Origin of the sequence: Pseudodesulfovibrio thermohalotolerans (genome assembly GCF_021353295.2) — a bacterium.
GTDB lineage: Bacteria > Desulfobacterota > Desulfovibrionia > Desulfovibrionales > Desulfovibrionaceae > Pseudodesulfovibrio > Pseudodesulfovibrio thermohalotolerans.
Genome location: NZ_CP120635.1, coordinates 1,025,344 through 1,081,570 on the forward strand (window position 1 = coordinate 1,025,344; position 56,227 = coordinate 1,081,570).

The following is a 56,227-nucleotide window of genomic DNA, read 5'->3' on the forward strand; positions in this document are numbered from 1 at the left end:
AGCATCATCCCATCCTGGGCCCCATCGCCCTCAAGTCGTCCGGCAGCGAACAGACCCTCGCCGCCGGAACGGTCCTGGGCCGGGTAACCGCCGACGGCCTGTACGTGCAGCTCGATCCCGCCGCGGAGGACGGCTCCCAGGCCGCCGCGCGCATCCTGGCCGAGACCACTGTGGTCCCGGCCTCCGGCAATGAAGCCGCCAACGGATACCGGCATGGCGAATTCTACGACTCCGGGCTGACCTGGCCCGACGGCATCGACGCCGCAAAGAAACAGACCGCCATCGACGAACTGGAAGCCCAGGGCGTCTACGTGGTGTAAGAAAGGAGGTTCCACATGGCTGTTTACGACAACCTTCCCGCCGCGTTCGACACCCGTGCGATGCTCGAAACCTGCGAGGTCATTCCGCCTGCGCCCGGCATGTTCAAGGAGCTGTTCTTCACCCGGCGGAACACCCACGAGACCAAGAAGGTCGAGACGGAGATGGTCCGCAAGGGCAAGAAGCTGTTTCCCTTCGTTTCCGACGTGGCCGGCGGCAAGCTCGTGCCCCGCCGCACGCGCGGCAAGCTGACCGTCGAGTGCCCCAGGATTCGCCCCAAGGATGCCTTCACCGCCCCGGATTTGCTGAGCAAGACGGCTCCCGGCGAGATTGCCTACGTCAACAATCCCAACGCCCTGACCCCTGAACAGCGCGTTGAACGCGCCATCGTCGATCAGCTTACCGAATTCAGGGACGGCATCGAGCGCACCATCGAATTCATGTGCGCCAGGGTCGCGACCACCGGCAAGCTGACCGTTGTCCAGCCCGATCTCAGCTTCGAGATCGACTTTCTCATGCCCTCGGGCAACAAGGTCGTGCTGACCGGCGACGATCTCTGGTCCGCCGCCTCCGGCGTGGCCATCCTCACCCAGCTCGAAGGCTTCGCCACGGACCTTATCGGCGAAGAGTCCGGGCTTCCCGCCGACATCCTGATGTGCGGCACCAATGCCTGGAAGACCTTGTTCGGCAAGCAGGATTTCCGCGACGTTCTGGACAACCGGCGTATCGACCTGGGCCATCTGTCGCCCATGATCGGCAAGTCGTACAAGGGCAATGTCGGCAATCTGGACATCTACGTGAACTCCGACAAGTACGAGGACGAATCCGGCACCCTGCAGCCCATGCTGCATCCCGACTACATCGTTCTCGGCTCCAGCCTGGGCGACGCCCGCATCGAGTTCGGCGTTCCCCAGGAATTGCCGTGCCCCGGACCGATGGAGTTCTTCGCCAAATCCTACATCCAGGAAGATCCGTCCCAGCTCATGCTGGTCGGCGAGTCCAACCCGCTGCCCAATCCCCGCAACGTGGGCGCGTTCGCCTACATCAAGGTCCTGTAGGAGGCGCCGCCATGAGCAAGAGCAAGATCAGGATCGAACTCGCCTGCGTGCGCGGAAAGGACAGGCCCGGCTCCATCGTCGCCGTTGACGAGCGGGAGGGCCTGGACCTGATCGCCCAGGGCCTGGGCGTGAAGTTCGTCGAACCGGTCTTGACGGCCGGAGCCGACGCGCCGGGCAGTGCGGAGTCCCTGCTGGCCGCCGAGAAGGCCAGAACGGCGGATCTCGAAAAAACCGTCAAGTCCCTGGAAGAGCGCATCGAGAACGGCGGCAAGGGTCCCTCCGCGAAGCCCGGGAAGAAGTAACAAACATTCGTTTTGCACCATACCTCCCCAAGACGTGCGGCCCGGCATCACCCTGACGGCCGGGCCGCGCCGGGGGAGGGGGAAAGGATAGCGCATGGCCCTTAAGGATATCATCGCCCGGGACGTTTCGTCCGACCTGTTCTTCCGCGACTTCGGCGGGAGGATGGCCATTGACGGCGTGGAACTCGATGTGGACGTCCGCGACGAGGGAACCGGCGAGGGAGAGAGCCGCCGAAGCGGCCGGAGGGAAGGGGTCTCCATCCAGGTGAAGACGATATATTGGCGGGCCGTCGAACTGGCCAAGCCGAAGCCGAGGCAGGAGATGGTTGTCGATGGGCACAAGTGGACCGTGTCCAAGGCTGAAGAAAAGTCCGGGCTGGTCAAGGTTCAGATGTACCGGGAGCTGTCGTAATGCATGGCGGGAATCTTGTCCTTCTCAATGCGGATAACGCCGAATGGGTGTTGGAGTCCATGCTTGGCGCTCTGTCCAACGTCGAGCAGGGCTTTGAAAAAGCGGCCGCGCGCGCCATCAACAAGACGCTTGGGAACGGGGCGCGCATCACGGCGCGAATGGTCACCAGCGAGTTCGCCGTCAAACAGTCCGAGGTGTTGGATAAGCTTTCCATGCGCAAGGCGACCTATTCCCGCGTGGAAGGGGAGCTCAACGCTACCGGGCGAGGTTCGCTGCCCCTGATCCGGTACGCGGTCGGCTCGGCCGAGCCTGTGCCGACCATGCCGAAATACTACAGGACTCCCAAGGCCGAGCGGGTCAAGGGCGTCAAGGTCAAGGTCAAGAAATCAAGCGGCGTCACCATGCTCCAGTCCGCGTTCCTTGCGGAGATGGACTCCGGGCACGTCGGCGTGTTCGAGCGCAAGGACAAGGACGACATGCATTCTCCCATCACGGAGATGTACGGCACCTCCTACCTGACCTACCTGCAGGAAGACCTCGTCGCGGACGAGCTGGAGGAAAAGGTCTTCGAGCGTTTCGAGCATCACCTCGAACACGAGGCGACTTTTGTGCTTCGGAAGGCAGGGCTGCGATGACTCCTTTGCTTATTCAAAACGCCCTCGTCTCGTTTCTTGAAGAGCATCTCTCCGATTTGCTCATGGACGGCCCGGTAAAGGCTCCCGGCCCCCCGCGAATATTTCGAGACGCCCTGCCTCCTTCCCTTGAGGACGAGGAGGTCTATCCGTTCATTATCGTCCGCTGGCTTGAAGGCGAGGACTCCGTTTTCGAGGATTCCATGGAGACCTTTGCGCTGATCGTCGGCGTTTTCGGCGACGACGAGGCCGGCGGCGAATATGCGGCGGCCGTGTCCGGCCAATGGGCCATGGCCGTTGTCACCCGCCTGCGCCGACTGCTGGGCGAGAACCAAATTTTGGCAGGAACGTACGAGTTGCAGTTCCCGCTGCGTTCGCAGAAAGCGGCGCCGGAGAAGCAGCAGAACCGCTATCTCCTGGCGACCGTAACAACCAAGTGGAGCGCTCCGGCTCCCGTACAAATTATGGAGGCGTAAATGGTTACCAAGGCTTCCGAGGCTCCGGCCCCGAACCCGAAAGAGGCGGTCATGTACATCGGCCCCACCAAGATGGGCGCTCTGCATGTGACCAACGGCGCTGTGTTCAAGGGCGGCGTGCTGCCCGAGCACCTCGCCAAGGCGGCGAGGGCCAGGGGCAACGAATCCTTCAAGACGCTGTTCGTCCCGGTCTCCGGGGCGGGCAAGGCCCGCGCCGCCCTGCGCGACCCCAACTCCGACCCCGCCAAGGCCTTCAGGGCCGCGGCTGCCCTGGAGGGCTAACCCATGACCTATGAACATCGAGTAAAGACTTCCGAAGTCCCCACCCAGATTCTGCCGCCCCGGCGGATCAGCGCGGGCGTCCCCGTGGTAATCGGCACCGCGCCGGTGGAGGATTTGGCCGACAAGCCCGTCAATGAACCCAGGGTGATCTATTCCTACTCCGAGTTCGTCGCCACCTTTGGCTGGTCCGATGATTGGGACAAGTACACCCTGTGCGAGTTCGCGTACTCCCACTTCGCCCTGTTCGGCGTGGCCCCCATCGTGTGCATCAATGTGTACGACCCGGCGTCCCATCAGTCCGGTGACCCCGCGGCAGGCGACCCGACCCAGGTCGTATCCGCCGACATCATCGGCGGCATCGACGCGGATACCGGCGCAAGGACCGGCCTGGAGCTGGTGGCCGACGTCTTCCCGAGATACCGCCTGGTGCCCGGCCAGATCGTGGCCCCCAAGTGGTCCGAAGACCCCTCCGTGGCGATCGTCATGGAGGCCAAGGCCGAGCGGATCAACGGCCTGTTCAACGCCATGGCGGTCATCGACATCCCGGACGGCACGGTGACCAGGTACACCGACGTCCCGGCCTACAAGGAGGCCAACAACCTGACCGGCAAGCGCATGATCGACTGCTGGGGCAAACCGTACATGGGCGACATGGTCTTCCACGGATCGACCATGCTCGCCGGGCGCATCTGCCTGACCGACGCCGACCACGACGACGTGCCCTATGTGTCGCCGTCCAACAAGCGGATCAAGGCGACCGGGGCCAAGGTCAACGGCCGGGACCTCTATCTGGGCCTGGAGGAGGCCGAGTACCTCAACGGCCAGGGCGTGGTGCTGTTCTTCAATTTCGACGGGGGCTGGAAGGCCTGGGGCAACCGCACCGCGGCGTATCCCTCCGTGACCGATCCCAAGGACGCCTTCATCCCGATCCGGCGCTTCTTCAACTGGCACGGCAACACCTTCATCCTGACCTACTGGCAACTGCTCGACAATCCGCTCAATCGTCGCCAGATCGAGACCATCATGGATTCCGAGCAGATCCGGCTCAACGGGTTCACCTCGCGGGAATACATCCTGGGCGGACGCATCGCCTTTCTGGAGGATGAGAACCCGACCACGGACCTGATGGACGGCATTTCCCGATTCCATACCTACATGACCCCGCCGTCCCCGAACCGGGTCATCGAAAACATTCTTGAATACGACGCGACCTACGTCAGCGCGTTGTTCGGAGGCTGATCATGAGCAATATCCCTGAAAAACTTGTCGCGTTCCAGTGCTACAAGGACGGCAAGGTCCTGATCGGCGTGGTGGACGTCGAGTTCTCCGGCGGTGAAAACATGTCCGAAGAGCTGACCGGCGCGGGCATTGCCGGGGCCATCGAGAGCCCGACCATCGGACACGTCAAACCCATCTCCGCCAAGATCAAGTTCCGCACCCGCACGCGCCAGTCCGTGGAGCTGATGGCGCCCGTGGCGCATGTCCTGGAACTGCGGGCCTCCATCCAGTCCCGGACGGTTGGCGGAGCGCTCGCCACCTCGCCGGAAAAGGTCGTCATCCAGGCCATTCCAAAGGGCGGCGTGGGCGGCAAGTTCGAGACGGGCAAGTCCCAGGACAACGACCGCGACTTTTCCGTGACCTACTACAAGGCCGTGGTGAACGGGCAGGAGGTCCTGGAGATCGACCCCATCAACTCCAAGTACGTCGTGGACGGCGTGGACTATCTGGCCGGTGTCCGCAGCGACATCGGCATGGAGGGGTAGGCCATGGCCGCAACCGAGAAGAGAATTCCGCTGATCGAGCCGCTCAGGGACGGGGCGGAGAAGATTACCGAGCTGGTCATGAAGAGAATGACGGTCGGCATGATGCTCGACGCCAATGTCCAGTGTTTTACCGACTACGGCATCGAGCCGACCAGGGCCATGGTGGAGCCGTATGCCTTCGCCCGTGCGTGCGAGGTCCCCGTCGATCTGATCCTGGGCATGGAGTACGGCCATGACTACGGGCAGCTCCAAAGCGCAAGCGCTTTTTTAGCGGCGGGCGGCGGCGGGGAATCCGAGGCCGCCGAGGCGGAGGGAGCAGGGACCGAGACCGGGCTGGAGCTGTCACGGGAAAAGACCAAGGGCGATCCGGATTCCCCGGGCAGCAAGACCTAGTCTGGTCGGTGATCGTGGTGGCGAGCTGGACGGGGTGGAGCCGGGCGGAGTGCCTGGCCATGTACCCGGAAGAGTTGGCTATGTGGCTCGACGGTCTTCCTGCCCGCATTCCTCGCGGGGCGGTTCCGAAAGAGTAGCGCTTCCCAGCAGGAGCATGACGCCGACGACAGTCACGCCGCCGATCACCATGAAAACGATCCACTGCCAAGTGGACAGATCATCAACAGGACCGAACAGCTTGCCGCCGAAATAGGCGGCTGCCGCAAGGGCTATCAGGGTTGCAAGGAAGTTTCGCATGAGTATTCGCCAAATGGGGTTGTCGTTTGTTCTGGGCATGGGCCTGGGTGCCAGCTTTGATATAACGATAAATCACGCCGGAACCAGTTTCAAACGGCTGGGAGAGCAGATTTCCAAGGTTGAGAATTCGGGAGAATTCAAACTCGGAAAGGGGCTGGAGAACCTCATCGGGAAGACCCGGACTTCCAATCGCGAGTTCAGGGAAGCCCAAAAGCGGCTGGCCGGGTTGAAGGCGGAAGCCGAAGCGTCGGGCAAGGTGAGCAGAAACCTTGCCCGACGCATTGACCAGGCCGAGCGCAAGGTCAGGGCCCTGTCCGCGTCCACGAACCGATATCGCGGCTGCCTCCGCGATCAGGTCATTGCCGCCCAGGACGCAGGACATTCGGTCAAGGGACTGCGCCGGGAATACGCCCAGCTCGGCTCGGCCATCGACGCCCTCAACCGCAAACAGAACCGGCGCATGGTGCTGCATCAGGCCGGGGCGGGTGTGCCAAAAGCGTTGCCATGCCTCGTCGAAGGTGATGTCGTCACCAGTGACGGCCGAGGGGAGGTTGCCCTTACGGGCTTGCAGGAGGCGTTCCCCGCGCACCTGGGAGGCATAGGCGGCGTTGACCTTCTCGGAGGCTCGGCCGATTTTTTCCCATTTGCGCTTGCCGTCGAGTTTGTAGGAGTTGTAAAAGGTGCGATCAGGCTTTCCCTGGAACCGGCGGGTTGTGGAGGTGTAATAGAACACTCCAACCATGTTTTTCACCTTGGTCATGCCCTTCTTTCATTTCTCCCTTTTTTATTCCTGCGTGCCCGGATTTCTCCACCGATTATCCCCGCTGGTGTTACTCAGCGTTATGGGGCATGCTTCGATAACCCTTTAAACAACAAGGCTTGTGACGGTCAAGTATCCACAGTGATGCAGAACGCTAATTCTGTTATCGAATTCCTAATCCTGGTGCCGCGTGTTCGAATCGCGCAGGGGGCACCAATCTTTTCAGGGGGGTTATGCGATCTTTCGCGTAAACCCCTTCTTTTTTTATTCGATTATTTTACGCAACCGGGCGTGGGGCGTTTTTGTGTTTCGACGGCGGCCGCGTGGTGGCGCTTTTGTGCCGTTTAGCGGCCCCGAAAAGGGTGCGCCCCCGGTCTGTGGGAACCGGGGGCGCGATGGGGTGAGGGGAGGAGGTGTCGCCCCTCGTGGCTGGGTATGGTGCTATCTTCTTGATTCGGTTCAGCCGACCGCTTTCCACAGCCGGATTCGTCCTGCCTCCCCGCGAGGCTGTGCGCATGATCGACGCCGTTGACGGAGCCGAGTGCATGATCGTCGGCAACACGGGAACCAAGATCCGATCCGCCCGATGGCGCGCAGGAGCGTGCGCCGGGAAAGGGGGTTGCCTTTCATGGGGTCTACTCCCCGTCGGCTTCGTTGAAGGGGTGCACGTCGGCGTCCTGGGCGTACTCGGCTCCGGCCTCGGAGTCGTAGCAGGTCAGGCCGCAGCGGAGGCATCGGCTGGCCTCCTTGCGAGCCGTCTCGTAGGTGATGCCGCCCTGGACCTCTTCCTTGAAGGTATGCTTGCGGTCCGCCACGCTGAGTTCGGGAACCTGGATGCGAGGAATGGTGTAATGCACATCCATGTTCTTGAGGATGGACTCGGGGATGACGCGAAGCTGCGGATTCTTTGGCGCGGGGATGGCGTCCTCGGTGATGAAGTGGTGGATGGCCCGGGCGGCCTTGCGGGCGTCGGCAACGGCCTGGATCAGGATGTTGCGGCCCGTGGCGGCCTCTCCGCCCGCAAAGACATACGGGATGCTGGTTTGCAGGGAAGAGGGGTCCGTCTTGATGGCGCCGGTTTTCTTGTCCAGCTCGAACAGGGGATCGCCGTTTTCGTCGGTGAAGGCCGCGCAGTTGGCCAGCCGGTCCGTGGCCGTGATGACCAGGTCTGCTTCGAGTGCGCCTTCGGTGCCTTCCACGGGCTTGGGCTTGCCAGCGCATTTCTTGGGATCGTCGTAGGCAAGCTCGTGATAGGCCACGCCGGTGACCTCGCCGTTTTCCGCAAGCAGGCGGACCGGAGCGGTGAGGAACATGAGGTCCGCTCCGATTTCCACGGCCCGTTTCACTTCGGTTTTGTTGGCGTTCATCTTGCGTTCGGCACAGCCGATGAGCGCGGTCACGCGCGCGCCGAGCCGGACGGCGCTCCGGACCACGTCCATTGCGGTGTTGGTGTCGCCGACCACCACGAGCTTCTTGCCCTTGAGGTCGGTGAAGGATTCGCCTACGCCGTCAAGGAAGGAGATGGAGTCCATCACGCCGCGGACCTTGTCGTTCTCTATGCCCAGCGGCGGGACGGTCCAGGCACCGGTGGCCATGAATACCGCTTCGAAGCCCTCTTCCCTGAGAGAATCGAGAGTCACTTCCGTGCCGAAGGTCATGCCGGTGTGCACTTCCACACCGAGATCCAGGATGGTTTGCACTTCCCAGTCCACCACCTTGTGGGGCAGCCGGTATTCGGGGATGACCCCGCGCATCATGCCGCCCACGCGGTCGCGTTTTTCGAAGATGACAGGCTCATGGCCGATGCGGCGCAGGAAGTAGGCGCAGGTCAGGCCCGCCGCGCCGCCGCCGATGATGGCGACCTTGTGGCCAGAGGAAGGGTTGCATTTCAGCTTGACGCGGCTGCCGGAGTTCATTTCCCAGTCCGCGACGAAGCGGTGCAGGGTGTGGATGGCCACGCCGTGGTCCGCGATCTTGCGGCGGCAGATGTTTTCGCAGGGGGCGGGGCAGAGACGGCCCACGGCCAGGGGAAGCGGGTTGCGTTCCTTCATGATGGTGAGCGCGCCGCGCATGTCGCCCTTCTTCAACTGCTGGATGTAGCTGCGGACGTCGATCTGGGCCGGGCATTTCTGCATACAGGGGGCCAGACAGTCGTCGACCTTGTTGAGGTGCAGCAGGTCCATGGTCATGCCGGACACGCGGATGGCTCCGGTGGGGCAGACCTCGGCGCATTTGCCGCAGGAGCGGCAGGCGTGCCAGTCCACAACGGGCAGCCCCTGGTTGTTGAGCCGGATGGCGTCGAAGCCGCAGACCTTGACGCAGGAGCCCATGCCGATGCAGCCGAGGCCGCAGGATTTTTCGCCGCCGTGGAGCAGCGCCTCGGCTCGGCAGTCATGGATGCCTTCGTAGTCGAAGAGGAGGTTGGCGCGGGAGCCGCCGGTGCAGATGTTGTTGGCCACCTTGGGTTCCTTGAAGGAAACCTCGGTGCCCATGATGGAGGCGATGTTCTGAGCGATCTCGGGACCGCCCGCAACGCAGATTTCCGGGGCGGCGTCGCCCTTCACGACGGCGGCGGCCGCCGCCGAGCAGCCGGGATATCCGCAGCCGCCGCAGTTTGCGCCGGGGAAACATCCTTCGACCCGTGCGATGCGCGGGTCCTCCTGCACGTGGAGAACGCGGGAGGCCACGGCCAGCACGGCGGCCGCGCTTAGGCCGAGAATGAACAATACGAGTATGGAAGAAGTAACCATGTTCAATTTTTCCTTAGGCTTTGGTTAGGCTGCCATGCCCTTGAAGGCGAAAAAGACCAGCGACATGATCCCAGCCGTTATCAGGGCCACCGGAACGCCTCGGAACACTGCGGGAACGGGCATGAAGTCCAGCCGCTCGCGTATGGAGGAGATGATGACCAGGGCCACCAGGAAGCCGATGCCCGAGGCGAGGCCGTAGAGCATGGACTTGGTGAAGGAGTACCCGTTTCGCTGAACCATGATGGCCACGCCCATCACCGCGCAGTTGGTGGTGATAAGCGGCAGGAACAGGCCGAGCGACTTGTAGAGGGGCGGCACCAGTTTCCGGAGGAACATCTCCAGGAACTGCACCAGCGAGGCGATGACCAGGATGAAGACGATGGTTTGCAGGTACTCGATGCCATAGGGAACGAGCACGTAGTGGTGCAGGGGCCAGGTGATGCCCGTGGCCATCATGATGACGAAGATGACCGCGCCGCCCATGCCGAGGGCCACGTCTGTGGACTTGGAGGTGCCCATGAACGGACACGTTCCAAGATATTGGACAAGGACGATATTGTTGATGAATATCGCCGAGATGAAGAGCATGAAGTATTCCATTTCAGACCTCTCCTATCGGCCGTCGCAGGCGTTGCACGCCCCGCAGGAGGCGCAGGTGGAGTTCTGGGTGGTGGACTCGGTCTCGCCCTTCTTGCGGCTCTGGCGGCGGTTGAAGGCGTTCATGCCCGCCAGGATGAGGCCGAGGCAGACAAAGGCGCCGGGGGCCATGACCATGAACTGGGCGGGCTTGAAGTTCGCCCACATGACAGGAATGCCGAACACGGTGCCGTTGCCGAAGATCTCCCGGACGGCGCCCAGGAAGGTCAGGGAGGCCGCAAAGCCGATGCCCATGCCCAGCGCGTCGGCGATGGACGGGAGAATGGCGTTGCGAGAGGCGAAGGCTTCCGCGCGACCCAGGATCAGGCAGTTGACCACAATGAGGGGCACGAAGATGCCGAGCTTCTGGTACAGGGGGTAGGCGTTCGCCTGCATGAGCAGTTCAACGGCCACCACCAGAGAGGCCGTGACGACGATGAAGCAGGCGATGCGGACCTTGGGCGGGATGATCTTGCGCATGGCCGAGATGATGATGTTGGACAGGGTCAGGACGAAGATGACCGCCGCGCCCATGCCGAGGCCGTTTTCCGCCGTGGAGGTGACGGCCAGGGTGGGACAGAGGCCGAGCAGCACCCGGAAGGGCGGCAGTTCGGCCCACAGGCCTTTGAGGAATTCCTTTTTGATATCGCTCATGGTGCTCCTTCCTAGGAAGCCTGCCACAGGGTGGCGAGCTGGGGCTTGATGGTCCGGTAGATGTCGATGGCCTTGCGCACGGCGTCCACGGTTCCCCCGGAGGAGAAGGTCGCGCCGGAGATGCCGTCGATGTCGCCGCCGCGCGAGGCCAGATCCATGGAATCCAGGCCGTGGGCGGTGAACTGCTTGGTGAAGGCGGGCTTGGCCACCTTGGTGCCCAGGCCCGGGGTTTCGGTCTGGGTGGTCACGCCGATGCCCAGGAGGCGGTCCTGGTCAAGTTCGAAGCCGACGATGACGCCGATGTCGCCGGAGTAACCGGGGGCGAACGTCTCCAGGGCCACGCCCACGAGCTTGCCGTCGCGTTTGGCCGGGAACACGGTGACGTCGCCGACCTGCTTGCGCTCGGCGATCGGGTCGTTGTCGCAGTCCTTGAGGACCGACATGAGGGCCGGGCCTTGGACATAGGTCAGGACCTGTTGTTCGATCTGTCCCTTGGTCGCCTGCTTGAGGTTGACCAGGATGGTGCCCGACGCCGCGCAGATCAGGGACAGGACCACGAGCATATGAAGTATTTCGCGCATGACTACTTGACTCCGAAGAATTTGGGCCGGAGCCGTTCCAGCAGGGGGCTGAGAAGGCTGGCGGTCATGACGGCGAAGGGAACGCCGTCAGGGTAGACGCCGTAGGTCCTGATGAGGATCACCATGGCGCCCGCAATGAGGCCGAACACGATCTGGGGCAGTTTGCCCACCGGGCTTGAAGCGGTGTCGGTGGCCAGGAAGAACGCGCCGAACACGGTGCTGCCCGTTACCAGATGGAAGACCGGGGAGGCGTAGACGGTGGGATCGATGTACCAGAAGATCGCGGCTGTCCCGGCCACGCCGACCAGGAAGGCGGCGGGAATGAAGACGCGTATCCAGCGGGTGGCCAGGAGGAACACGCCGCCCGCGATCAGGGCCAGCACCTGCGAGGAGCCGAGTCCGCCGAGCTGGCGGCCAAGCAGCAGGTCCAGGGTGTCGAATTGGCCGAGGCGTTCGACGCCGAAGTACATGAGCTGGTCGACCGGGCTGTTGATGGCGAAGTGGATGAGGTTCAGGTCGATGTCCATTTCGGCGGGCCAGGAGAGGCGGCACACGGCCCAGCCCACCAGGGGCGCACAGACCGGGTTGCAGCCGAAACCGCCGAACACGGTGCGGCCGAGGCCGATGGTCACGATTGCGCCTATGACGACCAGCCACCAGGGCGCGGTGGCCGGGAGCAGGAACGCGAACAGCACGCCCGCGTAAAAGGCGGTGAAGTTGTCGATGTCCACATCGCGGTGTTGCAGTCTGAGGAACACCGCGTCGGCCAGAGCCGCCGTGGTTCCGGCGAGGGCAATGACGGAGGCCGCCTGGAGACCGTACATGACCACGGCCATGACTGCGGCAGGGGCAAGGGCGAGCAGGTGCGCCAGCATCATTTTCTGGATGGTCCTGCCGTTTCGCCAATATGGCGGCGGAGAGACCGTCAGGCGCACTGCGATGTCTGACATCGCCTTAATGATGGGAGGAGTCATTCTCTATATCTTCCTTGGAGTTCGAGTCAAAATGTCGGGAGTCATCCGGGGCCTATGCCTGTTCAGTCTGCCTGCTGGCCTTGAGCTGTGCCTTGGCGAATCGGATGTATTGCAGCAGCGGCCGCCTGGCGAAGCAGTGGAAGGCGCACAGGCCGCATTCGAAGCAACTGTGCAGACCGTGTTTTTCGGCCATTTCGAACTTGTCGTATTCAGTGCATCGGCTGATGAGGTGCGGTTGGACCCGCGCCGGACAGTTGAGCACGCATTCGCCGCAGTTGATGCAGGGAGCGTCCTGAACCTTGGGAAAGCGGCTCGACGGGATGATGAAGAGGCCGTAGTCGTTCTTCGTGACGCCCTCGTCGAGGCTGTAGACGGCTTCGCCCCGGAAGGGGCCGCCGAGGACCACGATGTCCCCGGAAGACGGCTGGATGCCGACGGTGTCGAGCAGGTGGTGGATGGGGGTCCCGAGCGGCACGCGGTAGTTCCTGCCGTCAATGGTCAGGACCGTGTCCATGACGGGCAGGCCCGTGAGGACCACGCGCCCCAGATCGTGGAGGTCCATGACGCTGACGATCTTGGTGTCGGCCGGGAACTCCCTGCCGGTGATGTCGCGGGTGACCAGCGCGTCCAGGGAGTGGGGATACTTGGGCTTGATGCCCACCGTCTCGGCCCCCGACAGCTTGAAGTTCTCTCCCTTGCCCACGGCCAGGACCGTGCGGTCGGGAGTCAGGAGCTTGCGGGCCATGTCGAGTCCGGCCTGGATGATTTCACTTTCATCCATGAGCAGTTGCTGGGCCACGGAGATGCCCGGTTCCGGGTTGAGACCGTTGATGATGAGGGTGGCGGCCTTGCCGGAATACGGGGCCACGTCGATGCCGAGGTCCTGGAGAGTGCGCAGGAGATCCTTGCCCACGCCCATGGATTGAACATCCACGGTTTCGACGGTTTCGTCTCCGCCGTCGTGCGAGATGGTCAGATTGTGTTCGTTGATGGCTGTGATCTTGCCCGACGCCGCTGCGTGATACGCGCCGCCGAAGGGGGAAGGGTGCTTGGCCAGGATTTCACCCCGGCGCACGGTCTGGCCCTTCTTGGTCTGCAACACCAGGTTGCGCTTCTGGATGTTCAGCACATTGGGAGCGTCAATGGAGGTGATGGACTCGTTCAGGCCGGAGTCAAGGGAGTAGTGTATCTTGAGCATGCTCTACCTCGCGTGGCACTCGTTGCAGGAGTCGTCGCCGTAGGGGCCGCCGTTTTCCTCGTGGCAGCCCATGCACTGGCCATGAAACGCCTCGGCGCGCAGCGGAATGTTGGCGATGTCGGGACGCTCATCCTCGGTCAGGGGGCCCTCGGGCACTTCGTCATGACAGCGCAGGCAGGCTTCGGAGTCCGGAAAGTTGTTCGGGTGCTCCTTTCGGAACCGCTCATCGAATTCGGCGGGGTGACAGGAGCCGCAGGGCAGGAATGTGTCCAGGCCGGTGTCGTCGTGGTGGCAGTCGGTACAGTCGAAACCGTAGTCGTCAAAATGGGTGCTGTGGGTGAAAATGACCCGTCCGCCTGTGTTGTCCATGACGACTCGCACCGGCTCGGTTTCGTCCGGCGGGGATATCGCGTACCCGGCCACAGCCGTGACGACGCACACTGCGATTAAGGCGGCAATGGGGAAGTATCTGCTTTGCAACGGAGACCTCATTATTGCTAATGGTTTGTGTCTGGCCCAACCCGGCGCCCACCCGGCGCGCTCCGTCCGGAGCAGAAAATCGGCATTGGGTTGATCGATCAATCAACTTTAAAGGACCATAAGCATGGAGCGTGCCATGATCGTGGTCCAAAAAAGGGTTGGGTGCTGCTTAACCCGTTATCGCCTGAAATAAAAGGGATAATATATTCCTGTCTGATCGATTGATTTTCGTCGTTCAGGCCCGCCTGTCCGACTCCGGAAGGGAACGGTTCGGTCTTGACGGGGGTGTTGGATACTGTCTGAAAAAAAGGACAAATCATAAACCCGATATTTCTGAGTTAGTTCGTTAAGTCAGCTAGTTACGGTGTTTATGGCGTGGGGTGCCCGTTCCTGCGCAGGGAAAGGATGATGGTCAGGCTTGAGAAAAAAATCCCAAGATACGGCGAAATCCGAAGAGTCCAAAAAAACGTACAGGCGTCCGTCTTGGCAGACCGGGGACAATCCGCCTTGTGCAATATTGAACAAGACGTAACCGATTTTTTTTGGAGACTGAGTGAAATGTCGTCTTTTCGGACGATCGGTCGGTTGACCGAGTCAACGTGGAGCCGGGGGCGTTGGAAGCCTGATTTCGGTTTTTTAGTATTCGGGCGTTTCGGCGGAAGCGGACCGGGGTTTAGTTGGCACTGAACCGGATGTCTTCGGAGACAGAGGGGAGGGAGAAGGAGAAGACGCTGCCGCTGCCCTCGATGGACTGTACGCCGATCGTGCCGCCGTAGTGCTCCACAATCTCCTTGCAGATGGCCAGGCCCAGGCCGGTGCCCTTTTCGCCGTTGCGGACCGTGTCGCCCAGCCGGGACTTGTGGAACTTTTCGAATATTTCGTCCAACTCGTCCGTCGGGATGCCTGGGCCGGTGTCGCTGACGGACACGGTCAGGGCAGCGTCGTTTTCCTCCAAGGCCACGGTGACGCGGCCTTTTCTGGTGAACTTGTAGGCATTGTTCAGGAGATTGATGAGCACTTGCTTGATCTTGTCCGGGTCGGCGTGGATGCGCCGGGAGGTCTCGGGCAGGTATGTGAACAGCTCCACGTCCTTGGACGCGTTGAAGCCGCCAGCGGCGGAGGCCACGGCTTCGCGGATCACCTCACTGGGGTTGAGCAGGGTGTCGTTCCAGCAGGCTTTGCCAGATTCGATGCGGTTGATGTCCAGAAAATCGTTTATCAGCCGGGTAAGGCGTTCGCCTTCGGTGTCGATGATTTCAAGGTTGTCTTGAATGCGCGCGGCCTTGGCGGCCAGCTTGTCGCTGTCGGCCTGGGGCAGGAAATGCCGGGAGAAGTCCTTGGCGCAGAGTTTGGCGAAACCGCGAATCGATGTCAGCGGGGTGCGCAGCTCGTGGGAAACCGACGAGACCATGGAGGACTTCACCTCGTCGAGGGTCATCAGCCGCCGGTTGGCCTCTTCGAGTTCCGCCTTGCGGGTTTCGATTTCGGTGGTGCGCTGCTCGACTTTGTCCTCAAGCTCCTCGTTGAGCCGGGTCAGGGCCTCCTCGATGGTCTTGCGCTCGATGGCGAGGGCCACCTGTTCGGACACGGCGGTCATGAAGGTCACGGCCTCCTCGGTGTACTGCCTGGGATTGGCGTAGTCCTGCACGACCATGGTTCCGACCACTTTGTCGCCCTGTCTGAGCGGCACGCCCAGCCATGTGGCGGGCGCAGTGCCGATGACCCCGATGGAGGCGAGCCGCGCTTCCATGTCCGGCTCGGACATGGACAGGAACAGGGGCACGCCGGTCCTGAAGACGTGGATGGCCAGGCTGCTCCGGGTCGGGTCGCTGATGTCGGGGATATCGAAGTAGTCGTCCATCTCATCCTGAAAATAAACGAAACGGAGCAGGTCCCGCTCTTCGTCGAGCATGGCGATGAAGAAATTTTTCGCCTCGATGACCTCGCCTATGATGGCGTGGATGGTCTGGTACAGGTCCTGCAAATTGCGGGTCGTGTTGACTGCGGCGGAGATGGCGTAGAGGGCGTGCGTGGTGCGTTCGTTGAGCTTGCGTGCCGTGATGTCCTGCAGAAAACCTTCGAGATAGGCGATCTCGCCGTCCGCACTGCGGACCAGCCGCGTGCTGCCGGCCAGCCAGATGGCGGCGCCGTCCTTGCGTCTGCAATGGTATTCGTGATTCAGCAGTTCGCCCCCGGCGCGCATCTCGTCCAGAAAGGTCTGGCGGTCCCGGGGGGTGATGAGGATGTCCGTGGCGATGTTGTCGACGTTGGCGATGAGCTCTTCGGGCGAGTCGTAGGCAAGCATGGAGGCGAGGGCCGGGTTGACGGTCAGGAATTTCCCTTCGGGCGTGGCCTGGAAGATGCCGCTGCTGGCGTGCTCGATCATCAGCCGGAAGCGTTCCTCGCTTTCGCGCAGGGCGTCCTCGGCCTGCTTGCGCTGTGTGATGTCCGAGTGCGTGCCGGATATCCTGTAGATATTGCCGTTCGCGTCCTTGGAACTGGCGCCGCGCCCGAGTATCCAGCGGACGGAGCCATCCTTGTGAATTTGGCGGAATTCCAACTGGAACTGTTCGGTCTTGCCTTCGGAGCATTCCTTGTTGGCCGCAATGACCATTTCGCGGTCATCGGGGTGCAGGCTGTTCAGCCAGGAGCTTACGTGATTGGGAAATTCCTCCTCGGTGTAGCCGAGAATCTCGCGATAGCGGGGGGAGTAGAAGACCTCGTCGCTGGACAGTTCCCAGTCCCAGAGGCCGTCGTTGGCGCCGCGCGCCATGAGCTGGTATCGCTCTTCGCTTTTGCGCAGGGCGCGAAGGGCCTCGTTGCGCACGGTGACGTCGATGAGGGAGCAGACCTGATCGTCCGTGCCGGGAATGTCGCGAATGAAGACATGGATGCGCCGGGGTTGGCCGCCACGCGTGAGGAAGGTGAACTCGTAGTCGCTGAGCGGGTGGTTGGGCATCACCTCGGTGCGAATTTCCCTGTGCCCGGTCATGCGTAGGATTTCCTCGGGGGGCATGAAGTCCATCCAGGTCATGCACCCTTCGATCTCCTCGCGGCGAAAGCCGGACATGATGCAGAATTGCGAGTTGCAGCTCTTGATGATCGAGCTTTTGCCCAAGAGGACCATGGCCGTGCCGGTGGTTTCAAACAGCGTGCGGTAGTGGCACTCGCTGGAACGCAGGGCGCTCTCCACCTGCCGGATTTCGGACATGTCGATGGCCACGCCGTGCAGGCCCACGATTTCCCCGTTTCGTTTCAAGGGCTGCGAGAATATCTTGATGGGCAGGGATGAGCCGTCCTTGCGCAGGGCCGGGTACTCCTCCAGTTCGAACTCGTCGCAGGCCAGGGCCCTGCGGAGGTTGTGGTAGATGCGTTTGACGGAGTCCGGATGGATGATGTCGGTGAGATTGAGCCCGGCCCGGATGTCTTCCGGCGTGTAACCGAAGACTTCAAGGGCGTATTCGTTGACGTGGCGGAAAGTGCCTGTGCGGTCGAGTTCGAAGATGAATAGCGGCAGTTCGTCGGCTATGGGGGTGCGGCCCCGGTTGCGCATGTCGTCGAGCCTGGCGCGGAGCTCATCGAGCTCCGCGATGAGCTCTGCCTTGGTCTTGCTTTCGTCGCCTTTCATCGATTCTCCTGAAGGTCTTTTTAACTACAGGGGAGCCGAAAAAGAAGCAATGATAAAACACAGCCTTGTCTGTTGAAATGAAACTCGGCCAGGGGAGAGGCTATCTCCCCTGGGCGGGTTTGCGGCGCGGTTTGAAGGGCCGCTTTCCGGCCGGTTTGGCGCCCGGCTTCGCGCCCTTTCCGCCGTAGTTTCTGCCGGGTTTGCGCTTTTGCGCGGCGCGGCTCACCAGGGGCGAGCCCTCGCGGCTGTTGACCCGGTCGATGACCATGTCGGCCTCGGCGGCCGGGACGGTGAAGGTGGTCCGTTCGCCCTGAACGCGGACGTGCTGGACGGACCACGATTTGATCTTGGCGGCGGAGGTGATGAAGTCGACAAATCGCTTGGGGTGCATCCCGTGTGCCCGGCCCAGCGCGCAGACCATGTCGACCCGGCCCTGGCCCATGGGGCCGACGGTCTTGATTTCGCGGTAGCCGGATTTCACCAGTTCCTCGCCAAAGGCGTGGCGCAGCAGGGCGGCCACCACCATTTCGGCGGGCTTGTCGTTGAGCAGGTCCCCGGCCATGGCCAGATAGTCGTCGTGTCCTTCCTTTTCGAAGATGGCGTTCAGTTCGGCGGCCACCTTGCGCTTTTTGGAATGGATTACGTCCTCGATGCGCGGCAGGGGCTCCTTGTCGATATTGATGCCGGAGCTTCTGGCGATGAACATGAGCTTTCGGAATTCGCTCGGAGCTATCAGGCTGATGGCCACGCCCTTTTTACCGGCCCGACCCGTGCGTCCTGTGCGGTGAACAAAGGTCTGCGGGTCCTGGGGCAGGGCGAAGTTGACCACGTGGGTCAGGTCGGGCACGTCAATGCCGCGCGCGGCCACGTCCGTGGCCACCAGGATGGTCGCCTTGCGGGCACGGAAGCCGTTCAGGATCTGCTCGCGCCGGTTCTGGTTCAGGTCGCCGTGGATGGGCTCGGCCGGGTAGCCGCGGAGCGTGAGGCGTTCGGCTACCTTGTCGGCGTCGGCGCGGGTGCGCACGAAGACCAGGCCATAGAAGTCCGGACGGGCGTCGATGACCCTGCACAGGGCTTCGAATCGGTCCGAATTGGCCATTTCGTGAAAGACCTGGCGCGTCAGGGGAACGTCGGCGGTCTCGGGCTCGGCGGACAGAACCTCGAAGTCGTGCATGAATTCGGAGGCGATGGCCATGACCTGGCGGTCCATGGTAGCCGAGAACATGAGGGTGCGCCGGTCTTCGTTGGCGGAGGCCAGGATGGACCGGACGTCGTCCACAAAGCCCATGTTGCACATCTCGTCGGCCTCATCGAGGATGAAATAGGACAGGTGGTCGATGCGCAGGGAACCGCGCTCAAGGTGGTCCATGATTCGGCCCGGCGTGCCCACGACCACATCGGCTCCGTGCCGGAGCGCCTTGAGCTGAAGATGGATGGCCTGGCCGCCGTAGACGGGCAGCACGCGGATGCGTTTGCCTCCCTTGAGGGAGTCGATCTCTTCGGCCACCTGGATGGCCAGCTCGCGGGTCGGGGTCAGGATGAGCGACTGGACGCGGCGTTCTCCTTCCACGGCCGCTTCGAGAACGGGCAGGCCGAAAGCCGCGGTTTTGCCCGTGCCGGTCCGGGCGCGGCCGACGATGTCCCGGGAGCCGGAAAGCAGCCTCGGGATGGTCAGGGCCTGGATGGGAGTGGGGGCGGTGAACCCCTTGGACTTCAGGGCGGTCAAAATCGTATCGGACAGCCCGAGTTCCTGAAAATTGGTCATGATTAGCCTTTGTTAAAAAATGTTCGATGAGGCTCGTCCGAACGCCGCGACGCGACAGCGGCACGGCCGGGCCTGCGCTTGTGGGAGGTCTCGGAAGGGAGGAGGAGAAGGGGAGCCCGGGGGAAGGGGAAAGGGAGAAGAGCCTTGGGGGTTCCCCGCTTCCCTTTCCCCCGGCCGTCGGCTTGACGGTTACCTGGGACGGAAGGTGATTCTGCCCCGAGTGAGATCGTAGGGGGAAAGTTCCACGGTAACGGTGTCGCCGGGCATGACGCGGATGCGGAACTTACGCATTTTCCCGGAGATGTGGGCGAGCACGGTGTGACCGTTTTCAAGTTCAACGCGGAACATTGCGTTGGGCAGGGCTTCCTCGACGACGCCCTGGACGACGATTCCTTCTTCTTTCGACATATACTGCTTTACCTCTTGTTGGGGGAGACTGGAAAAGCCCGCCCCGGGTAGGGGCGGGCTGGGGTATGTCTTTTAAACGACGGGCGGCCGCGCTACCAGCGCGGGCGCTCGGGACGGGGACGGGCTTCGTTGACTTTGAGGTTGCGGCCTCCGAAATCGGAGCCGTCCAGGCTCTCGATGGCGGCGAGGGCGCCCTGGTCTTCCATTTCCACGAAGCCGAAGCCGCGGGGGCGGCCGGTCTCGCGATCGTTGATCAATTTGACGGAAATGACCTCTCCAAAGGTCTCGAACGCAGCGCGTACATCCTCTTCCGTGGCGCTCCAGGGCAGGTTGCCCACATAGATATTCTTAGCCATGAGTACCAAACTCCGAAAAAAAATTGAAAAAAAAGGCGATTTACGCCCGGTGAAACTAGATCAAGGAAACGTAAAGCGCGCAAGCTTTCCAGAACCTGAAGCCATTCCACCCTTGTCGGTGCGGACCGGCCGAAACCGGCTGTATCCCCGTGGATACCACCGACCACTGTAGTAGAGGGCCTTACGTGGGAGAAGGGGGATACGTCAAGAAAAAAATAATTTAAGAAGGCATATATCTTAGATAATAGCTCCCATATCCGAGAAAATCCTGTCCGGGTCGTACAGGTCGGGTCTTTTCGCCGCCAAGACTTCCATGGTCTTGAAGTATTCGTCCCAGCCGGACACCTCGGCGACCTTTTTTTTGTCCACGAAAATCTTGAAGATGGTGCCTTTGGGGCATTTGGTCATGTTGATTTCCAGAACACCCTCGCCGGTCATTTCCGTCCAGAAGGCGGACCAGGAAGAGCGGTCGCCCTCGGTTTTTTTGTATTTCTCGAAATAGGCCTCGAAAATCCGTTCAATTTCGGTGCGTTCCATGTGTCACCTTCTTTTGAAGTCTTCAAGGGAAAACCGGGTTCCGGCCACGTGTGCGGTTTTGAGCGGCTCGTAGCCGGGCTCGTCGGCTCCTCCGTGGTGGTATGCGCAGAAGAAATCGCCGTCCGCCATGCGCGTCCACCCGGAATAGCCGAAATCCGGCGCCGCCGCGTGCCGGTCGTTGCGCAGTTCCAGTATGCGGTCACGCGCCCAGGCGTCCGGCAATCCGTCCGCAGCGGTCCAGTTCCAAGCATACACGCGGTCATACGCGGGTTCAAGGATGTTCAGGGAAATTTGCTTCCACGTGCAGTCCGCCGCGTTGTCCTCGAAGGGATAGGGCGCGCCGAACATGACGGGCCGGGTTTCGGCGTGGTCGGGGGCAACCTCGATTTCGGCCCGGCGTTCGCCGTCGACCCAGACCGAGACTTTTCCGTTCGCGTATTCGAAGCGAAGCCTGTTGAATCGTCCGCGATTCAGAGGCACGGCGGTTTCCGGGGCCGCGTCCGGGATCATGCGTTCGGGCGTGATGCGCCACCAGCAGCCCGCGCGGACGCCGCAGCCGTTGGGCCCGGCCATGTCCACTCTGACTTCTGCCTCCAGGGTCATGGTCGCCGTGCGCGGGTCGGTCATGGGGCGCAGGGCGTAGCGGACCACGGAGTCGCCGCCCTCGGCGTTGCGTACGCGCATTCCCTTTTCGGTGAACGACGGATTGGCCGGATCGACGGCGCGCCCGTGGACCCGGAATCCCGAGGCAAGCTCTTCCGGCGTGCCGACCCAGGCGCAGGTTCCCCAGTCCGGGCCGGTGTTGCGGTAGGTGACGAGCAGCCGCCCGTCGTCGAGGGGGCCCATGGTCGGCCGGTGGCCGATGAGAGCTGTGGGCGCGAGAGGCGACCAGGTCCGCCCGTCGTCGTCGCTATGCGTCAGGTACATGGGTTCGAACACGAAGCTGTTTTCGCGCAACAGGGCCAGGATGCGGCCCGAGGGGAGTCGGGTCATGGACGCTTCGCACAGGACCAGGTTGCGCTCTGCGGCCAGCACCGACAGTTGCGACCAGTTGCGGCCCTGGTCCGTTGAGCGGAGCACCATCTGTTCGGTCGGGGGCTGCCTGATGGCGGCGAGTTCCTCGCCGCCAACATGCCGGTGCCCGGCGGTCAGCCAGCTTCCGTCGCTGGAGACCAGAAGCCGGTCGTGCATGTCGTGAGTCAGCCCCTTGGCTTCGAAGCCGCGCCAGGTGCGGCCGTTGTCGCGGCTTTTGAAAAAGAACCGCGAGCTGTCGGAAATGATGAGGGTGCCGTCCGGGAAGCGTTTTATACGTGGGCTGTGGCTGCGCGGAGAGTCCGGGTAGACCGGCTCGGACCATGTCCGCCCGTTGTCGCGGCTGGTTTTCACCACAAGGACGCGGCGGGTGGGTCGCACGTGCCGGTCGGCCTCGTTGTAGGCGACCACGAGGGTGCCGTCCGCGGCGCGGATCACATCCGGAAAGGCGAGGTAGCAGCCGTCCCTGCGGTCAATGACCACATGGCGGTCGGCTTGGTCCGAGAGGCTCGGCACGGGGAACCTCCGGCTACTCCCGTCCGCGCGAGTCTTCCACTCTCCTGGTTTTGGAGAAGCTGCGCGGCAGCTCGCCGGGGCCGAGGATGGTCACTTCGCCCCGCACCAGGATGTTCTTGCGGATTTCCTCGGCCAGGGCCTTGGCCAGGTCGTCGTCGCACCCGGAGGTCGCGCCGGGCGCGCGCTCCACGTGCACGGACATGTGGTCCAGGCCGTCCTTGCGGGTGAGGAATATCTTGTATTCGGCGGACAGTTCCTTGAAATGTTCGAGCACGGAACCGATCTGGCCGGGGTAGATGTTCACGCCCCGGAAGATGAACATGTCGTCGGACCGGCCCAGGATCTTGTCCAGGCGCGGCATGTTCACGCCGCAGGCGCATTGGCCCGGGATGAATCGCGTCAGGTCGTGGGTGCGGTAGCGGATGAGCGGGGACGCCTCCTTGCGCAGGGAGGTGACGACCTTTTCGCCCACTTCGCCCGGTGCCACGGGCTGGAGCGTCTCGGGGTCGATGATCTCGGTGATGAACATGTCCGCCCAGTAGTGGATGCCGTCGTGGGCCTCGCATTCCAGGCCGGTGCCGGGACCGTACAGCTCGGTCATGCCGATGATGTCGAAGCTGTCCTCCAGTCCCAGGGCTTCCTCGAACTGGCGGCGCATCTTGGGGGTGTGCGCTTCGGACCCGAAGATCGCCTTCTTGAGATTTATCTTGTCGGCCAGTCCCTGCTTCTGGACTTCCTCGCCCATGAGCAGGGCCATGGAGGCCGTGGAACACATGCAGGTGGGCTTGAGGTCGGTGAGCATCTGGAGCTGGATTTCCAAAAGCCCCGGCCCGACGGGCAGGGCCATGGCCCCGAACCGCTCGCAGCCGAGCTGGAAGCCCACGCCCGCAGTCCACAGGCCGTAACCGACGCATATCTGGACCCGGTCCTCGCGGGTCAGTCCGGCCAGTTCGTAGCAGCGGGCGAACATGTCCTTCCAGACGTCTATGTCGTTCTGCGTGTAGGCCAGGATCTTGCGCTTGCCGGTGGTTCCGCTGGACCCGTGAATGCGGACGACGTCCCGCTCGGGCACGGACAGCAGCGGCAGGGGATAGCCGTCCTTGAGGTCTTCGGCCGTGGTGAAGGGAAGCTTGCCGAGATCGTCCAGAGAGGCGATGTCGCCGGGCTCCACCCCAGTTTCCTTCAGGCGGGCCTGATAAAATGGGGAATTGGCGTAGGTATGGCCCACGGTCCATTTGAGGCCTTCAAGCTGAATGTCGGCGATCTGGTCCTCGGTCAAATTCGGTATGAAACGATGGTCCATCTGGAGCTCCCTTGATGCGTGTGAGGCGGCGCGTCTCTTGTGCCGGAAGGGGAAATCCGGTAGCGTCCGAAATATTGCGCCAGCGGTATTCATGCAGCAAAAGCCGCGAATCTTCAAGCCCCAAGGAGTCTATGGACATCATCCCCATCTGGGCATTTTACCTCGCCGCCGCCGTGGCCGGTCTCGAACTCGGCGGTTTGTCCACCATTTTCATCCAGCGTTGGATCGACGAGGAGCCCATCTGCCGTCCCGGCGGGTCCAAGTGTCCCAACTGCGACTCGCGGCTCGGCTGGCGCGACACCATTCCGCTGGTCAGCTTTCTGCTCCTGAAGGGGCGGTGCCGTCATTGCGGGTCGCCTATCGGGCCGCAGTATCTGCTGGTGGAATTGTCCTGCATGGCCTGGGCCCTGGCCTCGGCCCACACCTTCGGGCCGTCGCCGGAATGGGGCGTGTATCTGGTGCTCGGCGTCATGCTTATCGCGGGCAGCTTCATCGATTTCGAAACCTTCCTGCTGCCCGACCGCATCACATTGGGCGGGACGGCCGCCGCGCTGGCGGCTTCCTTCATGCTTGAGGAAGGTCCCGGCTGGCAGGACGCGCTGCTCGGCGCGGCCGTGGGCGCGGGATTGTTCTGGGTCGTGCAACAGCTCTACCGCCTGTGGCGCAAGCGGGAGGGGCTGGGCACCGGCGACGTCAAGCTCATGGCCATGATCGGGGCCATGACCGGACTGGGCGGGTTGCCTCTGACTATTTTGGTGGGCAGCCTGACCGGCGCGGCCGGTTCCGTCTTTTACATGCTCCGCCCGGGCAAGGGCGGAATCCGTGGCCGTGTTCCCTACGGTCCCTTCCTGAGCCTCGGCTGTCTTCTCTACCTGCTCTACGGCCCGCAGATCATGCGCTGGCTGGATTTCTAGGCCATACGGCGCTCCCATGGACAACGGGAAAACCGCCCGGATGGCGCGGACGGTTTTTCGCAATGAGCCTTGGTTCTCGATTGGAGGGAGGAGAACTACCTTCCCCTGTCGGGGTTGGAAACGGCCAGCGTCGGGTGAACCTGCGACTTCGGCTTCTTTTCCACCTTGGGCCGGGTTTTGACGCTTTTGGGCTTGGTTTCGGGCGGCGGCGGGATTTCCTTGGGCGGCTCTGGCGCAGGGGCGAGTTGGGCGGTCATGATCTTCGGTTCGGCGGCGTTTTCCTGATGATAGAGAAATGAAACCACCCTGTGCACCCCGTCCATGCCCATGGCGTGGGCCACGATGCGTTCCCGTTCCTCCCTGTTCTGGATGGCGCCCAGAAGGATGATGTCGCCCTGGACGATCTCCACCTCGATGGGCGTGCTGGTCACCTCGAAGTCGGCCATGAGCTGCGTCCGCAGTTCGGTGTATCGGGCCTGGTCGTGGAAGAAGGAGGCCTTGGCGTCCTCGTCGCGCAGGTACAGCCGGCTGATGACCGCGCGCTTGCCGTCGACCTTGTCCACGCATTGATAGATTTTCCGCAATTGTTCCGGGGAGTCGTATTCTCCCACCAGGTAGAGCTTGCCGAAATAGCAGTAGGGAGTGATCTGCGTAGGTTCGATGCCCTTGGCCCTGTAAAGCTCGGCCTGGGCGTGCCCGGCCACGATGGCGTCCAACATCTGTTGTTCGGTGGTCCGTTCATCCATGGCTGTTTCGTACATCGATTGTCCTCCTCCGATGAGCGAGGAGACGTAGGCGGGCGCGCCGGGAATGAGCCCGATGCCCATGGGCACCATGGCGCACCCTGGCAAAAGGAAGATGAATGAGGCCGCGATCAGCAGTTTGCATCCGAATTTCAGCACCGTCCCCCCCAGGAAAAGTAAAGTGTTCAGGCCCCACCCCTGCGAGGAGAAAAGCAAAAAGCCTGCCAGTATCTTCTGAAACGGCAAGCGATCTTTGCAGCTCATGGAGGGCAAAGCTTTTACAATGCCGGGGATTTTGGAAAAAGAAAACCGCCGATCTAAAAAACGTGGATTCTGTGCGGAGATATGGACAGTCGCGTCTAGAAAAAGTGGATTCTGTGCGGCTAGAATTTGCCTTCGTGACGGGGCCAGTAGCCGGTGAATCCCTTGCAGACGATGATGGTGAACTTGCGGCCCTCCATGCCATTGAAGGAGGAGCGGTAGTGGATGGGGTCGGACACGTGTTCGAACATCTTTTTCAGGCCGCGTACCTTGGCGTTGGTGAAGCGCTTGCGGATCATGACCGCGTCCCAGCCAACCTTGCCTTCGGCCGGAGAAGGCCACAGGTCGTACTGGTTCATGCGCCGTTTTTCGGTCCAGGTGCAGTAGGTGATGGGCTGTCCTTCGAGATAGAAGGCCAGCTCCGAGGTGAACCCGTAGTTGTCGGACATGGCGAAGACCGTGGACGGGTCGTCGAATTCCGTGCGGATGATCTCGTCCACCTTGCGTCCCAGGTCGGCCCACCCCTTGAGACGGAGAGTGGGGTTCACGGCGTCAGGGATCGGGAGGAGCGGCGAGATGAATATGGCTACGGTCAGGACGACGGCGGAGCCCGTCAGGATGGCGCGTCCCCGTGTCCTGCGGCCGGGCGCGTCCCACCACGCCTTGAGGGCCATGCCCGCCAGGATGGCTCCCGCCGAGAAGGTCACGGCGGTCCAGTTGGCTTCCACCTTGGAGAAGAGCGCCTTGAGGGTGATGCCCGCCCACAGGGGCCAGAAGAAAAGCACGGTCATCAGGTCCCGCCGGTAGTCCGCGTCGAAACGCCCCACCGGGCCGACCCATGCCTTGCGCATCGCGCCGACCGAGGCCACGGCGAGGAACCAGGCCCACCACGGGGCCAGCAGGCCGATCTGCGCGCCGAGCATTTCGAAGAACGGCCCGATGCGGTCGGGCAGCCAGTCGCTGCCGCCCACGCCGGAGGTCAGCTTGGCGACATGCTTGTAGGCGACCCAGTCGTTGCTCATGTTCCAGATGATAATGGGCGCGAGTCCGATGGTGGAACCGGCGATCGCGGCAACGGCGAAGCGCGTCCAGAACCGCTCCGGCATCTGTCCCCGGCATTGCAGGATCAGGGCGTGGATCAGGGCCAGGGCGAGGAAGGTGAGCATCATGTACTTGGCGAGGATGCCCACGGCCATGCACACGGCGAGGATGACGAAGGGAATGTTGGAGACCGGCAGGTCGGGTTCGTTGCGCGTGGCCGCCGCAAGGGCGAAGAAGGCCACGGTCCAGCAGAAGATGAGCGGGCAGTCCGTGGTGGCCAGGATGCCCAGCGCGTTGAGCATGGGCATGGTCGCCGCCGCGAACAGCACGAAAATGGCGAGCCTGTATTCCCGCCACACCCTGGACACGCCGATGTAGAGCGCGGCCTGGATGCCGGCCATGCCCAGGATGGACCCGAAGCGCACGCCGAGTTCGGTGTTTCCGAAAACCTTGGTCCACAGGGTGATGACCCAGGCGATGAGCGGCCCCTTGGAATAATAGGATAATTGCGGCCGCCGAATCCAATCCCAGTACTGGGCCTCGTCCTGTACCAGGTTCAGTTGGCCCGAGGCCACGAACCAGTAACGCACCGCAAAGGATGCCAAAATGATGAAAAAGGCGAGGACATCAAGCCTGGGAGTATAGGTATCGCGGGGCATGGTCATAACCGGCACCCAATATATTATTCGGTGAAGAGAGGCAAGAAAGAAGGGCGCGGCATCCCGATTGCCGCGTTGTGAAATCAGTTGCGGGAGTCGTCTCCGACGGATTTGCCGGGCAATTCCGTCGCGGGCGGGCGGTGTTTATTCGGCCTCGAAGCGGATCAGGTTCGCGTGGCCTGTGTCGAGGGTGGAGGCGTGGCTGAAGCCGTGGGGTTCGACCAGGGCGCGGACGTCCTCCTCGGAGAGGCGGGAGTGGAGCGGCGGCCCGAAATTGGCCTCGACCTTTTTGCATTCGAGCACGGCCAAAGTGGAGCCGGGACGCAGAAGGCGGTGAAATTCACGGAACATTTCCGCCGCGCGGTCACGAACCTTCTTGATGTGCAGGACGGTGGACAGGAAGATCACGTCCACGGAGTGCGGTTCGATGGGCAGAGGGGCGGTGATGTCGGCGGCAAATGCGGTGATGGGGGCCTCGCCGGGACGGGCGGGCAGCTTGTTGAGGGCGTCCGTCGAGATGCGGATGTTGTCCACGGCGATGATCGCGCCAGTCTCGCCGAGCAGCGGCGCGGCGTACAGGGAATATTCCCCGGCCCCGCACCCGGCGTCCAGGAAGACCTGGCCGGGCTTCAGGTCCAGATGCGCAAAGACGGCGGCAGGCTCCTGCAACCAGAAACTTGTCGGCCCATACCCCTTGCGGGGAGCTTCGTTTTCTTGCGGAATTTTCGTGTTACTCATTTTAATATAGTAAAACTGTTCAGCAAGCCCGTCAAAGAAATGAGTTTCCGTCCGCCGAAGGCGCATCAAAAAGTTTGGGAAAAGAGAGGGATGGGGGTCCGGGGGAAGGGAGAGAAACAACCCTTTTCAAAGGGTTTTTCTCTCCCTTCCCCCGGCCGCCGGAGGCTGCCCTACTTCCACGGCTCCATGAAGGAGTCGCTGGAGCGGCCGGATTCGATGTGCGAGATGAGGGCGGAGCCGAATATGGCGGCGTCCATGAGTCCCTCGAACTGTTCGAGTTGATCGGGATGCTTGATGCCGAAGCCCAGGGCTATGGGGATGTCGAAGACTTCCCGCGCCTCGGCGAGTTTTTCCTTGATGCGTGCGGGCAGGGCGTCGCGCTGTCCGGTGGTGCCGAGCACGGAGACGAAGTAACAAAATCCCGCTGCGCCCTCGGCGTAGAGCGCCATGCGTTCCTTGGAGGTGTTCAGGCCGATCAGGGGAACGAGGGCGACGCCGTGCGGTTCGACGGCATCCTTGACGAATTGGGATTCCTCGTGGGGCATGTCCGCGACGATCAGGCCGGAAACTCCGGCCGCTTCGCAGTCCTTGCCGAATTTATCCAGACCGTATTGATAGATGGGGTTGAGATAGCCCATGAGCAGCAGGGCAGCCTTGAATTGCCCCTTGCGCTTTCGCAGCTCGGTGAGAATCCAGGCCAGGTTGACGCCGTCCGCGAGACATTGGAGGGACGCCTTTTCCACGACCGGACCGTCGGCCACCGGGTCGGAAAAGGGCATACCGATCTCGATGACGGACGCGCCAGCCGCGTCCAGTTCTTCAAGTTCTTTCCAGAATTGCTCGCGGTCCGGGAACCCTGCGGGCAGGAACGGAATGAGCCCAACCTTCCCCCTGGCCTTGGCCTCTTCGATTTTTATCTGCATTGCATTCATATTGTACACCTTGTCTGCGCGCCCGCCTTGCGCGGAGCGCACCCATAAAGTTTTGGAGCTTCCCAAGAACCTTTTTCTAAAGGTTCTTGGGCCGTCGAAGACGCCTCACCGGCGAGGTCCCGTCGTAGACACGCCCCGGCGGCATCCTGCCGGAGGCCCTCACAGGATCTCATCGAGTATCCCCAAATCCTTGTCGCCCCGCCCGGAGAGGCAGACGAGCACCGATTGGCCCTGGAGCTTGTCCCTGTTCTCTATGGCGTAGGCCACGGCGTGGGAGGATTCCAGGGCCGGGATGATGCCTTCGCGCCGGGACAGGACCTTGAAGGCGTTGATGGCCTGGGTGTCGTTGATGGTCGTGTAGTCGACCCGGCCGATGGCATCGAGGTGGGCGTGCTCCGGGCCGACGCCGGGATAGTCCAGGCCTGCCGCGACGGAGTGGGAGGGCTCGATCTGGCCTTCCGGGGTCTGCAACAGCTTGGTCTTCATGCCGTGCAGCACACCTTCGGTGCCGTGGTCGATGGGCGCGGAGCTGTAGCAGCCCGGCTCGCCGGTGCCTGCGGCTTCCACGCCGACCAGCTTCACGGATTCGTCGGGGACGAAGTTGTGAAACATGCCGATGGCGTTGGAGCCGCCGCCCACGCAGGCCACGACCACATCGGGCAGTTTGCCCTGGTTGCGGGTCATGAACTGCTCGCGCGCTTCCTTGGAGATGATCTGCTGGAATTCGCGGACCAGGGTGGGGAAGGGATGCGGCCCGGCGGCGGTGCCGAAGCAGTAGTGGGTGGTCTCCTGGTCGGAGAGCCAGCGTCTGAGGGCCTCGTTGATGGCGTCCTTGAGGGTCTTGGTGCCCGACTCGACGGCGATGATTTCCGCTCCCATGAGACGCATTCTGTTGACGTTCGGGGCCTGGCGGACCACGTCGGTGGCGCCCATGTAGATGACCGCCTTCATGTCGAGCATGGCGGCGGCTACGGTGGTGGCCACCCCGTGCATTCCCGCGCCGGTCTCGGCCAGGAGCACCTTTTTGCCCATCATTTTGGCCAGGAGCCCCTGGCCAAGGGTGTTGTTGATCTTGTGCGCGCCCGAGTGGTTGAGGTCCTCGCGCTTGAGCCAGAGGTCGAGGCCGAGGTCCCTGGAGAGGTTCGGGCAGTAGGTGATGGCCGAGGGACGGCCGACGTTTTCCTTGAGCATGGCCGCGAAGCGGCTCTGAAACGCCTCGCTCGGGAGGATGGTTTCCATGGCCTCTTCGAGCTCTATGAGCGGCGGCATGAGCAGTTCGGGGATGAACTGCCCGCCGAAGTCGCCGAAGTATCCTTTTTTCATGATGAATCCTTATTCCAATTCCGCGAGAATCCGGAAGACTTCCCGCAGTTTGGTTTCGTCCTTGATGCCCGGCGCGCTTTCCACGCCGGAATTGAAGTCCAGGCCAGGAGGATCCGCAGCCAGGGCAGCCTTGAGGTTGCCCGGCCCGAGTCCGCCAGCGAGGAACCAAGGTGTATGTATTTCAACGTGTTGCAGATTAGCGAGATTAATGGACTTGCCGGTTCCGCCCTGGCCTTTCGCGCCTGCGTCCAGAAGGAAGTGGCCGCAGACCTCACTATAGGCTTCCAGGTCGTGCGCCAGCGCATGGGGCGAGGGATAGGCGTCGGGCCAGAAGGCCCGGATGACCCGGTCGGGGCCGATCTTCCAGCAGAAGATCGTGTCCTGGCCGCCGTGCAGCTGGGCCGCGTGCAGCCCGCATCGGTCCATGGTTTCGAGGATTTCGTCGACGGTCTGGTCGACGAACACGCCAACCTTGGAGACCTTGCCGGTCTTGACCGAGGCCACGAAATCCGGATCGGCGTTGCGCGGGCTTTTCTCGTGGAAGATGAAGCCGAGCAGGTCAACGCCCAGTTCGACGCAGAGTTCCACGTCTTCCATGCGGGTCATGCCGCAGACCTTGACCAGGGGGCGTGTCATTTTAGCGGACTCCCGCCAGCTCGGCCAGCATGGCGCCGGGGTCGTCGGCCTCCATCAGCGATGTGCCGACGAGTATCGCGTCGAAGCCCAGCCCGGCCATTTCCTCCACCTGGGCGCGGGTGGACACGCCGCTTGCGCATATCCACAGCTCGCCGTCCCGCTTCTGTTTGATGAAGCGGCGGCCTTGGTCCAGGGAGGTTTCCAGGGTGTCCAGGTCGCGGTTGTTGACCTGGATGACGTCGGCTCCGGCCTCGCGGGCGCGGTCCAGGTCCGCCTGGTCGAATATTTCGACCACAGGGGTCAGGCCGGGCATCCTCGCGATGTCGACGAGCTGCTTCAGGTGGGCGGCGTCGTCGCACATGCGGGCGATGAGCAGCACGGCGGAGGCCGGGCTGGAGGCGGTCATGGCCACCTGGAGCGGATCGATGACGAAGTCCTTGCGCAAAAGCGGCAGTCCCGGCCCGTTCATCATGAAGAGGAAGTCGGGGGTGCCCTTGAAGAACTTGTGTTCGGTCAGTACGGAGATGGCCGCCGCGCCGTTTTCGGCATAGGCGTCGGCGAAATCCAGGGGGTTGGCGTTTTCGCGCAGCATTCCCCTGCTCGGGCTGGCAGGTTTGAACTCGGCGATGATCGCGCCCGGCCCCTTGGCCTTGATGGCGCCGATGAAGGAGGGGCGTTCGCCCCGGAAGGCGGCGGGAATGCGTCCCGCCGCGAAGTCCTTGTGCAGCGACTCGATTTCGAGCCGCTTGGCCTCACGGAATTTATTCAGCATAGGGGATTCCTTTTGTCAGTCCGGCATGAACCACGTCGCGGGCGATATCGGCGCATTCGGCCATGGTGCCCTTGTCCAGCAGATTCAGGCACCCTGCCAGATTGAGGGCCACCATGTCCATCATGGCCTCCGGCCCCTTGCCCGCCAGGATGGCCCGGAGCTTGTCCACGGCGTCCTCTTTGCCGGTGACGCGCACGTCCTCCGGGGAATGGCGCGGGAAGCCCAGGGTGCCGGGGTCGACCACTGCCTTGTCCATGCGGCCGTCGTCGATGATGTAGCCTCGGTTGACGCCCCAGGTGGTCAGCTCGTCGAAGCCGCCCGCGCCTGCGAAGATGAGGGCGCGGCGCACGCCGGTCAGGAGCAGGGTCTCGCCCATGAGGAACAGCCGTTCGGGATCGCCCACGCCGATGAGCTGGTGCGACGGGCGGACCGGATTGAGCAGCGGCCCCATGAAGTTGAACAGGGTGCGAACGCCTAGCTGCCTGCGCACGGGCATGATGTGCTTGAAGGCCGGATGGTAGGACGGGGCGAACAGGAAGGCGAAATTGTATTTCGCGAGGCCCGCCGCGGCTTCCTCCGGGGTCTGTTCCAGCGGGATGCCCAGCCCTTCGAGGGCGTCGGCCGAGCCGCAGGAGGACGACTGGGCGCGGTTCCCGTGCTTGGCCACGGTGCAGCCCATGTCCGCGAGGAACAGGGAAACGGCCGTGGAGTTGTTGAAGGAATGCTGGCCGTCGCCGCCGGTTCCCACGGTGTCGAAGATGGGGTTGTCCGGAGTGGCCTTGATGCCGGGGATGGTCCGCGCCTGCGCCAGACAGGCGCGCACGCCAGCGGCCAGGTCCGTGGAGTCTTCGCCCTTGGCGCGCAATCCCATGAGGAACGCTCCGGATTGGGCATCGGTCAGGTTGCCGGACATGAGTTCGGCGAACATGAAGTCCGCCTGATCGTCGGTCAGGGCGTGTTTCTGGGCCAGTATTTCAAGTATTTCGGCTATGGTCATAGTCTTATCCTTTTATTTTGAGGAAGTTTGCGAGGAGCTTGGGGCCTTCGGGGGTGAGGATGGATTCCGGGTGGAACTGCACGCCGTGCCAGGGCCGGTCCTTGTACCGCAATCCCATGACCTCGCCCTGTTCGGTGCGGGCTGTGACCTCGATTTTGTCGGCGGCCTTCTCAGCCGGGACGATGAGGGAGTGGTAGCGGCAGACCGTGAACGGGGAGGGCAGCCCTTCGAACACGCTCCGGCCCTCGTGGAAGACCTCGGAGGTCTTGCCGTGCATGATCCGCCCGGCGCGTTCAACGGGCGCGCCCGCGAAGTGGCCCAGGGTCTGATGCCCCAGGCAGACGCCGAGCACCGGCGTTTCCTTGGGGAGCCTGGCCAGGAACTCCAGGCAGAAGCCCGCGTTCTCCGGATTGCTCGGTCCGGGTGAGAGGCAGACGCGTTCCAATTCGCCGCTTTCGGCCAGCTCCAGGACTTCTTCCCGGTCGTTGCGGATGACCACAGGGTCGGCATCGAGCTGCTGGAACGCCTGCACCAGGTTGAAGGTGAAGGAGTCGAAATTATCGATCAGCAAAAACATCGGTGCCTCCCTTGCCGGTGATGACTTCGAGGATCACACGGGCCTTGTTGTTGCATTCGACCCATTCGGCCTCGGGGTTCGAATCGTAGACGATGCCCGCGCCCGCCTGCCAATGGCAGACGTTGTCCCTGATCCACATGGAGCGGATGGTGATGCCGGTGTCGAGGCTGACCTCGCCGTCGTCCAGGCCTATCCAGCCTATGCAGCCCCCGTAGGGGCCGCGCGCTTCGGGTTCCAGCTCGGCGATGATCTCCATGGCCCGGATTTTGGGCGCGCCGGACAGGGTCCCGGCCGGGAAGGTGGCCTGGAGCACGTCCACGCCGTCCAGTCCGTCCTTGAGTTCGCCTTCCACGTAGGAGGTCAGGTGCATGACGTGGGAGAACCGTTCCACGTTCATGAATTTCTCCACGGTCACCGTGCCGGGTTTGGAGATGCGGCCCAGGTCGTTGCGGCCAAGGTCCACAAGCATGACGTGTTCGGCCCGTTCCTTGGGATCGGCCAACAGATCCTCTTCCAGGCGGATATCCTCCTTCTCGGTCTCCCCGCGCCAGCGGGTGCCCGCGATGGGGCGCACTTCGAGGCTGCCGCGCGCGGAGCGGACCATCATTTCGGGCGATGAGCCGAGCAGAGTGGTCCCGCAGGTCTTGCCCATGGAGGGGCAGTCCGGGAATTTCATATAGAACATGAACGGCGATGGGTTGGCCTGGCGGAGCCTGCGGTAGATTCTGAACGGCTCGTCGGGCAGGGGCACGGAGAACCGGGTGGACAGGACCACCTGGATGCATTCGCCCTCGGCGATAAGCTCCTTGCACCGCGCGACCCCGGCCATGTATTCCTCTTTGCCGGGGTGCACCTCGGGCGCGCCGGTTTCGGGAGCGGTCAGGTCGGCCCCCCATTGGATCGGAGCGGGTATGGGCGTGGCTCCTTCGTCCAGGGAGAGGTAGCAGCAGGAGTGGCGCAGATGGTCGAAGAGAACCATCTGGCCGGGCAGGACCAGGCACGCCTCGGCGTCCTCGGGCCTGCATACGTCTTTCAGTTTGCGCTCGAACATCCCGGCCACACCGTAGCCGAAGTAGCCGTAGAGGCCGCGCGTCAGGCCGGGCAGCCCGTCGCGGCCCACGGCCGGGGAGGCGCCGGTGGCCTCCTGCTCGATGGAGAGATGTTTGACGACTTCCTTGATCCCGGCCAGGAAGTCCATGCCCTCGAACTCCTTGAGGGGCGAGAGCCTTTCGTCGGAGGCCTCGACGACCAGCTTGCCGTCCACGGGGTGGAGCATGAGGCGGTAGTCGAAGGCGATGAGGGAGTAGCGGCCGAGCCGCCCGTCCACCTCGGCGGATTCCAGGAGAATGCCGGGTTGGTCGCCCACAAGTCCCATGTAGAGGGAGATGGTGGTTTGCACGTCGGCAGGCATCCATTTGCCGTGCTGCGTGAGGGGTATTTTCTGCATTGCGTATCCTTCGCACTCCTCGCGCGCGGAGCGTGCGCTCCACTCACAATCGTGCCGGTTTTGGCTGTTCGTTAATGATATGGCCTAGGTATGACCTGCCATCCCTTGATCTTCTTGTGGTTTTCCCATTTCTTTCACGTACCGTTCATCATGTTCTCCTTCAAAATAAAGCCGCACCCTTGGTCGGGGTGCGGCTTCGGTTACAGGTGTAATCGTGTGCCCGGCGAAACGCCGCACCCCATCAATAAGATTCTTCGTTGCGCCACCACCACTGGGCCCGATCGGCCAGCAGGTCGAGATCGCCGCCGGCGGCCAGGCTGAGATAGGACATGAACTTGCGGCTTACTTCCTGCAAAAACGGGTTGGCCTCGGAGATGATCTCGAAGAGTTCCATGTCCTGGGTCAGCATTTTCGCGGCCGAGTCAAGTCTGCGCCGGAAGGATGGAGTGACGTAATTGCGGATGCTCTCCACATCCCGGGCCGCGGCCAGGAAGGCCACGGTGGAGGTATAGTTCAGGCCCTGGATGTAGGCCATGGCCCGGTCGTGCTCCTCCGGGTCGGAGGCGAAACAGCCGTAGCCGCAGCGGGTGAACAGGTCGGCCACCAGGGCCGCGGCGTCCGCGTCGCGGTCGCGGCCGGGCATGACCGCCACTCTGGGCTCGAATCCGTCGGGAACCACGGGGCCGAACAGGGGGTGGGTGCCCACCACCGGCCCCTCGTACCGGGCCGTCATGGCCTTCACCGGCATGATTTTCACGGAACCCACGTCGCAGAGGATGGTCGGCGCGGCAAGCATCGGCAGCATTCGGTCGAGCACGGCGTCCATGGCCGTGACGGGCACGCTGAGCAGGAGCAGGTCGCATCCGTCGAGGGCAGCGCGCACGTCTTCGTCCGAGGAGCCCCGGTCCAGGCTCGTAACGTTCAGGCCGAGTCCGGCGAAGTCCGTCGAGAAGCGGCCGCCCATCTGCCCGTTCGCGCCCACGACGGCTATGTTGTGTATTTCCGTTGCCATGATTTCTATCTGTCCTTGCGGGTTAGCCGACGATCTTCTTCCACTCGTCGAAGAAGCCCGGGAAGGATTTGTTGACGCATTCGGGGTTGTCGAGCGTGGTTTTGGCTCCGGCCAGTTCGAACAGGGTCATGGCCATGGCCATTCTATGGTCGTTGTAGGTCTTGAACTTCACTTCGCTGTCGCGGGGCGGACGTCCCGGGCGGATGGTGAGCGAATCGTCGGACGCCTCAGCCTCGCAACCGGCGCGCGTCAGCTCGGCGGCGCAGGCCGCCAGCCGGTCCGTCTCCTTGAGGCGGAGATGGGCCACGTTGTCGATGGTCGTCGGCGTGGCGGCGAAGGCGGCCACGGCGGCCACGGTGGGAACCAGGTCGGGGCAGCGGCCCATGTCGACTCTTATGCCGCGCAGTCTGCTCGGCTCCACCAGGATGCCGTTGAAATTGACTTTGATGGAGGCTCCCATCTGGCTGAGGATGTCCATGATCGCCCGATCGCCCTGAAGGGAGTCGGCGGCCAAGCCTTTGAGGAGCACCGGGCGCGAACCCACTGTCCCGGCGGCGAGAAAATAGCTGGCGTTGGACCAGTCTCCCTCGACCATGTAGCCGGTGTTCTCGTAGCCGGTCGGCTTGACGATGAAGCGGACCTGGCCGGGGGTCACGCCCTTGATCGAACGCCACGGCACTTCCTTCCAGGCGCGGTCTTCCTTGATCTCCACGGCGAATCCTGCCTTGAAGTCCTCCATGATCCGCAGGGTCAGGGCGACGTAGGGCCAGGACACGGCCTTGTCACCGGTCACCGCGATGGTCGTCTCGTGGTCGGCCATGGGCGCGCCCAGGAGCAGGCCGGACAGGTACTGGCTGCTTTCCTCAAGGGTGATGTCCACGCTCTTTTTTCGGTATCCCCCGGCGGTCATGACGAAGGGGAGGAAGCCCTTTTCCCCCTCGAAATCGAATTTGGCTCCCAGGTTCGACAGGGCGTCGGTCAGCTCGGCCATGGGGCGCTCGTGCATACGCGGCGCGCCGTGAATCCGGAAGACGCCCTTGCCAGCGGCGGCCACGGCGGTCATCAGACGGCAGGTGGTCCCGGACTCGTGCATGAACAGCTCACGCGGCTCCTCGTCCTTGTGCTTGCCGTCCGCGTTGGCCCCCTTGGGGCCGTCCTCCATGCCCGTGACAACCAGCTTGCCGTCCTTTTCCTCAATGGCGGCTCCGCAGGCGGTCAGGCAGTCGCGGGTGCGGGTAATGTCGTCGGAGTCGAGGACCGAGCTGATTTCGGACACGCCTTTGGCCAGGGCGGCGGCGATCAGGGTGCGGTGGGAGAGGGACTTGCTGGCCGGAGCATTGACGATGATCGGATCCTTGGTCATTGGATTTCCTCCTGAGTGGGGTAGGTGCCCAGCACGCGCAGTGTCAGGCATTGGTCTCGGATGTCGCCCAGCACGTCTTCGTATCTTTCGCCGCCCAGATCGCAGGCCAGGTCGGCGAAGAAGACGTATCGCCATTTCTCGCCCCGGTAGGGACGGGATTCGAGCTTGGTTACGTTGATGCCCTGGTGGGCCAGGGTGGTCAGCACACGGGCCAGCGCGCCCGGTCGGTTGGGCGTGGTGAAGAGTATGGATGTCTTGTCGCGCCGGTCCTCTTGGGATGGGGCCGCCCCGATGATGATGAACCGGGTCCAGTTGTCCGGCAGGTCCTCGATGGATTCGGCCAGGACGTTCATGGCGTGCATGTCCGCCAGCTTGCGGTGGCCGACCACGGCGGCGGCTTTTTTGCCTGCCACCACTTCGGCGGCTTCGGCCGTGGATTCCATGGGGATGGTCGGCACGTCGCGCAGGTGGGAGTGGAGCCATTCCCGGCACTGGCCCAGGGGCTGCGGGTGGGAGTAGATGACCTCGACGTCCTCGACGCGCTCGGCCCGGGAGATGAGGCAATGGCTGATGCGGCTGAAGACCTCGGCCTGGATGTAGACCTTGTATTTCATGAACAGGTCCACCACCTGCCCCACGGTGCCCTCAATGGAGTTTTCGAGCGGGATGACTCCCAGCTCGGCCCCTTCCTCGGCCACGGCCCGAAAGATCTCTTCAAAGTTGTTCTTGGGGGTCAGGGAGGCGGACGAACCCATGTGCTCGACCGCCGCGAAATAGGAGAATGTGCCTTCCGGGCCGAGATAGACCACCCGTTCGGGCCGCTGGAGGTGGCGCGACGAGCTCATGATCTCGCGATAGATGGTGCGCAGGTGCTTGTCCGGCAACGGGCCGGGCGAGGAGTTGGCGATCTTGTCCATCACCTCCTGCTCGCGGAACGGCTTGTATATGGATTCGCCCTTGGCCGCCTTGTAGCGGCCGACGCTCAGGGACAGCTTGGCCCGCTGGTTGAGCAGGTCCACGATCCGCTTGTCCAGCGTGTCGATGGAATCCCGCAGTTCCCCGAGATCGGGAATGTCGTTCCTGTCTTTCGTGTCAGCCATGTCTTCTCCAGGAGTGCCTTCGGGCATCTCGGCCCCTCGGCAACGGGTTCTTTCTCGGACCCTTCCAATACGTGTTTTCGAGCGGGGTTGCGTTATTTCATATAATAATGCGTCATCGAACGCTTTTTCTCAATCCCCGCGTCCCGTTAATCTTCAAGGGAGTTCGGAAAATGGGGTGCCTAGCCTTCCTTGATCTCTTCCTTGATGCGCATACCGAAGTGGCGTCCGGCCTCGTCGGTGCGGACGAGGATCTTGTCGCCGACCTTGAGCGTGACGACGGATACGGGTTCGCCCTTGTCCGTGACCACGCGGATGGTCTCGGCGTTTTGCAGGAAAACCTGGCCGGTTTTGGTCCCGTTCGCGGTCTTGGTCTCCGCGGTGATGAGCAGCATGGGCCTGACCTCGACCTTGACGCGGCCCACGGTTGCCAGCGAGGTGGTCCCGTCCGCGCTCACAATGAGCACGTCCACGCCTGCCGCGAGTTCTTCGAGGTAGGTGGTCTTGTCGCCGGGCATCTGGGCGTAGGCGTGAACCGCGCCCGCATTGATCCGGAAAGGCCGAGCGGCCACATAGGGGTTGGATTCGGTCTCGGCGTGGACGAGGAAGGAAAAGGCGCTGGAGTTGCCGATGAGCATTCCCTGGCCTTTCTTCAGCATGGAGATGGTGTCCACGCAGACGCGATGGCCCAGACCGGTGGGCTCGATGGCCGTGATTGTGGCGGTTTGCAGTTCCATGGTTCCCTGGGAGAGTTTGAGTTCGGCGACGATTCGCTTCAGGTCGGCTCCGCCTTCGGGCAGGACCACGATGGTGTCGCAGCCGCGTTCGAGGATTCCGGCGGCGAGCACGGCGCGGTCCAGGGATTCGCACTCCAGGGCCAGAGAATCGACCTGGGCCAGGATGTTTTCCACGGGGATGATCTCCCATCCCTTTTTGAGAACCACGTCCTTGCCCGCCTTGATCTCCTTGACCGTGGCGTCTTCATCGGCCTTTTCGGTCAGCTCGACGACGGGCATGTCCTCGGGGGTGATGACGGTGACGCGGCCAAGTGCCCTGACGGCCTCTGCATGGTCCTTTTCGACCATGACGGCGTCAACGCCGGATTCGAGTGCCAGGGTGACCAGGGTTTTGTCGAAGGGAACGGATTTGAAGATGATTTTTTTCATGGCTGCTTCGCTATGCGTTGAGGTGGTTGAGGGCGGCCTCGACGGATTCGTCGTTGTGCACGACCATGTTCAGGGCCTCGACCAGACGGGTGGGGTTGTCGTGCTGGAAGACGTTGCGTCCCACGGACAGGCCCGCGCCTCCGGCTTCCAGGGAGTCATGCACCATCTGGAGGAACGCCTCGGTGCTGTCGAGCTTGGGGCCGCCCGCGATGACCACGGGGATGCAGCAGGCGTTGCACACGCGGGAGAACGAGTCGATGTCGCCGGTGTAATTGACCTTGACCACGTCCGCGCCCAGTTCGGTGCCCACGCGGGCGCAGTGGGCCACGATCTCGGGGGCGTATTCATTCTTCACCTTCGGGCCTCGGGCGTAGACCATTGCCAGGAGCGGGATGCCCCAGTTGGATGCGTCGGAGGCTATTTTCCCGAAATCGTTAAGCATGGCGGCTTCGGTTTCATCGCCGAGGTTGCAATGGATGGACACGGCGTCCGCGCCGAGCCGGATGGCGTCCTCCACGGAGGCGACCAGGGATTTTGCGTTGGGGAAGGGAGAGAGGGAGGTGGAGGCGGAGAGGTGGACGATGAGGCCGATGTCCTTGCCTTCGGCGCGGTGGCCGCAGCGGACAAGGCCCTTGTGCTCAATGACGGCGTTGGCCCCTCCGTCGACGACCTTGCCTACCGCCTCGCGCATGTCGACCAGTCCGTCGATGGGGCCGACTGTCACGCCGTGGTCCATGGGGACGATGATGGTCCTGCCGGTGTTGCGGTTGAAGATGCGCTCCAACCTGATGGCTTTTCCGATGTGCATGTTGTTTCTCCTCTGAAGTTGGTTCCCTCAAGGAGCCGGGCTGGACCGGCGACCGGTGCAAAAAAACAAGGGCCGCCGGCTTTCGCCCGCGGCCCTTGAAGAAGTTTTCTATCGGTTGTGTGATCCACCAAAAGGTTACACAGCGCCTCTTCCAAGCCCGCGAGCGTGGCTATACCAATACCAAAAGTAAAAGTTGGAAAAGTATGCGGTGGTAACGATGGAGGTCTTCATGGCTTTTAGAGCTACACCTCTAGGGCCGATCTGTCAACAAAAACATATGTTACGATTTCAGGTAGATAGCGTTATATGTATTATAAAAGTGCGACCGGCGGTCATTTTTGTTTGATTTAACATTTTTTTACAAATTGACAATTTTGGTGCATTTTTTACCATGCAAAAATGTACTTTATGACAAAAATGAAAAAATATACTCATTTTGAAACGGTCGAAAGTGGCGATTTTACATGGATAGCAACAAAAAACGCAATTGGCACGACTCTTGATAGAAAGGAGGCAGGTTAGAAACGCTTTCCATTCAAAGAGGAGTATCGCAATGTTTTCGAGAAAGTCCCCGACCCATGTTTCCAAGAGGCTCGCCATCGGCGCGGCCGTATTGGCGGCAGCCCTGGCCCCTTCCTTTGCCTACGCTCAGGATGTGGAGCTGCTCACCCAGTCCAACGCCAACATCCTTTGGACGCTCATCGCCGCCTGTCTGGTCATGATTATGCAGGCCGGATTCGCCTGTGTCGAGGCCGGATTCACCCGGGCGAAGTCCGCTGGCAACATCATGATGAAGAACTTCCTGGACTTCGCGGCGGGGTCCATCGTCTTCTTCCTGTTCGGTTTCGCCGTCATGTTCGGCCTGGATGCGGGCGGGTTCATCGGAACCTCCGGCTACGCGCTGAGCGGCGTGGCCGAGGGCGACATGATGTGGACCTACACCTTCTGGTTCTTCCAGTCCGTGTTCGCCGCCACCGCCGCCACCATCGTTTCGGGCGGCATGGCCGAGCGCACCAAGTTCGGCAGCTACATCGTCGTGTCCATCGTCATCTCCGGCCTGATCTATCCCATGTCCGGCCACTGGGCGTGGGGTTCCCTGTGGTTGGGCGATGACGGCGCCGGTTGGCTGGAAGCTCTCGGCTTCTGCGACTTCGCCGGTTCCTCCGTTGTCCACTCCGTGGGCGGCTGGATAGCCCTGGCCGGAGCTCTGGTGCTCGGTCCGCGTATTGGCAAGTATTCCGAGGACGGAAAGGCCAAGGCCATCCCGGGCCACAACATCCCGTTGGCCGGTCTGGGCGTCTTCATCCTGTGGTTCGGCTGGTTCGGCTTCAACCCCGGTTCCACCACCACCGCCGACGACACCATCGGCCTGATCGCCATGAACACCTCTCTCGCGGCCTGCGGCGGCACCCTTGGAGCCATGTTCATCTCCTGGCTCCGCTACGGCAAGCCCGACATCTCCATGACCATGAACGGCGCGCTGGCAGGTCTGGTCGGCATCACCGCCCCCTGCGCCACCGTCACTCCCGGTCCTTCCATCATCATCGGCCTGGTGGCCGGCGTGCTGGTCGTCATGTCCATCGAGTTCATCGACAAGGTTCTCAAGATCGACGATCCGGTCGGCGCGGCTTCGGTCCACGGCGTCTGCGGCGCATGGGGCACCATCGCCTGCGGCCTGTTCAATACCGACGGCGGTTTGTTCTTCGGTGGCGGTATGGGGCAGCTCGGCGTGCAGCTTGTCGGCGTGGGCACCTTCTTCGTCTGGGCCTTTGGCTGCGGGTTTATCCTCATGAGCATCGTCAAGGCGATCTTCGGCATCCGCGTGACCAAGGAAGAGGAGCTTAAGGGGCTGGACATCGCGGAGCACGGCTCCGAGTCCTACAACGGCTTCCAGCTCTTCAGCAACGAGTAGTCGAAGCGCAACCAAAGATCATTCAAGGAGAATAATAAAATGAAGCTCATCATTGCATACATCAGGCCCGAAAAGCTCAACGACGTGAAGCAGGCCCTGTACGCCCAGGAAATCTACTCCCTGTCCGTGACCAACATCCTCGGCTCCGGACGCCAGAAGGGATTCACCGAGACCTATCGCGGCGTGCAGATGGAAGTGAACCTGCTCAAGAAGGTCCGTCTTGAAATCGGCGTGAACGACGATTTCGAAGCAAAGGCCGTCGAAGCCATCCTGTCCTCCGGGCAGACCGGCACCGAAGGCGACGGCGTGATCTTCGTGACCGAACTGACCAAGGCCCTGCGTATCAGGACCGGTGAGGACGGCATCCTCTAGAGCGGATTGCGACAATATAGCCGGGGCGGACCGATCGGGCCGCCCCGGCACAAAAGCGGCGACAACCACTCGGTACCATAAGCATAACGGCCGACAGGCGAGATATTTCAAGGTTGACCGCAGTGCCCGACATACTAGAGATCATTGAAAATCGCTTCCTGGTCACGCATTTCCAGCCCCAGGTCTCCCTCAAGCGGAAGGCGGTTGTGGGACTGGAGGCGCTGAGCAGGGGGTTCGACCCCCAAAGCGGAGATATCATACCTCCTACCCTGCTGTTCGAGCAGGCCCGGGACAGGGCATCCCGGCTCGCCCTGGACCGGGCCTGCCGAACTAGCGCGGCGGAGTCCTTCGCGGCTCTCCTGCGAAGGGACAAGGGGCTGATGCTCTCCATGAACATCGACGCCTCCTGCATCAACGAGGAGACGCGCGGTTCCTGCCATCTGCTCAATCTGGTCACCCGCTGCGGCATCAGTCCCGGCAATGTGATTATCGAAATCATCGAGTCCCGGTGCGAGGACATCGACGCCCTCATGGCCTTTGTCCGATTTTACAGGGAGCGCGGCTTTCTTATCGCGCTGGATGATGTGGGGGCTGGGTTCTCCAACCTGGACCGCATTCCATTGCTCAAGCCGGATGTCATCAAGCTGGACCGCACGCTCGTAAGCGCGGTGGACCAGCAATTCCACAAGTTGGAAGTGGTCCGCAGTTTCGTTCAGATGTCCAATCGGCTCGGCTGCCTGGTTCTGGCCGAGGGGGTGGAGACCGCCGAAGAGGCAATGTGCCTGCTCTCCAACGGGGTGGACGTGTTCCAGGGATTCTATTTCGCCCGGCCCGCCCCGGGGCTGGACGCAGTGCCCGGCATGGCTTCCAAGGTCGATGCGCTGGCCGAGCGGCATCGGGAAAAACGCACCCAGCAGATAGCCGACGCAAAGCGGCTGTATTCCAGTTACGATCTGACCGTGCTGACCATGTGCCAGTCACTGGCTGAAACGCCCGCCAAGGGCATGGCGTCGGCTTTGTCCGGTTTCGTCGAGACCTACGACACCGTGGAGTGCCTGTACGTCCTCGACATGCGCGGCAACCAGATATCGGACACGGTCTGCGACCAGGGCCGACTCAAGACCTGCAAGCGGTTTCTGTACGAGCCCGCCATGGCGGGTGCGGATCATTCGCTCAAGGAATATTTTCTGCCCATCCAGGCAGGGCTGGAGAAGTTCACCACCCGTCCGTACATCTCCCTGGCCTCCGGCAACCTGTGCATCACCATTTCGCACGTCTTCTACCACAAGAGCAGCGGCAGGCACCGCATCCTTTGCGTGGACATGTCTCGCGAGGAAGAGTCCGCCTGCGGCCGGTAAAGCCGGATCGCGCGGGCGGGGCGAAAGAAAAAGGGGAGAACCTTCCGGTCCTCCCCTGCGTAATTCAAAGCCGGTGCTCCGGCGTTACATATCCAGAATCTTCTTGGCGGTCTCGTCCATGATGTCGGTGATAAAGCCGATGCCGGTCTCGCGTTCGGTCTCGCGGTTGCCCGAGGCGATGTCCGCGCGGCTGATCTCGTTGAGCCGGAATTTGCGTGCGCCGCACATGAGCTGCTGCAGGGCTGCGGACAGCTTGTCCACGAGGCTCCAGATGCCCACCGCACCGAGGGGGATGTTCTTCATCTCGTCCGAGCCGACGTACTTTTCCACATCCTGGTAACAGGCGTAGATTTCCTCGGGGGTCTTGCCGTAATTGGAAACAGCGGCCGGGAGTTTGTCCCAGTTGCCGTGAACGGCCGCGCGGCGTTCGGGGAAGAGCGCGCCTTCGATGTTGGCGCCCAGGAAGCCGGGGATCATCATGGCGCGGCCCATACAGATAAGCTTGGTGTAGGGAGCGCCCATGGCCAGGGCCTTGAAGATGTTGCTGCCCTTGGCGAAGCCGCCGGCGAAGGACATATCCACCACGCGCTTGCCGCTCGCGGCCAGACGGGAGGCGTACTCGTGGGCCTTGGCGTGGAGTAGAATGGAGGGCACGCCCCAGCTTTCCATCATGTTCCAAGGGCTCATGCCGGTGCCGCCGCCGGAACCGTCCATGGTCAGCAGGTCGAGTTCGGCCTCGGAGGCGAACTTGATGGCCATGGCCAGGGCCTCCATGCCGTAGGAGCCGGTCTTCAGGGAGATGCGCTTGAAGCCGATCTTCCGCAGGTAGTTGATCGAGTTCATGAACTCGTCGCGTACCTGTTCGTAGGTCGACAGGTTCGTGTAACCCAGCCTGCTGTGCCGGGCGAAATGCTTGATCGATCCTTTGGCGTAGCCGTCCTTGACCTCGGCCTTTTCGGGATCGGGGTCGACCAAGTAGCCGCGCTCCTTGAGGAACTGGGCGTATTCGATGCTGGAAACTTCGATCTCGCCGCCGATGTCCTTGGCACCCTGACCCCATTTGAGCTCGATGATGACCTTGTCGCCGTACTTCTCGGCCACGTATTCGGCCACGCCGTTGCGGGTGTCCTCCACGTTCATCTGGACGATGATCGCGCCATAGCCGTCATAGTAACGCATGTAGGTGTCGATGCGGCGTTCCAGTTCGGGGGCTTTGCGGATGCGCCCGTTGCTGATCTCGGCGTTGCGGTCGACACCGACAACGTTCTCGCCGATGACGATGGGGGCGCCCACCAGGGCGCAGCCCACGGCAAAGGCGTCCCAGTACTTGGCGGCGATGAAGGTGGAACCCAGCGCGCCGGTCATGAAGGGCACCTTGCACTTGGTGATCTCATGCGCGCCGAAGGAGGTCTCCAGGTTGACGTCGGTGAAGAGCAGGTCGGAGTCGGTGTTGGCGGCGCCCATCGCTCCATAGTTCAGGCCCTGGATCCTGAGGGAATTGTAGGACACGCCCACATGGGTCGTGTTGCCGCTGCCCGCGGTAACCATACCGAAATCGCGGGGGTAGAGGATTTCGCGTCCGCGCATGGACGAGAGCCAGGTCTCGCATTTGCCCTGACAGTCCGCCCTGCACAGGGTGCAGAGACCGGATTCAATGGCGTTGCCGCGGTTGACGCTGCCGATGACGTCGTTGCTTTTAGGATAGTTGTTCATTCGAGCTCCAAATGGAATCAAGAGTAGGTTGAAATTGAACAAGTCTGTAATAAAGGTGAAAATCCCTAGCAGGAAGATGTAGGAAAGTCATTAAAAAATGCCATTTTTGGGCAACAAGAGGCTACAAAAATGTATTTTTTTATCTTTTTGTAATAAAATAGGGAACTGATGCGGAAGGAGCGGAGCCGTTTTGGACGGCGGTGCGCAGTGGCGGAACGCAGTGGTTTTGCGCCACAAGGGAGGCGGATGGGAAAAAGGGGGTGGGAGCAAAGCTCCCACCCCCATGGTCATGTCTGGCGTATGCCGGGCGTTAGATCTTGCAGGCGGTGCGCAGATCGGCCACGGCATCGGTGGCTTCCCAGGTGAACTCGGGAAGCTCGCGGCCGAAGTGGCCGTAGTTGGTGGTTTTGCGGAAAATGGGGCGGCGCAGCTTGAGCCGCTTCTGAATGTAGTAGGGACGCATATCGAAGACTTCGGTTACGGCCTTGGTCAACTGCTCGTCGGAGACCTGTCCGGTACCCCTGGAGCTGACGACGACGGACACGGGTTCCGCCACGCCGATGGCATAGGCGATCTGAACTTCGCACATGTCGGCCAGGCCGGACGCGACGACGTTCTTGGCCACATAACGGGCCATGTACGCGCCGGAGCGGTCCACCTTGGACGGGTCCTTGCCGGAGAACGCGCCGCCGCCGTGCGCGCCGGCGCCGCCGTAGGTATCGTTGATGATCTTGCGTCCGGTCAGTCCGCAGTCGCCCACGGGGCCGCCGATGACGAACCGGCCGGTGGGGTTGATGTAGGTTTTCAGGTGCTCGTCGATGAGTTCCTCGGGCAGGGACTTCATGATGACTTCCTGAAGGATGGCTTCCTTGAGGTCGGAATACGCGATGTTCTCGTCATGCTGAGAGGAGACGACCACGTTGTCGATGCGCACGGGCTTGCCGCTCTCGAACTGCACGCAGACCTGGGTTTTGCCGTCCGGGCGCAGGAAGTCGAGGATGCCCTCCTTGCGCACATAGGTCAGGCGGCGGGAGAGCTTGTGGGCGTAGTAGATGGGGGTGGGCATGAGCGTCGGGGTCTCGTTGGTGGCGAAACCGAACATCATGCCCTGGTCGCCCGCGCCCTGTTCCTCGGGCTTGGTGCGGTCGACGCCCTGGGCAATGTCGGGGGACTGCTTGTCGATGGACGAGATGACCGCGCAGGTCTGCCAGTCGAAGCCCATGGTGTCGGAGCTGTTGTAGCCGATGCCCTTGATGGTCTCACGGACGATGTCCGGGAAGTCGGCGAAAGCGGTGGTGGAAATTTCACCGGCGATGAAGGCCATCCCGGTGGTGACCAGCGTTTCACAGGCCACACGGGCGTTTTCGTCCTGGCCGATTATGGCGTCCAGGATGGCGTCGGAAATCTGGTCGGCGACCTTGTCCGGGTGGCCTTCGGTCACGGATTCGGAAGTGAAAAGGTATTTGCCTTCAATCTGCATCGGACCCTCCTTCAGGGATGCTGCTTGCTACGACAGGAAATCCTGGTTGATGAGCTCGCACTCAAGGATTTCGTCGACGGTGTTGTTCTTGCTGGCGATCACGACCCTGGGTTTGCGGGTCTTTGCTTCGTTTTCGTCCAGCCACATGTAGGCGGCGATAATCACGCGCTGTCCGACTCCGCCCTTGTGGGCGGCAGCCCCGTTCAGGCAGATCTCGCCGGGTGCGCCGGGGATGGCGTAGGTGGTCAACCGTTCGCCGTTGTCCAAATTGTAAACGTCCACCTGCTCATAAGGCAGCAGACCAACGGTTTTCATCAGTTTGGTGTCGATGGAGATGCTGCCCCGGTATTCCAGGTTCGCGCAGGTAATGGTGGCGCCGTGAATTTTGGCGCTCAGAAAACATCTTTGAGCCACGGTTATAATACCTCTAAGAGTATATTGTCGATGAGTCGGGCCTTGCCCATTTGCACGGCCACGGCGGCCAGCGCGTTGCGGGATATGGTCTCGACAGGGGAAATTTCGTCGGGGTCCACGATCTCGATATAGTCCACCACGCCCATGGGCAGGGCTGCGGCGTATTCATCGGTCAGGAACCGCTTCAGAGTTTCGGCATCGCGTTCACCGCCGCGGACCTTTTCCGCCAGCTTGAGCAGCCCCTTGCGGATGTTCGGGGCGGCGGCGCGCTCCGTGTCCGTCAAATAGGCGTTGCGGGAACTCAGGGCCAGGCCGTCCTCCTCGCGGACGATGGGTTGGCCGATGAGCCGGATCGGGATGTTCAGGTCGCGGACCAGACGGCGAAGGATGGCGAGCTGTTGCCAGTCCTTTTCGCCGAACACGGCCACTTCGGCCTGGGTGAGCATGAACAGCTTGGTAACCACCGTGCATACGCCCCGGAAATGGACGGGCCGGCTTGCCCCGCAAAGGTGTTCGCCGAGTCTCGGCGCTTCCACCCACGTGGCGTGGTTGTCCGCGTACATGGCTCCCGGTTCGGGCGCGAAGACAAGGTCAGCGCCGTGGGCTTCGGCCTTGGCGCAGTCGCTCTCGAAGTCGCGAGGGTAGGAGGAGAGATCTTCGTTCGCGCCGAACTGGGCCGGGTTGACGAAGACGGAGACCACCAGCCTGTCGCACTCGGGCCGCGCCCGGTCGATGAGGGAGGTGTGTCCGTTATGCAGGTAGCCCATGGTCGGGACGAGGCCGACGGCAAGGCCCTGCTTGCGCCAAGCCAGGCATTGGCGCTGCAATTCAGTCGGATTGGTGATGATTTTCATGGTTTGCCTCTGAGCTTGGTGAACAACTGACAGATTTGAGGTCGGGAGTCAAACAAAATGTTTATATCTGGATACATTGATATAGTTGGTTTGAGAAGGGCGGAAAGAGGAGTAAAAACAGGAGTTGTCACACTCGATTCCCCAAACTTTTGTTTGAGAAAAAACGGCCCTCGTAGTAGCCTGGCATATTATGAGGACAAATAAGGACATCTTCTCGGACCGGGCTACGTCGCTCACTCCCCAGGAGCTGATCGACTTCGAGCACACCATCAAGGACTGCATGGCGGAGTTCGTTCCCTTTTCCTCCTACAGCCTGTTCTTTCCCCGTGAACGATCGGACGTCATTCCCGACCCCGAGTTCCGCCGGGAGGACAACGAGCTGATTCTGCCCATGGTCTTCAAGGGCGAGATGATGTGCTATTTCATCGCCAAGGGCGTGCGGCTCAAGGCCCCGTCCACGGCCCCCAAATATCTCATGGCGCTGGCTTCGTCCGTGCTCGAAAAGCTGGCCCTGTACAAGAAGGCTGTCACCGACCCCCTCACCGGCCTGTATTCACGGAACTTTTTCTTCGAGGAATTGGAGCAGGCCATCGAGCAGGTTCAGGACTGTCTGTCCGCGGGCAGTTGCCGGGCGGCAGTGGAGGCCCGCGAGCCGGAAATCACCTTTTCCGGCACCTTCGGGGTCATCTTCCTCGACATGGACACCTTCCAGCCCATCAACGAGCGGTACGGCTACCTCAAGGGCGACGATATCCTGGGCGAAGTAGGGCGGCTGCTCCATCTGGTCTGCCCCAAATACACCACAGTGTCGCGCTTCGCCAACGACAAGTTCGCCATCCTGGTGCCTGACGCCAAGCCCCACGCATGTTTCCAGCTCTCCGAAGTCATTCGCTCGGGCCTGAACAAGCTTTCCTTCACCGACGACATCACCAACGACACCATCACCGTTTCCGGCAGCCTGGGCTATGTCTGTTATCCCCAGGGGCTGGAGGGCGCGCAGTTCCGGCGCACTTCGTCCGAGCAGGCGCGCATGATCGTCCGCAAGGCGCGCAAGGGCGTGGCCGTGGCCAAGGACCAGGGACGCAACCGGGTCTTCGGCTATGCCGACATCCTGTCCAAGGGTGGCCGGGTTCTCGAAATTTTGCCTATGAACCGTATGGTTGTCTCCCTGGGCGAAGCGTCCGGGGCCAAAGTGGGCCAGCGTTTCCTGGTGCGTTCGCCCAAGTCCGGCGGGATCGCTTCCGCCTCCCTGACAGAGGACGAGCGAATTTCCGGCCGCTATCCGGCCATGTACAAGGGCGAGGTGGTGCTGGTGGAAGTTCAGGACGACATCGCCTTTGCCGAGGCCCTGCATCTCGGCGACGCGGCCTGGTCCGTGGAGCCCGGCGACCGGCTCAATCTTATCGAAGGCGACGAGAGCCTGTTTTCCCCCGAACAGGAGATTCGGGACGACTCCATGCCGAGCCACGACGGGGCGACCCAGCTTCTTCGCTACGGCGAATTCGTTTCCTGGTTTTCCAAGGCCCGCCTCAAGCCGGAGTCCTTCGGCCTTTCCCTCATCCGCATACTGGATCAGCCTGAAGAGGGCGACCGCTATCGGGACGGCATGGATCACATGGCCCGCGACGTGGCCAAACTCGCCAAGGGCGTGTTCGGCGACTCGGCCACCGGAGGCCGGTTCGGTCTCAACGGCATGATTTTCTTCACGGATGGCGTGGATCGGCAGACCCTTATGGACCGTTCTCTCGAACTTGAAAAGGCGGCCCTCAGGACCCTCGGCCTCAAGCTCGCCGTGGGTTCGTCGCGTTTCCCCTTCCTCAATTTCGACCGGGCGGACATGCTTGAAAACTGCCGCATGGCACTGGAACACGCCCTGCTTTTGCCCGATCCCCGCGTGGCCGTGTTCGATTCCATTTCTCTCAATCTCTCTGCCGACCGCCGTTTCATGGATGGCGACATCTACGGGGCCATCGAGGAATTCAAGCTCGCCCTGCTCGACGACGACAACAATTTGCTGGCGCGGAACTCGCTCGGCATTTGCTACGCCCAGCTCGGCAAGTTCGAGGAAGCCCGCCACGAGTTCGAGCGGGTGGTGGAGCTGGACAAGGGCGATATCCTCGCCCTCTACAACCTGGGGTGGGCGAACCATCGTCTCGGTGACCTGGAGAGCGCGGAAAAAACGTACCGCCAGTGCCTCAAGGCTGAGCCGGGGCATGTCTATTCCCTCATGCGGCTCGGCTCCATCGAGGAAAAGGCTAATCATCTCAAGAAGGCCGCGACTCTCTACAGCAAGGCTGCCGAACAGCCCGGCGGCGAACGTATGGTCCTCCGGCCCCTGGCCCGGGTGGCCTATCGCCAGGGAGACATCGAGGGCACCCGCGAATATCTCCATCTGGCCCTCAACGCCGACCACAACGACCATCAGGCCATGCACATGCTCGCCAAGCTGTATCTCGATCAGGGCGAAGACCCGCAGATCGCCGAGGTCCTGGCGCGGCAGTCTTCGGCGCTGGCCCCGGGCGTGAGCGCCTACTGGGACACTCTTGTGGAAGCGCTAGAAGCCCAGGGGAAGGGCGAGGAAGCCGCCATCGTCGCCGCCCGCGCGGCGGGGTAGGTTCGCCTCCGGTGCAATCTGGCCGTTTGAAGCCTTTGGCGGCTGGGGGAAGGGGAGAAAACGTCTTTTGAGAAAAGGACGTTTTCTCCCCTTCCTTCATTTCTTCTATCCCTGAACTTTTGGTGCCGCTTGGCGGTTTGCGGGCGCGGTGAGCTGGCGCGCTTGCGGGCTAGGTGTATGCGGGCGGTCGAGTCTACTTGGTTGTTGCGTGTGGGGCCGACAGGGCCTTGATGCGCGCGAGAACCGGGGGGTGGCTGTATTCGAGCCAGACCGTGAGCGGATGCGGGGTGGGGTTGGAAAGGTGCGAGGCGGACATCTTCTTCAGAGCCGAGATCATGGTCTCGGGGCGGCCCGTGGTTCGGGCGGAGAAGGCGTCGGCCTCGAATTCATGTTTGCGGGAGATCAGGTTGGCCGCCACGGAAAGCGCCAGTGAGAGCGGGGTGTAGAGCAGAACGAAGAAGACCAGTCCCGCGTACAGTGACTTGTGCGCCATGCCGAAAGCCGCGAACAGCCCGTCGGATTGCAGGAACAGGGACATGAGGTAGAAGACGACCCCGGTCTTTATGATGCTTATGGCCAGATGTTTCTTGATGTGTCCGAGCTTGGCGTGGCCCACTTCATGAGCCAGCACCGCAACGATCTCGTCGGCGTCCATTTCCTTGATGAGCGTGTCGAACAGGGCGATGCGCCGCCGCTTGCCGAATCCCGTGAAAAAGGCGTTGCCCTTGGTGGAACGTTTGGAGCCGTCCATGACAAAGATGCCGGACAGCTCAAACCCGGCCTTGTCGGCAAAGGCTTCGAGCTTGTCGCGCAGTTCGCCGTCCTCAAGGGGCGTGAACTTGTTGAACAGCGGCAGAATCCAGGTGGGCGCCACATAGGTCAACCCCAGAGAGAGAACCACCGCGAATCCCCAACACAGGAGCCATGCGTAGGAGCCGGTCTCGCGCAGGAAGAGCAGGATGCCCGCCACCAGCGCTCCGCCGATGATCGCGGTCAGGGCGATCCCCTTGACCCGGTCCATGATGAAGGTGGCAACGGTGGTCGTGTTGAAACCGAAGCGTTTTTCCAGGACGAAGGTGTGGTACGTCTCGAAGGGCAGGCCGATAACGCCCGCGATCAAGGCCAGGCCGCCGATGAATAAAAGGCCGGTGGCAAGGGGACCGGCCCCGGCGGCGCGGGCGATCTGGTCAAGGAGATTGAAGCCGCCGAGCAGGATGGCGGCCACCAGCACGGCGGTGTTGAAGGATTCCGACACCGTGGAGAATTTCATGGATTCCAGGGTGTAGGCCCTGGATTTGACATACGTTGCCTCGTCGAATACATCGGCCAGCTCCTCGGGCGGTTTCGGCTGCATGGCCTTGGCGGAGAGCCTGTCGGACAACATGCCCAGAAACCAGGCCGCAATCAGGGAACCGATGATGATGACGAGATAGATGTTCATGAAGCCCTCCCGGGGCTGAGACGGATCGCGTTGAATGGTTACGCTATACGGATTCGTCTCGGCTCGTCAACAGCGGCCGTCAGACGTATGGCCTAGGGGCTCGGAAATGCGGGACAATCGTGAGCGCGCTTGCCTATTTCCCGTGGCTGTATTAATTTGCGGGAGTTGCTTACCGCTTTTTCCCTAACGAAGGACGCCATGTCAGGAAGCCCCATGACCGCCAAGGAAATCCGCGAAGACATCGCGCGTGCCCGCGCCTACGCCAAGAAAAACGATTATCTGCGGACACTCAAGTGTCTGGCCAACGCCATTCGGGGAATGGTCACCAGCCAGGTCTACGGGGTGGAGAAGTTCGAGATTCAGGCCCACCTGGACGAGGCCCTGCGCGACCTGAACAAGATGAAGATGATCCAGAAGCTCTTCCCTGACGGACTCACGTACCGGAAGGGCAGGGAAAAGGCGTTTTTCCAGACCCTCATGCGGCTGCACCGAAAGCTCGGAGAAGCCATGGAAAAGGCCCGCGTGGCCAAGCAGCGCAAGCGTCTGGCCGTGCTGGACGACAACCTCATCAAGGCCGCGAAGCTTATTCGGGCGGGCCAGCCGCTTGAGGCCCGCAAGCTCTACAGCAAGATCGCCGAATATTTTCAGGACATCGAGGGCATTCATTCGGATATCGGCAATCGCATGGCCGCCTTCGGCCTTTTCGCCGAGGCCGTGCCCTACCTGAACAGGGCGTTGGAAATCCAGAACAACGACGCGCGCGCCCACAACGCGCTCATCCTTTGCTACGAGGGGATGCACGAGGTGGACAAGGCCATGGCCGCCATCAAGGATGCCATGCGCTGGCTCGGTCCCGGAGAGAACCTCTACCTGCGCCTTGCCAAGCTGTACCTGCACAAGCGGGAATGGGGCGAGGTCTTCAACAACGCCAAGGCCGCGCTGGACCGCAATCCTCTCAACGCCGAAGCTGCCGGGCTCATGAAGCAGGCCGAGCCCAAGATTTTCGCTTCGGCCAAGGGGCGCGGTTCTAAAAAGGCCCACGACCTGAATTTCTAGGCCGACTCCGGCCGTTTCTTTTCGGAAAGGGCGATCAAGCCCCTGTATCCATGGAATATTGCGCCGTCCGAACAGGGCGCGTTGAGAATGAGGGCGGGGCCGGGAACGCTCATCAGGCACGCCCCGGTCCCGTCCGGTTTAGTGGAGGCTATTTGGAAGCGTTGAGATTTTCGCGGGCCAGCCGTAGGATCGATCCTTCGCCCGTTGCCACGAGGAGATTGCCGTCCCGGTCGATGCTCAGGCCGGAGACCGGCCTGCCGCAATCATAAGCCCGGCTGACCGACCCGTCGGAAGCGATCAGAAAAATCGCGCCGGACACCGTGCCCACGAAGACCGTGCGCGACCGGCCGACGGCAAGAGCGGTGGGGGCTTCCACCTTGGCGTAAACCACGGGGTCGCCGTCCGGCGGAACGCACAACACTTCGTTTGCAGCGCAGTTCGTGGTATAGGCATTGCCCCGTCCGTCCAGAGCCAGTCCGGCGGCTCCCGGCAGATCGGAGCAGATCGTTTGCCTTGCTTCATCCCCGAGGGCCGGGAGGACCGCCCCCGGCAGGATCATGACGAGGACGAACGCCATGAAAAAAGTGTGAGTACGCGAGTAAATCCGCATGTCGTGCCTCCTTTGCGTTGGAGCCACGGTAGAAATGTGTCATTAATATGTCCAATACATATTTACACGAAGATTAATATTGATTAGGTCTGAATAATGGAATTGAGACAGATTACCTATTTCATCGCCGTGGCCGAGGAACTGCATTTCGGCCGGGCCGCCGAGCGGTGCCATATCGCCCAGCCTCCCCTGTCGCAGCAGATCAAGCGTCTTGAAGAGGAGCTCGGCGTCACGCTTCTTGAGCGGACCAGCCGGAGGGTGGCCCTGACCCCGGAGGGCAAGGAGTTCCTCAAACGGTGCAGGGATGTCCGCGACCGGCTGAACGAGGCGGTCGTCTGCATTCAGGACATGGCCAAGGGGTTGGAGGGCCAGTTGCGCGTGGGTTTCATCGGCCCGGCGTCGCTCTCCAGGCTGCCCATGGCCATTCGCGCCTTTCGCGAGCGCAACCAGCGTATACGTCTGGATTTTTCGGCGCAATCCACCTCGGAACAGTTGCCGCTTCTGCGTGGCGATCGCATCGACATAGCCTTTGTCCGTCTTTTCGGACATGACACCGGCGGGCTCAATTCCCTGTTGTTCCTGCGCGAACCCTATGTCCTGGCCGTGCCGGACGGGCATCCGTTCGCCGAGCGGGACGCGTTGGACATTACCGACCTCGAAGGCCAGCCGCTCATTTTCAATCAGCGTATCGCGCAGCCCGCGCTGTATCGGTCGCTGGTCGGCTCCTTCCACAAGGCCGGGTTTATGCCCAACATCGTCCAGGAAGTGAATACCGAGCAGTCCACCGTGGCTCTGGTCGCCACCGGCCTGGGATGCGCCCTTGTGCCCGCTTCAAGTGCGTCGGGCGGGCGGAACGGCGTGGTCTTCAAGCCTCTCTCCGGCGATCTCCCACAATGGGAGATTACCGCGCTTTGGAAAAAGAGCAATCAATCAGCAATATTGCAGAAATTCCTCGAAGTCGTGCGCGATTTCCGTCAGGTCAGTTAGAATCGGAAATGTTATAATCTGCGCGAAAACCTGTTTTCGTGCGGGCGCGTGTTGTATGCTGCACCCAAACCTGCAACGAAGGAGGGTGCGCCATGCGCAAGACAATGATTCCGTTTTTGGCCGCTTTGATCGGTTTTTGCGCCGTGCTCGGCCTGTCGCCATCCGTTTTGGCCGAGTCCGGGACGTTGGCGGTTTGCCTGTCCGGCTGTCGGCCCGGGGATGCCGAGTGCATCAACTGCTGCGCCGAAGCGTTTGCTTCGGGGGAGGAGCGGGCCATCGTTGAGGGCTACGTCGACTGCACCGAGAAATGCGAATCGCTGGAGGGGCTCAAGGCCCTGATGTGCTGCCGGGGTTGTCTGGAGCAGGCGCGCGCCGCAGGCGGCGCTGAAGCACGGACCGCCGATTTCGAATGTCCCAATTGGGTAGGCCCCGTTCCCTGCCCGGATTGCCAGACCTGGAGCCTTCGGCGTCAGCAATGCGTTCCCGCCCCCAAGGAACTTTGCAACGATACCAAATAACGGCTGTGCCGGGGGGCATCATCCCACTGCGGCTTTCCGTCCGGGCATCGGGTGTGGATATCGTTTTTCCGCGAAACGGCTTGATGCGTGTGGAATGACGATTGGAGCTGAGGCGGGGCGAGCGTCATTACCAAAAAACCGGCCCCGGTCCGTGTGGACCGGGGCCGGTTGGCTTGATCTGGGTCGGGTTGCCTGGGAGGCTTAGTACATGCCGCCCATGCCGCCCATTCCGCCCATGCCGCCCATGCCGCCGGGCATGGCCGGAGCCGCGTCAGCCTTCTCAGGCTTGTCGGCGATGGCGCACTCGGTGGTCAGCAGCAGACCTGCCACGGAAGCGGCGTTCTGCAGAGCGGTGCGGGTGACCTTCTTCGGGTCGATGACACCGGCCTTGATGAGGTCTTCGTAGTTGTCGGTGGCGGCGTTGTAGCCGAAACCGGCCTTGCCTTCCTTGATCTTCTCGACAACGATGGAACCTTCCAGACCGGCGTTGGCAGCGATCTGGCGCAGGGGCTCTTCCACGGCGCGGGTGATGATGTTGATACCGGCCTGCTCGTCGTCGTCGGCGGCCTTGACCTTGAGGGCGGCCTTGCCGGAGCGGGCGAGAACCACGCCGCCGCCGGGCACGATGCCTTCCTCGACAGCCGCGCGGGTGGCGTTCAGAGCGTCTTCCACGCGGGCCTTCTTTTCCTTCATCTCGGTCTCGGTGGCGGCACCGACGTTGATGACGGCCACGCCGCCCACGATCTTGGCCAGACGCTCCTGGAGCTTCTCGCGATCGTAGTCGGAAGAGGATTCGGCGATCTCGGCGCGAATCTGCTGGATGCGGCCCTTGATCTCGGCGGCCTTGCCGGCGCCGTCGACGATGACGGTGTTTTCCTTGTCCACGACGATGCGCTTGCAG

The 56,227-nt window shown here is 62.1% G+C and carries 56 protein-coding genes (2 of these 56 running past the window's edge); 19 read left to right on the top strand and 37 right to left on the bottom strand.

Annotated features, from left to right (window positions below; translation table 11 throughout):
• The 10 genes from LF599_RS04610 to LF599_RS04655 all read left to right on the top strand — a co-directional run.
• Positions 1-320: the 3' portion of a head decoration protein gene (locus tag LF599_RS04610; RefSeq protein ID WP_269941568.1), read on the top strand. 55 nt of this gene lie to the left of the window's left edge; only the last 320 of its 375 coding nucleotides appear in the window; the start codon falls outside the window, past its left edge; it ends in the stop codon at positions 318-320.
• A 15-nt stretch (positions 321-335) separates the two neighbouring features.
• Positions 336-1,376: a major capsid protein gene (locus LF599_RS04615; RefSeq protein WP_279522463.1), complete on the top strand. Its 1,041-nt coding sequence runs from the start codon at positions 336-338 to the stop codon at positions 1,374-1,376.
• An 11-nt stretch (positions 1,377-1,387) separates the two neighbouring features.
• Positions 1,388-1,678 (top strand): hypothetical protein, encoded by a 291-nt coding sequence (locus LF599_RS04620; protein WP_279522464.1) that lies wholly within the window; start codon positions 1,388-1,390, stop codon positions 1,676-1,678.
• 94 nt (positions 1,679-1,772) lie between these two features.
• A complete protein-coding gene (locus tag LF599_RS04625) occupies positions 1,773-2,090 on the top strand; it encodes a hypothetical protein (RefSeq protein WP_279522465.1) in 318 nt (105 codons plus the stop codon).
• Positions 2,090-2,725, top strand: a complete 636-nt coding sequence (locus LF599_RS04630) for a phage tail protein (RefSeq protein WP_279522466.1) — start codon at positions 2,090-2,092, stop codon at positions 2,723-2,725. Before LF599_RS04625 ends, LF599_RS04630 begins: the two co-directional genes overlap by 1 nt.
• Positions 2,722-3,198 (top strand): hypothetical protein, encoded by a 477-nt coding sequence (locus LF599_RS04635; RefSeq protein ID WP_279522467.1) that lies wholly within the window; start codon positions 2,722-2,724, stop codon positions 3,196-3,198. Before LF599_RS04630 ends, LF599_RS04635 begins: the two co-directional genes overlap by 4 nt.
• Positions 3,199-3,480 carry a hypothetical protein gene (locus tag LF599_RS04640; RefSeq protein WP_269941562.1) on the top strand — a complete coding sequence of 94 codons (282 nt, stop codon included), beginning with the start codon at positions 3,199-3,201 and terminating at the stop codon, positions 3,478-3,480.
• Positions 3,481-3,483: 3 nt separating this feature from the next.
• Positions 3,484-4,719 (top strand): phage tail sheath family protein, encoded by a 1,236-nt coding sequence (locus LF599_RS04645; RefSeq protein WP_279522468.1) that lies wholly within the window; start codon positions 3,484-3,486, stop codon positions 4,717-4,719.
• Positions 4,720-4,721: 2 nt separating this feature from the next.
• Entirely contained in the window at positions 4,722-5,243 is a 522-nt protein-coding gene (locus LF599_RS04650; protein ID WP_279522469.1) for a phage major tail tube protein, read from the top strand.
• Positions 5,244-5,246: 3 nt separating this feature from the next.
• Positions 5,247-5,636, top strand: a complete 390-nt coding sequence (locus tag LF599_RS04655; protein WP_279522470.1) for a phage tail assembly protein — start codon at positions 5,247-5,249, stop codon at positions 5,634-5,636.
• 78 nt (positions 5,637-5,714) lie between these two features.
• Here the strand turns inward: LF599_RS04655 and LF599_RS04660 are convergent, their stop codons facing one another.
• On the bottom strand, positions 5,715-5,933 hold the full coding sequence (locus LF599_RS04660) for a hypothetical protein (protein WP_269941557.1): 219 nt from the start codon (positions 5,931-5,933) through the stop codon (positions 5,715-5,717).
• Here LF599_RS04660 and LF599_RS04665 point away from each other — a divergent pair.
• On the top strand, positions 5,932-7,041 hold the full coding sequence (locus LF599_RS04665; RefSeq protein ID WP_279522471.1) for a hypothetical protein: 1,110 nt from the start codon (positions 5,932-5,934) through the stop codon (positions 7,039-7,041). The two genes, LF599_RS04660 and LF599_RS04665, sit on opposite strands and share 2 nt — an antisense overlap.
• Before the next feature lie 287 nt (positions 7,042-7,328).
• Here the strand turns inward: LF599_RS04665 and LF599_RS04670 are convergent, their stop codons facing one another.
• The 14 genes from LF599_RS04670 to LF599_RS04735 all read right to left on the bottom strand — a co-directional run bounded on the left by LF599_RS04670 (position 7,329) and on the right by LF599_RS04735 (position 23,511).
• Complete coding sequence (locus tag LF599_RS04670) at positions 7,329-9,443, bottom strand: FAD-dependent oxidoreductase (protein ID WP_279522472.1); 2,115 nt, start codon at positions 9,441-9,443, stop codon at positions 7,329-7,331.
• A gap of 24 nt (positions 9,444-9,467) precedes the next feature.
• Positions 9,468-10,043: an electron transport complex protein RnfA gene (locus LF599_RS04675; RefSeq protein ID WP_269941554.1), complete on the bottom strand. Its 576-nt coding sequence runs from the start codon at positions 10,041-10,043 to the stop codon at positions 9,468-9,470.
• Positions 10,044-10,055: 12 nt separating this feature from the next.
• Entirely contained in the window at positions 10,056-10,733 is a 678-nt protein-coding gene (locus LF599_RS04680; protein ID WP_279522473.1) for an electron transport complex subunit E, read from the bottom strand.
• Between the two features lie 11 nt (positions 10,734-10,744).
• On the bottom strand, positions 10,745-11,314 hold the full coding sequence (gene rnfG / locus LF599_RS04685) for an RnfABCDGE type electron transport complex subunit G (protein WP_279522474.1): 570 nt from the start codon (positions 11,312-11,314) through the stop codon (positions 10,745-10,747).
• 2 nt (positions 11,315-11,316) lie between these two features.
• Positions 11,317-12,288: an RnfABCDGE type electron transport complex subunit D gene (locus tag LF599_RS04690; protein WP_269941553.1), complete on the bottom strand. Its 972-nt coding sequence runs from the start codon at positions 12,286-12,288 to the stop codon at positions 11,317-11,319.
• Positions 12,289-12,340: 52 nt separating this feature from the next.
• On the bottom strand, positions 12,341-13,486 hold the full coding sequence (locus tag LF599_RS04695; protein WP_279522475.1) for an electron transporter RnfC: 1,146 nt from the start codon (positions 13,484-13,486) through the stop codon (positions 12,341-12,343).
• A gap of 3 nt (positions 13,487-13,489) precedes the next feature.
• Positions 13,490-13,966: a cytochrome c3 family protein gene (locus tag LF599_RS04700; RefSeq protein WP_279522476.1), complete on the bottom strand. Its 477-nt coding sequence runs from the start codon at positions 13,964-13,966 to the stop codon at positions 13,490-13,492.
• A gap of 673 nt (positions 13,967-14,639) precedes the next feature.
• Entirely contained in the window at positions 14,640-17,594 is a 2,955-nt protein-coding gene (locus LF599_RS04705) for a sensor histidine kinase (protein WP_279522477.1), read from the bottom strand.
• A gap of 100 nt (positions 17,595-17,694) precedes the next feature.
• Positions 17,695-19,359: a DEAD/DEAH box helicase gene (locus tag LF599_RS04710; RefSeq protein WP_279522478.1), complete on the bottom strand. Its 1,665-nt coding sequence runs from the start codon at positions 19,357-19,359 to the stop codon at positions 17,695-17,697.
• Positions 19,360-19,548: 189 nt separating this feature from the next.
• Positions 19,549-19,767 carry a translation initiation factor IF-1 gene (infA, locus tag LF599_RS04715; RefSeq protein WP_272700841.1) on the bottom strand — a complete coding sequence of 73 codons (219 nt, stop codon included), beginning with the start codon at positions 19,765-19,767 and terminating at the stop codon, positions 19,549-19,551.
• A 92-nt stretch (positions 19,768-19,859) separates the two neighbouring features.
• The gene (locus tag LF599_RS04720) at positions 19,860-20,123 is read right to left on the bottom strand and encodes an RNA recognition motif domain-containing protein (protein WP_272700840.1); all 264 of its coding nucleotides are present in this window, start codon (positions 20,121-20,123) and stop codon (positions 19,860-19,862) included.
• Positions 20,124-20,360: 237 nt separating this feature from the next.
• A complete protein-coding gene (locus LF599_RS04725) occupies positions 20,361-20,660 on the bottom strand; it encodes a hypothetical protein (protein WP_279522479.1) in 300 nt (99 codons plus the stop codon).
• Between the two features lie 3 nt (positions 20,661-20,663).
• On the bottom strand, positions 20,664-22,208 hold the full coding sequence (locus tag LF599_RS04730; RefSeq protein ID WP_279522480.1) for a sialidase family protein: 1,545 nt from the start codon (positions 22,206-22,208) through the stop codon (positions 20,664-20,666).
• A 13-nt stretch (positions 22,209-22,221) separates the two neighbouring features.
• Entirely contained in the window at positions 22,222-23,511 is a 1,290-nt protein-coding gene (locus LF599_RS04735; protein ID WP_279522481.1) for a phenylacetate--CoA ligase family protein, read from the bottom strand.
• A gap of 131 nt (positions 23,512-23,642) precedes the next feature.
• Between LF599_RS04735 and LF599_RS04740 the strand changes: the two genes are divergently transcribed.
• Positions 23,643-24,425, top strand: coding sequence for a prepilin peptidase (locus LF599_RS04740; RefSeq protein WP_269941539.1), 783 nt, complete (start codon positions 23,643-23,645; stop codon positions 24,423-24,425).
• 95 nt (positions 24,426-24,520) lie between these two features.
• On the opposite strand, the gene LF599_RS04745 is transcribed toward LF599_RS04740, so the two are convergent.
• The 15 genes from LF599_RS04745 to LF599_RS04815 form a co-directional block, all read right to left on the bottom strand.
• Positions 24,521-25,327: a BON domain-containing protein gene (locus tag LF599_RS04745; protein WP_279522482.1), complete on the bottom strand. Its 807-nt coding sequence runs from the start codon at positions 25,325-25,327 to the stop codon at positions 24,521-24,523.
• Between the two features lie 224 nt (positions 25,328-25,551).
• Positions 25,552-27,129: an ArnT family glycosyltransferase gene (locus tag LF599_RS04750; RefSeq protein ID WP_279522483.1), complete on the bottom strand. Its 1,578-nt coding sequence runs from the start codon at positions 27,127-27,129 to the stop codon at positions 25,552-25,554.
• Between the two features lie 144 nt (positions 27,130-27,273).
• A complete protein-coding gene (locus LF599_RS04755; RefSeq protein WP_279522484.1) occupies positions 27,274-27,867 on the bottom strand; it encodes a class I SAM-dependent methyltransferase in 594 nt (197 codons plus the stop codon).
• A gap of 170 nt (positions 27,868-28,037) precedes the next feature.
• Positions 28,038-28,799, bottom strand: coding sequence for a tryptophan synthase subunit alpha (gene trpA, locus LF599_RS04760; protein WP_279522485.1), 762 nt, complete (start codon positions 28,797-28,799; stop codon positions 28,038-28,040).
• Positions 28,800-28,958: 159 nt separating this feature from the next.
• Positions 28,959-30,122, bottom strand: a complete 1,164-nt coding sequence (gene trpB, locus LF599_RS04765) for a tryptophan synthase subunit beta (protein WP_279522486.1) — start codon at positions 30,120-30,122, stop codon at positions 28,959-28,961.
• Positions 30,123-30,131: 9 nt separating this feature from the next.
• A complete protein-coding gene (locus LF599_RS04770; RefSeq protein ID WP_279522487.1) occupies positions 30,132-30,758 on the bottom strand; it encodes a phosphoribosylanthranilate isomerase in 627 nt (208 codons plus the stop codon).
• Between the two features lies 1 nt (position 30,759).
• Positions 30,760-31,530 (bottom strand): indole-3-glycerol phosphate synthase TrpC, encoded by a 771-nt coding sequence (locus LF599_RS04775; RefSeq protein WP_279522488.1) that lies wholly within the window; start codon positions 31,528-31,530, stop codon positions 30,760-30,762.
• The gene (gene trpD, locus LF599_RS04780; protein WP_279522489.1) at positions 31,520-32,527 is read right to left on the bottom strand and encodes an anthranilate phosphoribosyltransferase; all 1,008 of its coding nucleotides are present in this window, start codon (positions 32,525-32,527) and stop codon (positions 31,520-31,522) included. The genes LF599_RS04775 and trpD overlap by 11 nt, the downstream gene beginning before the upstream one ends.
• A gap of 4 nt (positions 32,528-32,531) precedes the next feature.
• The gene (locus LF599_RS04785; protein WP_269941533.1) at positions 32,532-33,104 is read right to left on the bottom strand and encodes an anthranilate synthase component II; all 573 of its coding nucleotides are present in this window, start codon (positions 33,102-33,104) and stop codon (positions 32,532-32,534) included.
• Complete coding sequence (locus tag LF599_RS04790) at positions 33,085-34,551, bottom strand: anthranilate synthase component I family protein (RefSeq protein ID WP_279522490.1); 1,467 nt, start codon at positions 34,549-34,551, stop codon at positions 33,085-33,087. The genes LF599_RS04785 and LF599_RS04790 overlap by 20 nt, the downstream gene beginning before the upstream one ends.
• Before the next feature lie 241 nt (positions 34,552-34,792).
• Positions 34,793-35,563, bottom strand: coding sequence for a prephenate dehydrogenase (locus LF599_RS04795; RefSeq protein WP_279522491.1), 771 nt, complete (start codon positions 35,561-35,563; stop codon positions 34,793-34,795).
• A 22-nt stretch (positions 35,564-35,585) separates the two neighbouring features.
• Positions 35,586-36,926 (bottom strand): 3-phosphoshikimate 1-carboxyvinyltransferase, encoded by a 1,341-nt coding sequence (aroA, locus tag LF599_RS04800; RefSeq protein WP_279522492.1) that lies wholly within the window; start codon positions 36,924-36,926, stop codon positions 35,586-35,588.
• Entirely contained in the window at positions 36,923-38,026 is a 1,104-nt protein-coding gene (pheA, locus tag LF599_RS04805; RefSeq protein WP_279522493.1) for a prephenate dehydratase, read from the bottom strand. The genes aroA and pheA overlap by 4 nt, the downstream gene beginning before the upstream one ends.
• 179 nt (positions 38,027-38,205) lie before the next feature.
• Positions 38,206-39,189: a 3-dehydroquinate synthase II family protein gene (locus tag LF599_RS04810; RefSeq protein WP_279522494.1), complete on the bottom strand. Its 984-nt coding sequence runs from the start codon at positions 39,187-39,189 to the stop codon at positions 38,206-38,208.
• A 10-nt stretch (positions 39,190-39,199) separates the two neighbouring features.
• Entirely contained in the window at positions 39,200-39,997 is a 798-nt protein-coding gene (locus LF599_RS04815; RefSeq protein ID WP_269941530.1) for a 2-amino-3,7-dideoxy-D-threo-hept-6-ulosonate synthase, read from the bottom strand.
• 553 nt (positions 39,998-40,550) lie between these two features.
• On the opposite strand from LF599_RS04815, the gene LF599_RS04820 reads away from it, so the two are divergent.
• The 3 genes from LF599_RS04820 to LF599_RS04830 all read left to right on the top strand — a co-directional run bounded on the left by LF599_RS04820 (position 40,551) and on the right by LF599_RS04830 (position 43,639).
• Complete coding sequence (locus tag LF599_RS04820; protein ID WP_279522495.1) at positions 40,551-41,909, top strand: ammonium transporter; 1,359 nt, start codon at positions 40,551-40,553, stop codon at positions 41,907-41,909.
• Between the two features lie 39 nt (positions 41,910-41,948).
• On the top strand, positions 41,949-42,281 hold the full coding sequence (locus tag LF599_RS04825) for a P-II family nitrogen regulator (protein ID WP_269941529.1): 333 nt from the start codon (positions 41,949-41,951) through the stop codon (positions 42,279-42,281).
• Positions 42,282-42,403: 122 nt separating this feature from the next.
• Positions 42,404-43,639 (top strand): EAL domain-containing protein, encoded by a 1,236-nt coding sequence (locus tag LF599_RS04830; protein ID WP_279522496.1) that lies wholly within the window; start codon positions 42,404-42,406, stop codon positions 43,637-43,639.
• Between the two features lie 84 nt (positions 43,640-43,723).
• On the opposite strand, the gene LF599_RS04835 is transcribed toward LF599_RS04830, so the two are convergent.
• The 4 genes from LF599_RS04835 to panC all read right to left on the bottom strand — a co-directional run bounded on the left by LF599_RS04835 (position 43,724) and on the right by panC (position 48,100).
• Positions 43,724-45,352, bottom strand: a complete 1,629-nt coding sequence (locus tag LF599_RS04835; protein WP_279522497.1) for a glutamate synthase-related protein — start codon at positions 45,350-45,352, stop codon at positions 43,724-43,726.
• Positions 45,353-45,662: 310 nt separating this feature from the next.
• Positions 45,663-46,832 (bottom strand): methionine adenosyltransferase, encoded by a 1,170-nt coding sequence (metK, locus tag LF599_RS04840; RefSeq protein ID WP_269941526.1) that lies wholly within the window; start codon positions 46,830-46,832, stop codon positions 45,663-45,665.
• A 27-nt stretch (positions 46,833-46,859) separates the two neighbouring features.
• Positions 46,860-47,246 (bottom strand): aspartate 1-decarboxylase, encoded by a 387-nt coding sequence (gene panD, locus LF599_RS04845; protein ID WP_269941525.1) that lies wholly within the window; start codon positions 47,244-47,246, stop codon positions 46,860-46,862.
• A gap of 2 nt (positions 47,247-47,248) precedes the next feature.
• Positions 47,249-48,100, bottom strand: a complete 852-nt coding sequence (panC, locus tag LF599_RS04850) for a pantoate--beta-alanine ligase (RefSeq protein WP_279522498.1) — start codon at positions 48,098-48,100, stop codon at positions 47,249-47,251.
• 190 nt (positions 48,101-48,290) lie between these two features.
• Between panC and LF599_RS04855 the strand changes: the two genes are divergently transcribed.
• Complete coding sequence (locus LF599_RS04855; protein ID WP_279522499.1) at positions 48,291-50,714, top strand: tetratricopeptide repeat-containing diguanylate cyclase; 2,424 nt, start codon at positions 48,291-48,293, stop codon at positions 50,712-50,714.
• A gap of 193 nt (positions 50,715-50,907) precedes the next feature.
• On the opposite strand, the gene LF599_RS04860 is transcribed toward LF599_RS04855, so the two are convergent.
• Positions 50,908-52,155 carry a M48 family metallopeptidase gene (locus tag LF599_RS04860; RefSeq protein ID WP_279522500.1) on the bottom strand — a complete coding sequence of 416 codons (1,248 nt, stop codon included), beginning with the start codon at positions 52,153-52,155 and terminating at the stop codon, positions 50,908-50,910.
• A gap of 213 nt (positions 52,156-52,368) precedes the next feature.
• Here LF599_RS04860 and LF599_RS04865 point away from each other — a divergent pair, with 213 nt between their 5' ends.
• Positions 52,369-53,211 carry a tetratricopeptide repeat protein gene (locus LF599_RS04865; protein WP_279522501.1) on the top strand — a complete coding sequence of 281 codons (843 nt, stop codon included), beginning with the start codon at positions 52,369-52,371 and terminating at the stop codon, positions 53,209-53,211.
• Positions 53,212-53,359: 148 nt separating this feature from the next.
• Here the strand turns inward: LF599_RS04865 and LF599_RS04870 are convergent, their stop codons facing one another.
• Positions 53,360-53,821 (bottom strand): NHL repeat-containing protein, encoded by a 462-nt coding sequence (locus LF599_RS04870; protein WP_279522502.1) that lies wholly within the window; start codon positions 53,819-53,821, stop codon positions 53,360-53,362.
• Between the two features lie 96 nt (positions 53,822-53,917).
• Here LF599_RS04870 and LF599_RS04875 point away from each other — a divergent pair, with 96 nt between their 5' ends.
• Positions 53,918-54,808: a LysR substrate-binding domain-containing protein gene (locus LF599_RS04875; RefSeq protein WP_279522503.1), complete on the top strand. Its 891-nt coding sequence runs from the start codon at positions 53,918-53,920 to the stop codon at positions 54,806-54,808.
• Positions 54,809-54,900: 92 nt separating this feature from the next.
• The gene (locus tag LF599_RS04880) at positions 54,901-55,326 is read left to right on the top strand and encodes a hypothetical protein (RefSeq protein ID WP_279522504.1); all 426 of its coding nucleotides are present in this window, start codon (positions 54,901-54,903) and stop codon (positions 55,324-55,326) included.
• A 201-nt stretch (positions 55,327-55,527) separates the two neighbouring features.
• On the opposite strand, the gene groL is transcribed toward LF599_RS04880, so the two are convergent.
• Positions 55,528-56,227, bottom strand: partial view of a chaperonin GroEL gene (gene groL, locus LF599_RS04885; RefSeq protein WP_279522505.1) — the final stretch only. It continues 953 nt past the right edge of the window; the window shows 700 of its 1,653 coding nt (coding positions 954-1,653); its start codon lies beyond the right edge, outside the window; its stop codon occupies positions 55,528-55,530.

Coding starts and splice junctions, on each gene's coding strand:
- LF599_RS04815 (WP_269941530.1), bottom strand. CDS start 39,997: ATGCACATCGGAAAAGCCATCAGGTTGGAGCGCATCTTCAACCGCAAC.
- LF599_RS04875 (WP_279522503.1), top strand. CDS start 53,918: ATGGAATTGAGACAGATTACCTATTTCATCGCCGTGGCCGAGGAACTG.
- LF599_RS04835 (WP_279522497.1), bottom strand. CDS start 45,352: ATGAACAACTATCCTAAAAGCAACGACGTCATCGGCAGCGTCAACCGC.
- panC (WP_279522498.1), bottom strand. CDS start 48,100: ATGAAAATCATCACCAATCCGACTGAATTGCAGCGCCAATGCCTGGCT.
- LF599_RS04750 (WP_279522483.1), bottom strand. CDS start 27,129: ATGCCCCGCGATACCTATACTCCCAGGCTTGATGTCCTCGCCTTTTTC.
- LF599_RS04735 (WP_279522481.1), bottom strand. CDS start 23,511: ATGGACCATCGTTTCATACCGAATTTGACCGAGGACCAGATCGCCGAC.
- LF599_RS04865 (WP_279522501.1), top strand. CDS start 52,369: ATGACCGCCAAGGAAATCCGCGAAGACATCGCGCGTGCCCGCGCCTAC.
- LF599_RS04695 (WP_279522475.1), bottom strand. CDS start 13,486: ATGCTCAAGATACACTACTCCCTTGACTCCGGCCTGAACGAGTCCATC.
- LF599_RS04665 (WP_279522471.1), top strand. CDS start 5,932: ATGAGTATTCGCCAAATGGGGTTGTCGTTTGTTCTGGGCATGGGCCTG.
- pheA (WP_279522493.1), bottom strand. CDS start 38,026: ATGGCTGACACGAAAGACAGGAACGACATTCCCGATCTCGGGGAACTG.
- aroA (WP_279522492.1), bottom strand. CDS start 36,926: ATGACCAAGGATCCGATCATCGTCAATGCTCCGGCCAGCAAGTCCCTC.
- trpB (WP_279522486.1), bottom strand. CDS start 30,122: ATGAAAAAAGGATACTTCGGCGACTTCGGCGGGCAGTTCATCCCCGAA.
- LF599_RS04620 (WP_279522464.1), top strand. CDS start 1,388: ATGAGCAAGAGCAAGATCAGGATCGAACTCGCCTGCGTGCGCGGAAAG.
- LF599_RS04870 (WP_279522502.1), bottom strand. CDS start 53,821: ATGCGGATTTACTCGCGTACTCACACTTTTTTCATGGCGTTCGTCCTC.
- LF599_RS04880 (WP_279522504.1), top strand. CDS start 54,901: ATGCGCAAGACAATGATTCCGTTTTTGGCCGCTTTGATCGGTTTTTGC.
- rnfG (WP_279522474.1), bottom strand. CDS start 11,314: ATGCGCGAAATACTTCATATGCTCGTGGTCCTGTCCCTGATCTGCGCG.
- LF599_RS04740 (WP_269941539.1), top strand. CDS start 23,643: ATGGACATCATCCCCATCTGGGCATTTTACCTCGCCGCCGCCGTGGCC.
- LF599_RS04675 (WP_269941554.1), bottom strand. CDS start 10,043: ATGGAATACTTCATGCTCTTCATCTCGGCGATATTCATCAACAATATC.
- LF599_RS04725 (WP_279522479.1), bottom strand. CDS start 20,660: ATGGAACGCACCGAAATTGAACGGATTTTCGAGGCCTATTTCGAGAAA.
- LF599_RS04705 (WP_279522477.1), bottom strand. CDS start 17,594: ATGAAAGGCGACGAAAGCAAGACCAAGGCAGAGCTCATCGCGGAGCTC.
- LF599_RS04755 (WP_279522484.1), bottom strand. CDS start 27,867: ATGAGTAACACGAAAATTCCGCAAGAAAACGAAGCTCCCCGCAAGGGG.
- LF599_RS04650 (WP_279522469.1), top strand. CDS start 4,722: ATGAGCAATATCCCTGAAAAACTTGTCGCGTTCCAGTGCTACAAGGAC.
- infA (WP_272700841.1), bottom strand. CDS start 19,767: ATGTCGAAAGAAGAAGGAATCGTCGTCCAGGGCGTCGTCGAGGAAGCC.
- LF599_RS04640 (WP_269941562.1), top strand. CDS start 3,199: ATGGTTACCAAGGCTTCCGAGGCTCCGGCCCCGAACCCGAAAGAGGCG.
- LF599_RS04855 (WP_279522499.1), top strand. CDS start 48,291: ATGAGGACAAATAAGGACATCTTCTCGGACCGGGCTACGTCGCTCACT.
- LF599_RS04635 (WP_279522467.1), top strand. CDS start 2,722: ATGACTCCTTTGCTTATTCAAAACGCCCTCGTCTCGTTTCTTGAAGAG.
- LF599_RS04645 (WP_279522468.1), top strand. CDS start 3,484: ATGACCTATGAACATCGAGTAAAGACTTCCGAAGTCCCCACCCAGATT.
- LF599_RS04820 (WP_279522495.1), top strand. CDS start 40,551: ATGTTTTCGAGAAAGTCCCCGACCCATGTTTCCAAGAGGCTCGCCATC.
- LF599_RS04775 (WP_279522488.1), bottom strand. CDS start 31,530: ATGCTGAATAAATTCCGTGAGGCCAAGCGGCTCGAAATCGAGTCGCTG.
- LF599_RS04785 (WP_269941533.1), bottom strand. CDS start 33,104: ATGTTTTTGCTGATCGATAATTTCGACTCCTTCACCTTCAACCTGGTG.
- LF599_RS04615 (WP_279522463.1), top strand. CDS start 336: ATGGCTGTTTACGACAACCTTCCCGCCGCGTTCGACACCCGTGCGATG.
- LF599_RS04670 (WP_279522472.1), bottom strand. CDS start 9,443: ATGGTTACTTCTTCCATACTCGTATTGTTCATTCTCGGCCTAAGCGCG.
- LF599_RS04655 (WP_279522470.1), top strand. CDS start 5,247: ATGGCCGCAACCGAGAAGAGAATTCCGCTGATCGAGCCGCTCAGGGAC.
- LF599_RS04790 (WP_279522490.1), bottom strand. CDS start 34,551: ATGCAGAAAATACCCCTCACGCAGCACGGCAAATGGATGCCTGCCGAC.
- LF599_RS04660 (WP_269941557.1), bottom strand. CDS start 5,933: ATGCGAAACTTCCTTGCAACCCTGATAGCCCTTGCGGCAGCCGCCTAT.
- LF599_RS04770 (WP_279522487.1), bottom strand. CDS start 30,758: ATGACACGCCCCCTGGTCAAGGTCTGCGGCATGACCCGCATGGAAGAC.
- trpA (WP_279522485.1), bottom strand. CDS start 28,799: ATGAATGCAATGCAGATAAAAATCGAAGAGGCCAAGGCCAGGGGGAAG.
- LF599_RS04630 (WP_279522466.1), top strand. CDS start 2,090: ATGCATGGCGGGAATCTTGTCCTTCTCAATGCGGATAACGCCGAATGG.
- LF599_RS04690 (WP_269941553.1), bottom strand. CDS start 12,288: ATGACTCCTCCCATCATTAAGGCGATGTCAGACATCGCAGTGCGCCTG.
- metK (WP_269941526.1), bottom strand. CDS start 46,832: ATGCAGATTGAAGGCAAATACCTTTTCACTTCCGAATCCGTGACCGAA.
- LF599_RS04825 (WP_269941529.1), top strand. CDS start 41,949: ATGAAGCTCATCATTGCATACATCAGGCCCGAAAAGCTCAACGACGTG.
- LF599_RS04810 (WP_279522494.1), bottom strand. CDS start 39,189: ATGAAAAAAATCATCTTCAAATCCGTTCCCTTCGACAAAACCCTGGTC.
- LF599_RS04710 (WP_279522478.1), bottom strand. CDS start 19,359: ATGACCAATTTTCAGGAACTCGGGCTGTCCGATACGATTTTGACCGCC.
- LF599_RS04680 (WP_279522473.1), bottom strand. CDS start 10,733: ATGAGCGATATCAAAAAGGAATTCCTCAAAGGCCTGTGGGCCGAACTG.
- LF599_RS04795 (WP_279522491.1), bottom strand. CDS start 35,563: ATGGCAACGGAAATACACAACATAGCCGTCGTGGGCGCGAACGGGCAG.
- trpD (WP_279522489.1), bottom strand. CDS start 32,527: ATGACCATAGCCGAAATACTTGAAATACTGGCCCAGAAACACGCCCTG.
- LF599_RS04720 (WP_272700840.1), bottom strand. CDS start 20,123: ATGGCTAAGAATATCTATGTGGGCAACCTGCCCTGGAGCGCCACGGAA.
- LF599_RS04625 (WP_279522465.1), top strand. CDS start 1,773: ATGGCCCTTAAGGATATCATCGCCCGGGACGTTTCGTCCGACCTGTTC.
- LF599_RS04860 (WP_279522500.1), bottom strand. CDS start 52,155: ATGAACATCTATCTCGTCATCATCATCGGTTCCCTGATTGCGGCCTGG.